This is a genomic window from Pseudomonas sp. KU26590, assembly GCF_026153515.1.
Lineage (GTDB): Bacteria > Pseudomonadota > Gammaproteobacteria > Pseudomonadales > Pseudomonadaceae > Aquipseudomonas.
Genome location: NZ_CP110644.1, coordinates 2589029 through 2646699, shown reverse-complemented (window position 1 = coordinate 2646699; position 57671 = coordinate 2589029). Strand labels below are relative to the sequence as shown.

Sequence of the window (57671 nt, the reverse complement as noted above, 5' to 3'; positions counted from 1 at the left end):
AGCAAGGCCGCCGTGATCGGCATCACCCGGTCGGTCGCTGCCGATTTCGTCGGGCAGAACATCCGCTGCAACTGCATTTGCCCCGGTACCGTGGAATCCCCTTCCCTGCGTCAGCGCGTGGCCGATCAAGCGGCGCGCGAGGGCCGTGAGGAGGCCGAGGTGTACGCGGCGTTCGAAGCGCGCCAGCCCATGGGACGCCTGGGCACGCCCGAGGAAATCGCCCAACTGGCGCTGTACCTCGGCTCGTCGGCCAGCGGCTTTACCACGGGCACCGCGCAAATCATCGACGGCGGCTGGAGTAACTGAGCCTGGCTGCTGATCACACTTAACGGCAGGAGTGAGCTGGGTCCGTTTTGCATCCGGACGATAACGAGGTGTCAGTCGACCGATGAGCACCCGTACCATCGGATCGCGAGCAAGCTCACTCCTACAGCATCAACGAATCTGATCACTCACGTTTAGAGGACACCCCATGAAATTGCTGCGTTACGGCGAACCCGGTCAAGAACGCCCTGGCCTGCTGGACAGCGACGGCCGCATTCGCGATCTGACCGATCTCATCGGTGACCTGTCGGGCACCGCGCTGAGCCCGGAAAGCATCGCGCACTTGCAGTCCCAGGACATCAACAGCCTGCCGCTGGTTGAGGGCAATCCGCGCCTCGGCCCGTGCGTGGGCAAGATCGGCAAGTTCATCTGCATCGGCCTGAACTACGCCGACCACGCCGCTGAAACCGGCGCCGACATTCCGAAAGAGCCGATTATTTTCAACAAGTGGACCAGCGCCATCGTCGGCCCCAACGACAACGTGGAGATCCCGCGCAACTCGAAGAAGACCGACTGGGAAGTCGAGCTGGGCGTGGTGATCGGCAAGGGCGGTCGTTACATCGACGAGGCCGATGCGCTGGAACACGTGGCGGGTTATTGCGTGATCAACGACGTGTCCGAGCGTGAATTCCAGATCGAGCGCGGCGGCACCTGGGACAAGGGCAAGGGCTGCGACACCTTCGGCCCGATCGGTCCGTGGCTGGTGACCCGCGATGAAATCGCCGACCCGCACCAGCTCAACCTGTGGCTGGAAGTCGACGGCAAGCGCTACCAGAACGGCAACACCCGCACGATGATTTTCCAGATCCCCAAGCTGGTGAGCTACCTGAGCCAGTTCATGAGCCTGCAGCCGGGCGACGTGATTTCCACCGGCACACCGCCGGGCGTGGGCCTGGGCATCAAGCCGGAACCGGTGTTCCTGCGCGCCGGCCAGACCATGCGTCTGGGCATTGAAGGGTTGGGTGAACAGCAGCAGCTGACTGTCGACGCATGACGCGCTGACCGATTGAAAGGCCCGTAACGCTCGTTGCGGGCCCTGGCTTACGCCCATAAAAATGCCAAAGGGACCCGCCATGACCACCATCACCGCCTTGCGCGTTGAAGACATTCGTTTCCCCACCTCGCAATTCCTCGACGGCTCCGACGCGATGAACCCGGACCCCGATTACTCGGCGGCCTACGTCATTCTCGAAACCGATCACCCCACCCTGCAAGGCCACGGCCTGACGTTCACCATCGGGCGCGGCAACGAGATCTGTTGTGCCGCGATCAAGGCGCTGGCGGGCGTGATGGTCGGCTTGAAGCTGGAGTGGATCGCCGAAGACATGGGCCGCTTCTGGCGCCACGTCACCAGCGACAGCCAGTTGCGCTGGATCGGCCCGGACAAGGGCGCCATTCATCTGGCGACCGGCGCCGTGGTCAATGCCACGTGGGACCTGTGGGCCAAGTCCGAAGGCAAGCCAGTGTGGCAACTGGTGGCGGAAATGACCCCGGAGCAGCTGGTGCGCTGCATCGATTTTCGCTACATCACCGACTGCCTCACCCCGGACGAAGCCCTGACGCTGTTGACCGAGCGCGCCGAGGGCAAGGCGCAACGGCTGCAAACGCTGCTGGCCGACGGTTACCCCTGCTACACCACCTCGGCGGGCTGGCTGGGATACCCGGACGACAAGCTGCGCCGGCTGTGTCAGGAGGCGGTCGACGGCGGCTTTTCCCACATCAAACTGAAAGTCGGCCGCGACCTGCGGGACGACATCCGCCGGGTGCGCATCGCCCGGGAAGTGCTGGGTCCGGATCGCCATCTGATGATCGACGCCAATCAGGTCTGGGAGGTCAAAGAGGCCATCGACTGGGTCCGCGAGCTGGCCTTCGCCAAACCCTGGTTCATCGAAGAACCGACCAGCCCCGACGACGTCGAGGGCCATCGCACGATTCGTCTCGGCGTCCACCCGGTGAAGGTGGCGACCGGCGAAATGTGCCAGAACCGCATCGTCTTCAAGCAACTGATCATGCGCGGGGCCATCGACGTGGTGCAGATCGACGCCTGCCGCCTTGGCGGGGTCAACGAGGTGCTGGCGGTGATGCTGATGGCCGCCAAATATCACCTGCCGGTCTGCCCCCATGCCGGCGGCGTAGGGCTGTGCGAGTACGTGCAGCACCTGTCGATGATCGACTATCTGTGCATCGCCGGCACCCATGAAGGTCGGGTGGTGGAGTATGTCGATCACCTGCATGAGCACTTCGAGGACCCTTGTGTGATTCGCGATGCGGCGTATTTGCCGCCGGCCGCGCCGGGGTTCTCGATTCAGATGAAAGCCGCTTCGCGGGCGCGGTACGCATACAAGGGCTGAGCACACTGCCGGACCCTTGTAGGAGCGCGCTTGCCCGCGAATGCGTGTGTTCAGACGCTGCTGAGTCGCCTGAAACATCGGGTTCGCCAGCAAGCCGGCTCCTACAAATGCGCGCGCCGCAGAGATTGCGCGAGGCTATGAAACGGACGGAGTACAACAACAATGTCGTCCCGACACTCAAGCGTACCGGCACCGCCCTTGCGGGTGGATGCCCATCAACATTTCTGGACCTACGACGCCAGAGATTACCCCTGGATTGACCAGCGCCATGCTGCGTTGCAACGGGACTTTCTGCCGCAGGATTTGAAACCTCTGCTCGATCAGCACGGCATCGACGGCTGCATTGCGGTGCAGGCACGGCACAGTGTCGGCGAGACGGACGCACTGCTGACCCACGCCGCCAATCACCCGTGGATCTTCGGCGTGGTCGGCTGGGCGGACCTGCGCGCGGATGACCTGGACGCGCAACTCGCACGCTGGGGCGACTCTCATAAAGGCGCGCAAAAACTGGTCGGCCTCCGTCACCTGGTCCAGGACGAGCCGGCGCCGGCGCTGTTCCTTCAGGACGCCGCGTTCGCCCGTGGCCTACAGCTGTTGCAACGCAAGGGGCTGACTTACGACGTGCTGGTAAAAGACGCCGACCTGCACGCTGCCACTGACTTCTGCCAACGCCACGATCAGCATCACCTGATCCTCGATCACCTCGGCAAACCGGACCTGTCCCGGGAAGACCCCATCGCCTGGGCCGATCGGCTCGCCCCGCTGGCCGCCCTGCCCCATGTCGCCTGCAAACTCTCCGGGCTGATTACCGAAGCCGACTGGCAGCGCTGGCGACCGGTGGAACTGCTGCCGTATTTCTACCTGGCGCTGGAGTTGTTCGGTCCGCAGCGACTGATGTTCGGTTCCGACTGGCCAGTCTGTCAGCTCGCCGGCCGTTACAGCGACGTCCACCAGTTATTCGAAACCGCCATCAGCACCCTCTCCGTCGATGAGCAAAACGCGCTGCGCGGCGGCACCGCCATTCGCCTTTATGGCCTGCAAGGAAACTGCCCATGAACCTGCACCTGCAAGACAAAGTGATCATCGTCACCGGCGGCGGCTCGGGGATTGGCGCGGCCATCTCGCTGGGGCTGGCCGAAGAAGGCGCGATCCCGGTGATCTTCGCCAACCAGCCGCTGCCACCCGAATTGGCCGCCGAGCTGGACAGACGCCAGCCACAGACCCTGTTCGTGCAGGTCGAGCTGCGTGACGAGGCGGCTTGCGCGGCGGCGGTGAGCCAGGTGCTGGAGCGTTTCGGGCGCCTCGACGGACTGGTCAACAACGCCGGGGTCAATGACAACGTCGGGCTGGAGGCGGGTCGCAGCGCGTTCATCGAGTCGCTGGAGAAGAACCTCATTCACTACTACGTCATGGCGCATTTGTGCGTCGATGCGCTAAAGGCCAGCAAGGGCGCCATCGTCAACATCGGCTCGAAGACCGCCCTCACCGGCCAGGGCGGCACCAGCGGTTACACCGCGTCGAAAGGCGCGCAACTGTCGCTGACCCGGGAATGGGCCGCGTCGTTGCTGAGCGATGGCGTGAGGGTGAACGCGGTGATCCCGGCCGAGGTCATGACGCCGCTGTACGAGCGCTGGATTTCCAGCTTCGACGACCCTGAGGCGAAGCTGGCGAAGATCGTCGAAAAAATCCCCCTCGGCCAGCGCATGACCACGCCGACCGAGATCGCCGACAGCGTGCTGTTTCTGCTGTCCCCGCGAGCGTCCCACACCACCGGACAGTGGCTGGTGGTGGACGGCGGCTATACGCATCTCGACCGGGCACTGACGTGAGCGCGCTGACATGAATACGGGGACGGTTGCGCAGCGGTTTTGTCTGGCCCTGGACTTGGCCGATGACGAGGCGTTGATTGCCGAGTATGAGCAACTGCATCGGCGCATATGGCCGGAAATCGCTGAGCACTTGCGCGGTCAGGGCGTGCTGGATATGCAGATCTGGCGACTGGGCACGCGACTGTTCATGGTCATGGACACGGCGCCGGGTTTCAGCGCCGACGCGATGGATAAGGCGTCGGCGGCCCATCCCAAGGTGCAGGAATGGGAGGCGTTGATGTGGCGGTTTCAGAAGCCGACGCCGTGGACCGAGCCGGGGAATAAATGGCAGCCGATGGCGCAGATTTTCAGCCTGTCGGATCAGCCGCCTTAAGCACTTCAATGGTAGGAGCGCGCTTGCCCGCGATTATGCCGGCACATTCAACATCACTGCCGGCTGACATACCGCAATCGCGGGCAAGCGCGCTCCTACAGGTCCGTGAAGTGATGCGATTCCGGCGTTAACCGAACATCCGTTTCATCACGCTGCACGCTTGAACAACAACAAAAAGGAGAGCGTTATGTTGACCAAACACAGCAAAGTCCAGGCACCGGTGTACCGGCACGCTGCGCCGTCGGTGCGGGTGGCGTTGATGCTGGTGACCAGCCTGTTTTTCCTCTGGGGGCTGTCGTACGGGCTGCTCGATGTGCTGAACAAGCACTTTCAGGAAACGCTGCACGTCAGCAAGGCCCAGTCCGGGCTGCTGCAGGCCGCCTACTTCGGCGCTTATTTCATCATCGCCCTGCCCGCCGGCTTGTTGATGGACCGCTTCGGCTACAAGGCCGGGATCCTGCTGGGGCTGTGCCTGTATGCCGCCGGCGCGTTGCTGTTCATGCCGGCAGCCAATGCGGCGAGCTTCCCGTTCTTCCTGTTTGCGCTGTTCGTCATCGCGCTGGGGCTGGGTTGTCTGGAGACGGCGGCCAATCCCTACGCCACCGTGCTGGGCGACCCGAAAGGCGCGGAGCGTCGGCTCAATCTGGCGCAGTCGTTCAATGGCCTCGGCCAATTCGTCGGGCCGCTGCTGGGGGGCGCGTTGTTCTTCGGCGGCAGCAACGCCGGCAGTGACAACAGCTCGCTGCAAACCACCTACGTGGTCATCGCGGTGATCGTTTTGCTGGTGGCGGCGCTGTTCGCCCGCACGCCGATGCCCGATCTGCGCGAGCAGGAATCGAGCATTCAACGCCAGGACAGCAAGACCCTCTGGCAGCACCGAGAATTTGTCGGCGGCGTGGTCACGCAGTTCTTCTACGTCGCGGCGCAGGTGGGCGTGGGCGCGTTCTTCATCAATTACGTCACCGAGCACTGGGCGAGCATGACCAGCCAGAGTGCCGCGTACCTGCTGTCGGTGGCGATGATCTGCTTCATGTGCGGGCGCTTCTTCAGCACCTGGCTGATGGGGCGTATTTCGGCGCAGCGGCTGTTGATGGTCTACGCGTGGATCAACGTTGCGTTGTGCGCGGTGGTGGTCAGCGGCGTGGAAAGCGTGTCCGTGGTGGCGCTGGTCGCGGTGTTCTTCTTCATGTCGATCATGTTCCCGACCATCTTCGCCATGGGCGTGAAAAACCTCGGCCCGCACACCAAACGCGGCAGCTCGTTCCTGATCATGGCCATCGTCGGCGGCGCGCTGATGCCGTATTTCATGGGGCTGGTGGCGGATCACTTCTCCACCGCGCTGGCGTACCTGCTGCCCCTGGGGTGTTTTGTGGTGGTGGCGTTTTATGGGCGCGACGGGTTGCGTGGGCGGGAGGCGTAATCTTGCTTTTGAGGTGTGACGACTGGCGCCTTCCCGGCTAAAGCCGGTCCTACTATCAGGTTTCAGCCAGTCCCAATCGGTATGCGCGATGCCTTTGTGGGACCGGCCTCAGCCGGGTTTTTCCATAAGCGCATCAGGTTCAGTACAAAGCTGTAACACCGGTGTTGCGAAGAGCGTTGGTCCCTAGTCATCGACGATCTCGCGCCGCATCAAATCCTGGCAAAGGTATCCCAGAGAGTTTGCCGGATAGCATCAAGTCGCGCGTTAGCCGCGATCCGCTGCTCGACGGTGTCGCGGTCTATGTAGATGTCTGAAAATCCAGATTTGGAACCGGCCATAGTTCTGTAAATAGAACCAGCCTCATCCCATGCAGGCGTTCCTGGCAGAGCGCTCTCCGACAATATGCTGACAATCGCGTCAATACCTCTGTCAAAATCCCTGCACCCCTCCCCGTGGTATATATGCTTAAGTTCTAAAAGCATGCTCACAAGCATTGAGTTAGTCATAGCTGCACCTTATTTGATAGGAGTTGGATTGCCAATTACTTCTACACCAGGCAATTTCCAAGGTTCATGCACAAAGATTTGCTTTATATCACCACCCCCGACAAATATGTCCCCTTGGTAACCTACCGGTCCCTCGTAAACTATAGTTCCGGCGGGGATTTTGATGGCGTATACAGCGTCTACGGGAGAACTGCCAGTCAACTCTCCCGTCACCGGATCAATCCATTGCGGCTTGACGGCGGTGTCGATCCTAACTTGAGCCACTGAGGTGGGGGGCTCCTCCGTAAACCACTGACCCAAAGCTTTCCCATTGGAATCTCCCCCTCGATGGAGTATCACATCCTCTGAAAGTTCTACCGCATTATATCGGCCTCCGCCAAAGTTCCCCGCTGGGCTACCTCTTAATTCTGCCAATGGCCCCGGGTTATTAATCATATCGAACACGCCGACGACCTTCCCTGGCAGGTTCGTACTGACATCTGGATACTTATCGAATTTCGATTCAATCGTTTTTTCTTGTAGTTGTGACCTATCAATTTTCGGTGCTGGATCCTCAGCAGATTTTGCGATATTGGGTATTGCTTCACCCTCACCTTTTGGGATATTGGGTGTAGCATCACCGGCTAGTTTTGCGGTGCTTGGTGTTGCATCATCGACAAATTTTTCGATAGTGGGTGTTGCATCACCGGCAGGCTTTTTTAGCGGAGTTATGTCGTTAATCTGCAAATCCGGATGGGCCAGGATCTTCTGCTCGTTTATCGCGAACCAGTTCGCAAATTCCTTGTTCGACATCTCCGATTGAAGCCTTGCACTGCGCGTGGAAATGCTTTCCAAACTGCTAGTAATGCCTCCCTTAATCTGTCCACGGGTCAAGAAGGTGACTAACGCAACTAATAGCAGTAACACTAGCTGCTCTTGCCCGCTTGCAAGCTGCCGAGCCGCGCGCTCGTTCCTTTCGTTGATAGTTGCCGCCGACGCACCGCTAGGGTCCAGTCCTTCGGGTATCAATCCGTCCTCTGCCTGCCACGCTGTGCTCAATCCTTCCCACAAAGTGGATAGACAGGGCTGAATGCCAGCTGAGAAATATTCGGTAATTGCCCAGAGGCCCAGTGCACCGAGGATTAAATTGCCAATCTGCAAGCCGATGCTGCTTCCAATCACAACGCCCGGCGCCGCACCAATACCGAATGCCAGAGAACCGGCTGCACCTCCGAGAGCACCACCTATAGCAACGCTACCACCGAGGATCATGACGACTTCCTGCACCAGCTGGAGCAGTACCGGCAAAATCTGCGAGATGTTGATCGAAGCCCACTTACGGGACAACTCCAGTTGCAGGATCGGGTACGACAGCGCCATAGCGTGCCGGACGTTGTCAATTCGACGTCCGCCCGCGTAGCCATAGGCTTGGCTAGCGCCGTTACTGATTCTCCGAGTGAAACCGTCCCAGGCGTCGTTGGCGCTCTGCAAACCATTGCTGACGCTTTGATTGAGCTCGCTGTATTTCTGGTCCAGGTTTCGCTCGATGTCGCCCCAACTGGGCACAAGGGCCAAGAGGTCCGCTTTCATTTCACAATCCTTGGAAAGAGTCTGTCCATGTGTCCGCGTGAACGATTTTGATGCTCGATGTTGATGGCTAACGCCCTGAACATCGGGCGGCAATCCTGCCTTATTTGTTGGCCTCAGTCTAGAAACCGTCACGCGCAGCATTGCGTAGCGTTTCACAAAAACTGGAATGTGTAGGCTCCGCACAGATTCGTACGCGCGTAATTACGGCATACGGCTTCTGCCTTGGGCAAGTGATGCATAAACGGCGCAGGGCGTGGAACGTAACGCGCGCCGCTTTCACGGCCAATATCGGTCAGACGCAGGGGTTTCATGTAGCCCCATGGCTGCACGCAATGGTTTAGCAGGACCGGTTTCATCCGGGAAGAGGCCAGTGGCAGCAGCCTCACATTTGCGGTGTGACGACTGGCGCTTTCCCGGCTAAAGCCGGTCCTACTATCAGGTTTCAGCCAGTCCCAATCGGTGTGCGCGATGCCGTTGTGGGACCGGCTTTAGCCGGGAAGAGGCCAGTGGCAGCACCCTCACTTTTGCGGCGTGACGACTGGCGCTTTTCCGGCTAAAGCCGGTCCAACAATGTGTACGCGGTCAGTCAGGAGAGCGGGCAGTTGGCGCAGTATTCGAGGCCGTTGACACGGTAACGGATGCAGCACACGCGGCGTTGGCGCTTCAGTGATTCTTGCCCTTTGAGCCTTAGGTAACGCACCGGCTGGTAGAGCGGATTGCGGCGTCCGTCTGGCAGGTATTGCGCGTTGAGCAACTGGTGGCCGTGACTCACATCGGCGTGGGGCATCGCTTTTTCGAGCACACCCAACAGCCACTCGAAATAGTTGCCGGCGTTGCTCCACAGCACCTTGGGCGATAGACGAACATGCCCGGCGAAGGTGTCGATGAAGGGCCTGAGGAGCTGCTCAAGCAACTCGTCGAAACGCTCGAAGGCATCGGCCGGGGTGGGCGTCCAGCGCTGTCCGGCGTCCCGCAGCTTGAAGGCCGCAGGCAGGCCGTCGTCGTTGAGGATCAGTTCTAGATCACCGAGGCGCAGCGGCAGGCGCTGGTCGAGGATCAGCGAGGCCGCTACCACCGGCGGAATCAGTTTGATGAAGTAGTACTTGCTCCAGATCGACGCCAGTCCGCGAGGGTCGCTGTCGGGGTAGGCGCTGCCGAATCGCGTCAGAACATCGTTCAGGTAGTCGCCGGTGAGAAAGGTGCGCAGGGGCACGCCAACGCGGGGGTCGTCGGGCAGTACGAGCGCGTCGCGGTAATGCTCGAAATCGGCAATGAACAACGGCGCCAGCGCAGGAATCATGGTCTGATTGCCTGCGCCGACGGGCTGTTCAATTGAGCGCGATCAATGGGACGGCTGCCGCGCCAGTACCCACAACCCCTGCTCCAGCGCGGGGAACAGGCTGTTGTTGAAGTTGTTCCAGCGCAGTTCGAGGATGGTGTCGTCCGGCGCGATGGGCGTGTCGAGCACGTCGAAGACCACCTCGCCGGAATCAATGCCGGTGTCGACGTAATGGAACGACGCACCGGTCATGTTCACCACCGGAATGTCGACCATCTCCCGCGTGGTCCAGTCGACCACTTTCTTGCCCCGGGCGCCGTACAGCGCGTCGAGGGTCGCATAGGCGCCGCGTCGCTCGTACGGCGATTCCAGGCGCGTGATGCCCGGGTGCACGTTGAAGATGCGCCGATGGAAATCAGCGCCCTCGCGCACCAGTTCATCGAGGATCACCAGTAGCCCGTCGAGCACCACGACATCGGCTTGCAGCGCGTGCAGCCGCTCGCCGAGGCGTCGCTCGAAATCCGACTTGGCGGCTGGCCGCGCGCTGTCGCCGAGGGGCAAGCTGCGGTAGCTCGACGGCACGTTTTCCAGCAGGTCATCGACCTTACGCCCCTGCACCGTCAGGCCCGCCGGGTAGAACCAGTGCGCGCCCTGCCCCGGCTTGAACCCATAGTCCTTGATGCTCTCGCGGTCCCGCGCGGACTCGGGATTTTCGTCGTAGATGATCGCTTCCAGGGAATAGTGATCGCCCAGCGCAGTGTCGTTGAGCGCCTTGACCAGGTACTCCAGCGGCGAGGTCATGTAGCGCTGTTCGCCGTGGTAATCGACGTATTGACCGGCCTTGTCCGCCGCTGCGTTACGCAACGACCAGACGTAAACAAGCTTGGTTTTCTGCATGAATATCGGACTCAGGAAAGGGTGTGCAGGGTGTTGCCGCTGACGCCTTCGGCCATGGCAACCACGACTTTTCGTTCGCCGCTGAACGGCTTGCGCGAGTGCGCGGTGAGCATGTTGTCGAGCATCAGCACGTCGCCGGTCTGCCACGGGAAGACCACTTCGCATTCGCTCAGCACGCCACGAATTTCCGCCAGCGCGTCGGCCTCCAGCGGGCTGCCATCGCCGTAATAGACGTTACGTGGCAGGCCTTCTTCACCGACGGTGTCGAGGAGGATTTCCTGCATTTCCTCGTCCAGGTTCGACAGGTGGAACAGGTGCGCCTGGTTGAACCACACCCAGTCCTTGGTGCGCGGATGCTGGGCCACGCCTTGCACCAGCTGTCGGGTGCGCAGGTCGCCGTCCTCGTTCCAGTCGCACTGGATGCCCCGGGTGCGGCAGTAGCCTTCGACGTCGCTGTGGCGGTCGGTGTTGAAGACCTGTTGCCAGGTCAGGTCCAGGCCGTTGCCGTAGTTGCGCACGTACATCAGGCGCTTTTCTTCAAAGCGTTTGCGCAGCGCCGGGCTGATGCGCTGGAACACCCGGCGGCTGTCGGCAATCGGTGTCTCGCCTCCGCTGACCGCGGCTTTGGCGCAATAGAAGAAGATGCGCATGGGCCATTCGGTGGTGTAGGCCTGTTCGTTGTGGAGCGGGATCGAGCGGTGGGCCGGGTATTCGGTGGAGGTGTAGACGCCTTTGCCATCGACCTGGCTGCGCGGGGTGGAGCCGAATTCGTAGTTGAGCAGCGGGTGGCCGAACGAGGCGGCAAACCGCTGGAAGCCTTCGACGCCTTCGGGGGTGAAGCCGCTGAAGAGGATGGCGCCGTCGCGTTCCAGCGAGTGGTCGACGACGCTGCGCAGGGCGTCGATTTCGGCGGCCAGGGAGACGCCGGTCTGGCCAGGCTGGACGCGCAGGGGGAAGCCGGCTTCAAGGCGCAGGCGTTCGGGGGTGAGCATGCGCATGTTCATGGGCGATACGCTCCTGAGGCTGAAGGGGGTGGGTTCAGGCCATTGCCTTGCGCAGGCTGAGGGGGCGCATGTCGGTCCAGACGGTTTCGATGTGGTTGAGGCAGGTCTGTTTGTCGCCTTCGACGCCGACGCTTTTCCAGCCGTCCGGGATGGCTTTGTAGTCGGGCCAGATGGAGTACTGTTCTTCGTGGTTGATGACGACCCGGAACTGTGTGTTTTCGCTGTCGAAGCTCATGTGTAATCCCTCGTGATGTTGGAACGGCGCAGGTAAGCGCGCCTTACCTGAAAGACGAACGAGGGGGCTGGATGGTTAGTGGTTTTTTGCGAAAAACTTTGAAAGCAGATCAAGGGCGTCGGCCTAACGGCCTCGAGTTTCGCCTTCGGCGAGTTACTTGGAAAAGCACCCCAAGTAACCAAGGGTGCTTGCTCCTGGTTGGGCCCCTCGTTCCTCGGGGTTCCTTCACTCCGGTCCCGCTCCGTGGGCCCGCCGCCATCCGCCATCCATGGCGGGGGGCGGCTCTCGCGGCATCCATGCCGCTCGGCCCACGGACCGAGACCTGCGTTCAGCCTGCACCCAAGTCGCGATTAGCGGTGACTGGCCTACTGCGTAAAAGATCAAAAGCGAAAGCAAAAGCAGATCAAGGGCTTCCCGGCTAAAGCCGGTCCTGCTGGGTGTGCGGATGTGTCAGTTGATCGTTCTCAACGGCAACGGCAACGGCAACGGCAACGGCAACGGCAAATCATCGGATTTACGCGGTCTCTGTAGGAGCCGGCTTGCTGGCGAACGCGGTGTGTCATTCGACGTCTTTGTTTCTGACCCAACGCATTCGCCAGCAAGCCGGCTCCTACAGAAAAACGCGTTCAGTCAGCCACGACGAGCGACATGTGGGAGTGAGCTTGCTCGCGAAGGGGTCGGTACATCCATGATCGTTCCCAAGCTGCGCGTGGTAACGCCGTCCAGGACGCTCCGCGTCCAGCCTTCGGTGGGGTGACGCGGAGCGTCACAGGATGCATACCCACGCGGAGCGTGGGCACGATCAATACAGGGAGGGGGTGCTATCAGCAAAATTGTTGGCGCCTGGGCTGGCATCTTCCCGGCTAAAGCCGGTCCTACAAAGGCATCGCAGGCGTCCAGCGGAATTGGCGGTGCCTCGACTGTAGGACCGGCTTTAGCCGGGAAGCCCTTGTCGTTGCCGTTGCCATTGCCGTTGCCGTTGCCGTTGCTTTTGATCTTCATACACAAACAGCCCAGACACCGCCAATCGCGACTTGGGTGCAGGCTGAACGGAGGTCTCGCGCAGTGGGCCGAGCCGCATGGATGCGGCGAGAGCGCCGTCAGGACATGGATGTCCGTTCGGCGCGGGCCCACGGAGCGGGACCGGAGTGAAGGAACCCGACGAAGTCGGGCCCAACCAGGAGCAGGCACTTTTGCTTACTTTTGGTGCTTTTCAAAAGTAAGTCGCCGAAGGCGAAACAGTCTGCCCCTAGGCAGACGCTTTTGATGTTAAAAGCGAATTACCAACGGAAAGCAACAGTCCCCAACACGGTCCGCTCTTCACCCCAATAACACCGACCCGCGTTATTGCAGCCGCTCACATACTCCTTGTCGAACAGATTCTTCGCATTCACATCCACCGACCAATGCTTATCGATGTCATACCCCACCAACGCATCCACCAGCGTCACATCACCCGTCTTCAACTTCCCGTACAGAGTCGGCGCGGTATACGCGAACGTATTATCGAAATAACGCACCCCGCCACCCACACGGAAACCGCTCATCGGGCCATCAAGGAAGCGATACGTCGCCCACGTACTCGCCTGATTACGCGGTATGCCGGTCAACTGATGATCCTCGTACAACGACCCCGGACTGTCCTTCGTCACCCGCGCATCGGTGTAGGTGTACGACGCCGTCAGGCTCAGGTTCTTGGTCACATCACTGTTGACCTCAAGCTCCACACCCTTCGACTCGCTCTTGCCGATCTGACGGCTGAACCCGTTCGAACCGGCAATCACGTCGTGGGTCTTGGTCAAGTCAAACACCGCCGCGCTGAACGTCGTGTTCCACCCAGCCGGTTCGTACTTCAGGCCCATCTCGTACTGCTCGCTGAGAATCGGGTCCAGCAACTCACCGTTCGGCTGCGACGACTGCTGCACCGGCGTGAACGCCGTCGAGTAACTCACGTACGGCGAAATACCGTTCTCGAACTGGTACATCAAACCGGTCTGCCAGCTGAAGCGATGATCCCAGCCGTCCAGGTCCGCGGCGCCGCTGGTGGTGCCGGCGCGGTTGCGGTACTGACTGTTGACGAAGTCCTGACGACCGCCCAACAGGTAAATCCAGTTGTCGTACTTGCTCTGCAGCTGGCCGTAGGCGCCGTACATCTGCTGGTCCAACTGCGAGTTCTGCACCGTCGCGATCATGCGCGGATCGCCCGACGGGAACACTGGATTGAAGGCGTTGTACGTGCCGCCGTTGCCGGCCGCCCAGTCCTGGTTGAACGAAGTGCGGTCGTAGCTCGCGCCCAGCAGCACCGTGTTTTCCAGGGCGCCGGAGGTGAAGTGGCCTTCGAACTGGTTGTCCAGCGAGTAGGTGATCGACTTGTTGTCGCGATCGTACGCGGTGCTGGTCAAGGTGCTGCCGAAGCCGGCGTTGTTCAGGTTGTTCGGCCAGGTCTCGTGACGGTCCAGACGCGATTCCATGAAGCGCGAGTTCTGGCGGAACTGCCAGGTGTCGTTGAGCTGGTGCTTGAACTCGTAGCCCAGCGTCCAGGTTTCGCGCTCGAAGTCGTCCCAGTTCGGGTTGCCGTTGAACTGGTCCTTGCCGATCTTGCCGTTGACGTTGTTCAGCAAGGTGCCCGCAGCGGGGTAGCCCAGCAGCAGCTTGGTGCGGTCGCGCTGGTAGGACGAGAGCAGGGTCAGCGCGGTGTCTTCGTCGAAGTTGAAGGTCATCGACGGCGCGATGTAAATGCGATCGTCCGGCACCGAATCCACTTGGGTGTCGGCGTTGCGACCGAGCATGACCACGCGGCCGAGGATGCGGTTGTCGTCGGTCAGCGGGCCGGACACGTCGAGGGACAGCTGCCGGCGATTGTTGCTGCCGTAGGTGAACTTGGCTTCACCCTGGGCGGTTTCGGTCGGGCGCTTGCTGACCAGGTTGACCAGCCCGCCGGGCGCGTTTTCGCCGTAAAGGATCGAGCTCGGGCCGCGGAACACTTCAGTGCGTTCCAGGCCATAGGGTTCGGTGGTGGTGTCGTAGCGGTTGCCTTGCAGACGCAGGCCGTCCTTAAGCAGGCCGTAGCCGTAATCGGTGGCGTTGTAGCCGCGAATGGAGAACAGATCGCCTGCAAGTCCGTCGCCGACGGCAAAGGGCGGGGCGAAGATGCCGGGGACGTAACCGAGGATGTCGGTCAGGGTTTGCGAGCCCTGATCCTGGATGCGCTGGCGTGTCACCACCGACACCGAGCGCGGGGTTTCCGACAGCGGTGTGCTGGTCTTGGTGCCCGCCGTGCTGTTTTTCACCTGATAGCCAACGGTTTCCTGCCCTTCGGGCGCTTCACCCGTGACCACCGAATTCTGCAGTTCGATGGTGGCGCCCTGCTCGGCCTTGACCGGGGCATCCGCCGCCCATGCCGCGCCGTGGCAGGCGACCGTTGCGATCAGCGCTGCCAAGGCATTGACCTTGAATTGACCCTTGTTATTGCTCGCCATCCGAACTCCCCCTCCCTTTGAAATCACACGGGGCAATGCCCCAAAATTGACCGCTTATGTCAAAAAAGCGTGAAAATGTAACAAAGAACGTTTCTCATTACCATTATTATTGTGAAAAAAGGGCGAAGGGCCACTGCTGGTCCTACGCCCTCTTTCAACGCTGTTACAACAAGGGTTTAACGGTGTTTGACGGCCGCTGAAACGGCAGCCGCAAAGATGTCGGCGATCTGATCGATCTGCGCGGCGGTGACGATCAGCGGCGGCAGGAAGCGGATGACCGACGAGTGCCGCCCGCCCACTTCGATGATCAGCCCGCGCTGCAAACATTCACGCTGAATGGTCGAGGCGAGCGCGCCGCTGTGGGGGAAGTGGCCGAGGGCGTCGGGGCGGCCGTCGAGATCGACCATTTCCACCCCGAGCATCAAGCCCATGCCACGCACATCGCCCATCTGCGGAAAGTCTTTCTGCAAAGAGCGCAGGTGGCCGGTCAGGCGCTCGCCCATGGCGGCGGCGTGCAGGTCCAGTTGCTGTTCGCGAACGATGCGCAGCGTGGTGGAACCGGCCACCATCGCCAGTTGGTTGCCGCGGAAGGTGCCGGCGTGGGAGCCCGGTTTCCACACGTCCAGGGACTTGTTGTAGACCACCACCGCCATCGGCTGGCTGCCGCCGATGGCTTTGGACAGCACCAGCACGTCCGGCACGATGCCCGCGTGTTCGAAGGCAAACGGCTTGCCGGTGCGGCCGACACCACACTGGATCTCGTCGAGGATCAGCGGCACGCCGGCATCGCGGGTGATGCGGCGGATTTCCCGCAGCCAGTTGGCCGAGGTCGGCACCACGCCGCCCTCCCCCTGCAGGGTTTCCAGAATCATCCCGGCGGGTGGCAACACACCGCTTTCCGGGTCGGTCAGCTGGTTCTCGATGTAGTGCAGACCGATGCGCTCGCCGGCCTCGCCACCGACGCCAAACGGGCAGCGGTAGTCGTAGGGAAACGGCAGGAACTGCGCGCCACCGGCCATGCCGTCCAGATAGGTCTTCGGCCCCAGGTTGCCCATCAGCGCCAGCGCGCCCTGGGTCATACCGTGATAGGCACCGTGGTAGGCCATCAGGTTGCTGCGCCCGGTGGCCGTGCGCACCAGTTTCAGCGCCGCTTCCACCGCATCGGTGCCGGCCGGGCCGCAGAACTGGATGCGCGCGTCCTTGGCGAATTCCTTCGGCAGCAAGGCGAAAAGCTCGTTGATGAAGTCGTCCTTGGCCTCGGTCATCAGGTCGAGGGTGTGCAGCGGACGCTGGCCGTCGAGGGTGGCGCGCATGGCCTGGATCACCTCGGGGTGGTTGTGCCCCAGCGCCAGGGTGCCGGCACCCGCCAGGCAATCGATGAACCAGCGCCCTTCGCTGTCCTGCACGTGAATGCCCTGGGCGCGCTTGAGTTCCAGGGGAATGCGCCGCGGGTAGCTGCGCGCGTTGGATTCCACGGCGGCCTGCCGCTCCAGTCGCGGGGTCGGCGCAAAGCGGTAGTCGGCGTTGGCCACGGCGGCGTCCGGGCTGCTCGACAGCGCCTCGCTGTGGCGGGCGGCAATCGGCGTCACGTTGTGTTGGCTATGCATGTTCGTGCTCCTGGAAATCGTAGGAATGAGGGCGTTCGTTGACCTGCGCGAGGGCCTCGGCAAGCTGACTGATGAACTGCTGATCACGGACGATCGAAAGGTGGTCGGCGTCGATCCAGGCCGAAACCTGCAAGCGAACACCCATGCCCTGCTCCAGAAGAGCCGGTGCGTTATCGTTATTTTCCGGCGAGCGCTCGGCCCACCAGGCGTAGACCGGCACGCTGAGGGCGTGGATCTGGCGGCATTGATTGGCCAGCTGGCGCATGTGCCGCTCGACGCCGAGCAACTGTTGCCAGTGCGCGTCGGCTTCCAGGCCTTCATCGCCGTCGCCAGCCTCCTCCAAGGGGGCTTCCGGCACGGCAGGACGCGGCTGGCCGGCGCCCGGCACGTAGCCGTCGATCAGGCCGACGAACTCGACGCGCTTGCCGAGTCGGGTCAGCAGCCGGGCCATTTCCAGCACCATGGTCCCGCCCATGGACCAGCCGATCAGCCGGTAGGGGCCGGACGGCTGCTGTTCGAGCAGCGCCTTGACGTAGTCCCGGGCCATTTGCTCGATAGAACTGTCGCGCCACTGGCCGTCCAGCACCTGGCGATTCTGAATGCCCCACACGTCCCACTGCGCCGACAACCGCCGGGCCAGCGCGTAGTAACCGACCACCGTGCCGCTGACCGGGTGCACACAGAACACCGGAGGTTTGTCGCTGGCGCCGCTGCTCAGGCGAATCAATGAATTCGGCGCGCCGTCACGGCTGGCAGGCAGGCTTTGCGGTGCAGTCGATTGCGGTGCTGCAGGTTGTGCGGCAGGCAGGCTCTCCAGCAACGCCACCAACCCGTCGCGATAGGCCGTTTGCAGGCGTTCGATGGTCTGGCGCTGATAACGCTGACCGCTGAAACGGAAGGTCAACCCCAATTGCCCGGCAAAGACCTGACCGTTGATTTCCAGCTCGCGATTAAGCGGCGTGGACGGATCCACCAGCGCGCCGGCCGACACCTTCGACGGCGTGAAGCGGCCATCGCCCAGGTCCTGATCGAATTGCCCGAGGTAGTTGAACACCACCTTGGGTTCCGGCAGCGCGGCCAGTGACTGACGCGCCGACTCGTTCCCCAGATAGCGCAGCAGTCCGAAGCCGACGCCCTTGTCCGGCAAGCCCCGCAGGCTGTCGCGCACGCTGGCGAGGGTCTGGCGGATATCGGCAGCAGCACGCACCCGCAGCGGGAACAGACTGGTGAACCAGCCCACCGTGCGACCGACCTCCAGGCCATCCGCCAGCGCCTCGCGGCCATGACCTTCCAGCGCGATGAGGGTGTCTGACTGGCCACTCCAGCCCTTCAGCGCTTCAGCGAGGACCGCCAGCAGGATTTCATCGGTGCGAGCCGCCAGTGCCGCCGGGGCTTCGCGCAACAAACGTCGAGTCAGCCCGGCGTCCAGCAGCAGCTCGCACTGTTCGAGGTCCTGTTGCGTGGCGAGGCCTTCAGGGTGGTCCACCGGCCAGAGCGGCTCGGCAGTACCGACTTGCTCCCGCCACTGCGCCACTTCGCCTTGACGCTCAGGCGCCTGCGCGGCGTCGGCCAGATGCCGCGCCCAGCGTTGGAAGCTGCTGGATTTCGGCCCGAGATCAACGGCACTGCCCGAAGCGACCTGGGCGTAGGCACGCGCCAGATCCTCCAGCAGCACCCGCCACGACACGCCATCCACCACCAGGTGATGGGCGACCAGCAACAGCTTTTGCCCTTCAGGCATCTGCGCCAGCACCATGCGCAACAGCGGACCGTCATGCAGGTCAAGGCTGCGCTGGGCCTGTTCGCACAGCGCGGTCATGGCGCGGTCGTCGGCCACGTCACGCAGCCAGAGGCTGTCGGCAGCAGGTGTCGCTCGATAGCGCTGCTGCCAGCGGCCGTCCGCGTGCTGATGGAAACTCAGGTTCAGCCCGTCGTGATGACCCAGCAGCGCGGCCAGCGCCTGGCTCAACAGCGGCGCTTCCAATGGACGCTGCACGTCCAGCAACAACGCCTGGTTGAAGTGCGCGCGGTGGGCCATCGGTTGCTCGAAGAAGTGCGCCTGAATCGGCGTCAACGGCAGCTCGCCCTTCGGCGCGTCTTCAATCAACAGCGCTGCGCTGGCTTCGATGACGGTGAGGCGCAGGGCCAGATCCTTGAGGCGCGGATGGCTGAACACGTCTTTAGGCAGCAGCTTCAGCCCGACCTGACGCAGACGGGTGATGACCGCCAGCGACTGGATCGAGTCGCCGCCCAGCTCGAAGAAGCTGTCCTGACGGCTGATGGTTTCGACGCCCAGCAACTGCTGCCAGACCCGGGCCAGCTCGACTTCGCGCTCACCTTCGGGCGCTTCGACGGCCTGACTGCCGAGTTGCGGATCAGGCAGTGCGTTGCGATCGAGCTTACCGTTAGGCAACTGCGGCAAGCGTTCCATGACCACGATGTGCGCCGGGACCATGTATTCCGGCAGGGTGTTTTTCAGCTGTTGCTTGAGGCTGTCTTCTGACAGGTCATTACCACCGACGTAGCCCAGCAACTGCTTGCCATTGCCTTTGTCGCGGACGATCACCAGCGCTTCACGCACGCCGTCGCAGGCCTTGAGTGCCGCTTCGATTTCACCGGCTTCGATGCGGAAACCGCGAATCTTGATCTGGTGGTCGATACGGCCGAGGTACTCCAGCAGCCCTTCGCTGTTCAGCCGCACGCGGTCGCCACTGCGGTAGAGGCGTTCACCGGCTCGGAACGGGTGCGGCAGGAAGCGCTCGGCGGTCGCGCCGGGACGATCCAGATAACCCCGCGCCACAGCGCCGCCCAGGTACAGCTCACCGGCTATGCCTTGGGGCAGCGGGTTCAAATCCGCGTCCATGACGTAGCCCTGACGATCCCCCACCAGATCACCAATCGGCGCATACGCCGTGGTGAAGTCAGCGGCCTCGGCGGAGGCCAGCCACAGCGTTGGCGTGACCACGGTTTCGGTCGGGCCATAGCCGTTGATGATCCACAGCGGCTGCAAATTGCGGATCACGTCGTGGAGCATCTCGCGGCTGAAGGCTTCGCCGGCGAAGCAATAGGTTTTCACCCCCGGCCCCTTGCCCTGCACGCCGGCCCAGTCGGACAGCTGACGCAGATAGCTCGGCGGGAACGAGGCCACGGTGATGCCTTCACGAATCAGCGTGTCGTAGGTCTGCTCGACGCTCCACAGTTCCTGATCGCGCAAGACCACACGGGCGCCGTAACACAGCGGCATCATCCAGCCTTCGTGGGCGCCGTCGAAGCTGATCGACAGGAAATGGAATTTGCGATCTTCCGGCGTAAAGCGGTAACGCTCGCCGATGGTCTGGATGTGCATCGAGATGTCGGCGTGGGCGATGGCCGCGCCCTTTGGCTTGCCGGTCGAACCCGAGGTGTAAATCAAATAGGCCAGTTGCTGCGGGTGAATGACCACATCCGGTGCCGTTTCAGGCTCAGACGAGCAATCAAGCTCATCAATGTTCAGCAACGGCACATCACCGACCGGCACACGATCAAGGGCCGCATCATGGCTGATCAGCAGCTTCACGCCGCCGTCTTCCAGCATGTAACGCAGGCGCTCGGTCGGGTAGTCCGGGTCCAGCGGAATGTAGGCGCCACCGGATTTCAGCACGGCATAAAACGCCAGCCACAGATCGATCCCGCGCTCCATCGCGATTGCCACCCGCACTTCAGTGCCGATGCCCCGGGCGCGCAAGGCGTGGGCGAGTTGATTGGCGCGACGGTCGAACTCGGCGAAGGTCAGGCGCTGCTCGCCATGGACCAGCGCGATGGCGTCGGGACGAATACGCGCGTGGTCGGCGATCAGCTCGTGAATCGGTCGGTCGACGTAAGGCGAGAACGGCGGCGTGTTCCATTGATCCAGCGCGGCCAGGTCGGTCTCGCCGAGTAACGGCAGATCGCCGATGGCGGCATTGGGCTGGGCGCAGATCGCCCGCAGCAGCGTGACCAGTTGCTCGAACACACGCGCCACGGTCGAGGCGTCGAACAGGTCGGTGGCGTAATCGAGGTAGCCGCTGATACTGCCGTCGCGGTGCTCGAAGGTGCCCAGCACCAGGTCGAATTGCGCGCCCTTGATGTCCCACTGGCGGGCGTCGCAGCTCAGGCCGTCGAACTGCAGCAGCGACATGTCCGGCTGCTGCTGATGGTTGTAGCTGACCTGGAACAGCGGGTTGACGCTGAGGCTGCGCGCCGGTTGCAGCGCCTCCACCAGTTGCTCGAACGGCAGGTCCTGATGGGCATGGGCGCCGAGCAGGTTGTCTTTGACCTGAGCGAGCAGCGCGGTAAACGGCTGGTCGCCGCTGACCTGGGCGCGCAGCACCAGGGTGTTGACGAAGAAGCCGATCAGGCCCTGGGTCTGCACCTCGGCGCGCCCTGCCACCGGCACGCCGATACGCAGATCGCGCTGGCCGCTGAGGCGATAGAGCAGCGTGTCGAACGAGGCCAGAAACAGCATGAACAGCGTGGCATCGTGGGCTTTCGCCGTGTGCCGCAGCGTGTCCGCCAGGTCCTGGGGCAGCACAAAAGCATGCCGCCCGCCTTTGCCGTCGCGTTCGGCCGGACGCGAACGGTCCGCCGGCAATTCCAGCACCGGCTGCTCGTCGCCCAGCGCTTCACGCCACCAGTTCAACTGACGCTCGCGCTCGGCACCGCTCAGGTGCTCGCGCTGCCAGCTGGCGTAGTCGGCGTAGTGCACGCTCAGCTCCGCAAGTTGCAGCTCCGCCCGTTGCACGTCGTTGCCCTGGGCGAACCGGCGATACAGCGCGGCGAAGTCTTCGAGCATGACTTGCACCGACCAGCCGTCGGAGATGATGTGGTGCATGCACAGCAGCAGGCGCCACTGATCGTCCGCCACCCGCGCCAAGGCCACGCGCCACGGCGCGCGCTCGGCGTCGAAGTCGAACGGCTGATTCATGAACGCCTCTGCCAGCGCGTCGAATGCGGCTTCCGCCGCAGCGTTGTCACGCAGGTCGTAACGGGCGATGTGCACGCTGCTGACTGGCAGAATCCGTTGCTGCGGCACCGCCTCCGCGTTTTGCATCGGGGATGGGCGGAAACAGGTGCGCAGGGTTTCGTGACGGGCCGCCAGGGCGTCGAAGGTCTGCTGCAGGGCGTCGAGTTTCAGCGCGCCGCTGAGGTTGAGCACACACGGCAGGTTGTACGCGACGCTCTCGGGCTCCAGTTGCGCAAGGAACCACAGGCGTTGCTGGGCGAAGGACTGCGGCGCGAACTCGCGGTCGGTGCGACGCTGCAGAGCCGGCATCGCCGTGACGAGCGCCTGGGTGTTCAGGTAGTGGGCCAGATCGGCGAGGACCGGCGACTCGAACAGCGCACGCAGGGGCAGCTCAAGTTTCAGGTCGCGGCGGATTTGCGCGACCAGTTGAATGCCCAGCAGGGAATGCCCGCCCAGGGCGAAGAAGTTGTCCTGACGGCCGATTTGCGCGACGCCGAGCAGGTCTTGCCACAGCGCGGCCAGTTGGGCTTCGACGCCGGCCAGTGGCGCTTCAAAGGTTCGCTGCTGGATGTGTGGATCAGGGAACGCCTTGCGATCGAGCTTGCCGTTGGCCGACAGCGGCAGCCTTTCCAGAGTGACGAAGTGGGCCGGGACCATGTAATCCGGCAGGCGTTGCTTGAGCTGGGTGCGCAGTTGTTCTTCGTCGAAGTCCTGCGCGACCAGATAGCCCACCAGTTGCAGGCCAGTGCTGAGTTCACGGGCGATAACCACCGCTTCGTTGACCGCCGGGTGATCCAGCAAAGCCGCTTCGATCTCGCCGATTTCGACGCGCAAGCCGCGCAGTTTGATCTGGTGATCAAGACGGCCGAGGTATTCCACCACGCCGTCAGCACGCCAGCGCGCCAGGTCGCCGGTGCGATACAGCCGCTCGCCGGTGCCGAATGGGCTCGCCACGAAACGCTCGGCAGTCAGGCCCGGACGCAAATGGTAGCCGCGAGCGAGGCCGTCGCCGCCGATGTACAGCTCACCGGGTACACCGATGGGTTGCGGGTTGAGACGGCTGTCGAGGATGTGGATTTGAAGGTTGTTTATCGGGCGACCGATGGGCACGGAAGCGCCCGGTTCGTCGCGGCAGGTCCAGTGAGTGACGTCGATGGCCGCTTCCGTTGGGCCATACAGGTTGAAAAGGCCGGCGTTCGGCAAGCGCTGGAGGGTTTCCCGTGCGAGATCAGCAGGCAAGGCTTCGCCGCTGCACACGATGCGTTTCAGGGAGGCACAGCCGGTGAGATCCTCCTGAGCCATGAAGGCGCCGAGCATCGACGGGACGAAGTGCAGCGTGGTGATCTGCTGTTGTTCGATCAGGGATTTCAACAGCAGCGGGTCACGATGATCACCCGGCTGGGCCACAACGAGACGCGCGCCGACCATTAACGGCCAGAAGAACTCCCAGACCGAGACGTCAAAACTGAAAGGTGTTTTTTGCAGCACGGCGTCAGTGGCGTTGAGGGAATAGGCTTCCTGCATCCAGGCCAACCGATTGAACAGCGCGGCGTGGGTATTGCCCGCGCCCTTGGGCTTACCGGTGGAGCCCGAGGTGTAAATCATGTAAGCCAGTTGCTCGGGGTGCAGCTCTACCATCGGCGCCGTGACGGGATAATCCGACACTGAAAGCTGATCCAGATTGAGCACCCGCAAGCCTTCCACCACCGGCAAATCATTGATCACCGCATGGTGACTGAGCAGCAAGCCAATCCCCGCGTCTTCCAGCATGTAGCGCAGGCGATCCGCCGGGTACTCCGGATCAAGCGGCACATACGCCCCGCCCGCCTTCAGCACTGCATACAGCGCGACCACCATCTCTACCGAGCGCAACGCCGCCACGCCGACCAACGATTCGCGGCCGACGCCCTGCACTCGCAGGTAATGGGCCAGCTGGTTCGCACGCTGATCCAGCTCGCGATAACTCAACACATCCTCGCCAAAGCGCAGAGCCTCGCGCTCGGGATGCAACTGCGCCAGCCGCTCGAAATGACGATGCACCAACGGTTCGGCTTTAGCCCAATCCCGCGCCGTGTCGTTGACCGAAGCCAGTTGCGCGCGGTCTTCAACGTCCAGCAATTCAAAGTCGCCAATCGCCGCGTCCGGCTGCTCGATCAACTCGGCGAACAGCTGCTCAAAACGCCCATGCAGCCGCTCGATGCTGCCGTGATCAAACAGATCCGTGGCGTAATTCCACGAACCACCCAGACCGCCCTCGGCGTCTTCGTGGGTGTTCAGCGCCAGGTCGAACTGGCTGCTGCCATCGTCCAGCGGCAGCACGTCGGCGCGCAGGCCGGGCAGCCCGGCGAGGGATGCAAAGTCTTGCTGCTGGTGGTCGTAGGCCACCTGGAACAACGGGTTGTGGCTCAGGCTCCGCGCGGGTTGCATCGCTTCGACCAGTTGCTCGAACGGCAAGTCCTGATGGGCCTGGGCGCCGAGGGTCCGCGTCTTGGCCTGTTCCAGCACCTCGCGATAGCTCAGTTCGGCAGACACCTCGGCGCGCAGCACCTGGGTGCTGACGAAGAAGCCGATCAGCCCTTCGACTTCCAGCCGCGAACGGCCGGCAATCGGCACGCCGATGCGCAGGTCGTTCTGCCCGCTCAGGCGGTGCAGCAACACCTGATACGCCGACAGAATCGCCATGAACGGCGTGACGCCCTGCTGTTTCGCGAACCCGCGCACACGCTGGCTGAACGCGGCATCGAAGGCGAACAGCACGCGATCGCCGCGGTAGCTTTGCTGGGGCGGACGCGGCCGGTCGGTGGGCAGTTCCAGCACCGGGTGCTCGTCACCCAGCTGCTCGCGCCAGTAGTTCAACTGCCGCTCGCCCTCGCCCGCCGCCAGCCATTCTCGCTGCCAGGCGGCAAAGTCGGCGTACTGCACCGGCAATGAAGCGAGTTGCGGTGCGCGGTTTTCCAACGCCGCGCGGTACAGCTCGCAGAATTCCTGCAGCAGCACGCGCACCGACCAACCGTCCGAGATCATGTGGTGCAGGCACATCAGCAAACGCTGTTCATCAGGCGCGACACGCACCAGCGCCAGCCTCCAGACGGGGCTGCGCGACAGGTCGAACGGGCGCTTGACGAAGTCCTGGGCCAAGGCGTTGAAGGCGGTGTCGATATCCCCTTCATGGCGGATATCCATCCGCTCGATCTGCACCCCTTGAGCCGGCTCGATCTGTTGCATCGGCACGCCATCGACCGCCAGGAACCGCGTGCGCAGCACTTCATGGCGCGCGGTCAGGCCGTCGAATGCCGCCTGCAATGCAACCTCGTTCAGCGCGCCGCGCAAGCGCACGGCGCCCGGCAGGTTGTAGGCATGGCCGCCGGGTTGCAGCTGGTCGAGGAACCACAGGCGCTGCTGGGAGAACGACTGCACGGCAAGGGCCTGCCGACGTGGGGTCAGCTCAAGCTGAGTGGCTTCGGAGCCTGTCAGCCCGGTGATGCGCTGGGCGAAATCGCTGAGGCGCGGTGCGTCGAACAGGGCACGCAACGGCACGCTCAGTTGATGCTCATGGCGCAGCCGGGAAATCAGCTGCATCGCCAGCAGGGAGTGGCCGCCCAGTTCGAAAAAGTGATCGTTGCGGCCGACGGCGTCGATGCCCAGCAGTGGCTGCCACAGCGCCGCCAATTGCTGTTCCAGGAGCGTTTGCGGCGCCTGATAATCGCTGGAGATCACCTGCGGGTCAGGGAGCGCGTTGCGGTCGAGCTTGCCGTTGGGCAACTGCGGCAAACGCTCCATGACCACGATGTGCGCGGGGACCATGTATTCCGGCAGGGTGTTTTTCAGCTGTTGCTTGAGACTGTCTTCAGACAGACCATTGCCGCCGACATAACCCAGCAAGACCTTGCCGTTTGTGCTGTCGCGAACGACGACCAGCGCCTCACGCACGCCGTCGCAGGTCTTCAGTGCCGCTTCGATTTCACCGGCCTCGATGCGGAATCCGCGGATCTTGATCTGGTGGTCGATGCGGCCTAAATATTCCAGCAACCCTTCGCTGTTCAAGCGCACACGGTCGCCGCTGCGATAAATGCGTTCACCGGCGCGGAATGGATGCGGCAGGAAACGCTCAGCGGTTGCGCCGGGACGGTCCAGATAACCCCGCGCCACGGCGCCGCCCAGGTACAACTCGCCCGCAATGCCCTGGGGCAACGGGTTCAAATCCGCGTCCATCACGTAGCCCTGACGATCGCCGACCAGATCACCGATCGGCGCGTAGGCGGTGGTGAAGTCGGCAGTGTCTGCGGAGGCCAGCCACAGGGTCGGCGTGACCACGGTTTCCGTCGGTCCGTAGCCATTGATGATCCACAGCGGCTGCAGATTACGAATCACGTCGTGGAGCATTTCGCGGCTGAAGGCTTCACCGGCGAAACAGTAGGTTTTCACCCCCGGGCCCTTGCCCTGAACACCCGCCCAGTCGGACAACTGACGCAGGTAGCTCGGCGGGAACGAGGCCACGGTGATGCCTTCGCGGATCAGCGTGTCGTAAGTCTGCTCGACGCTCCACAGCTCCTGATCGCGCAGCACCACGCGGGCGCCGTAACACAGCGGCATCATCCAGCCTTCGTGGGCGCCGTCGAAACTGATCGAGAGGAAGTGGAATTTGCGATCTTCCGGGGTAAAGCGGTAGCGCTCGCCGATGGTCTGGATGTGCATCGAAATGTCGGCGTGGGCGATGGCCGCGCCCTTTGGCTTGCCGGTCGAGCCCGAGGTGTAGATCAGGTAGGCCAGTTGCTGCGGATGGATCGTGACGTCCGGGGCCGTGGATGGCTCAGACGAGCAGTCCAGTTCGTCCAGATTGAGCAACGGCACATCACCGACCGGCACGCGATTCAGCGCTGCATCGTGGCTGATCAGCAGCTTCACGCCGCCGTCTTCGAGCATGTAACGCAGGCGCTCGGTCGGGTAGTCCGGGTCGAGCGGAATGTAGGCGCCTCCGGATTTCAACACGGCATAAAACGCCAGCCACAAATCAATCCCGCGCTCCATGGCAATCGCCACGCGCACTTCGGTGCCAATGCCCCGGGCGCGCAAGGCGTGGGCCAGCTGATTGGCGCGACGGTCGAACTCGGCGAAGGTCAGGCGCTGCTCGCCGTGGACCAGCGCAATGGCGTCAGGCCGAATGCGCGCGTGGTCGGCGATCAGCTCGTGAATCGGCCGATCCACATACGGCAAAAACGGCGGTGTGTTCCACGCGTGCATCTGTTGGATGTCGCCTTCGGTGAGCATCGACAGCTCGCCGATGCGCGCCTCGGGGAAGCGGCAGAGGCCGTCCAATAGTGACTGGAAGTGCCCGCACAAACGCGAGATCTGCGCGGCGCTGAACACGTTGCTGTGGTAGTTGACGTGAACATGGGCGTTCTCGCCCGCCACCACCGCCAGGCTCAGCGGGTAGTGGGTCTTGTCGCTGAGTTCGACCGAACCCAGGTTAACGCCGTTGGCCTGCTTGTCCCGCAGCACCGCGTCCACCGGGTAGTTTTCGAACACCAGCAGGCTGTCGAACAGGTCACGGCCGGCGTGGCCCGCGTAGCGCTGGGCCTCGAACAGCGGCGTGTGTTCGTGCTCGCGCAGCTCAAGATTGTGCGCTTGCAGGTCGTTCAGCCAGTCACCGACCTTCTGCTGCGCCTCGGGCGCCTGCACCAGCGGCAGGGTATTGATGAACAGGCCGAGCATGCGCTCGATGCCCGGCACCTGAGCGGAACGACCGGACACCGTGGCGCCGAACGCCACCCGCTGCTGCCCGGTGTAGCGCTGCAACAGCAGCACCCACACCGCCTGAATCAGCGTATTGACGGTCACGCGCTGACGGCGGGCGGCGCTGTTGAGCAGTTCGCTATTGAGGTCCATGGAGGTGACCCGCACCTGATTCGGCAACGGCTCGCCGGTGCTGGAGGTCGGCGCAGTCAGCGCCGCCGCCATCATCGTTGGCTGGTCGAAACCGGCCAGGTGGGTCTGCCAGAAGGTCTTGCTGCGCTCGGCGTCGCGGCTCAGCAGCCATTCGACGTAATCGCCGTAATGCCCGGCGGGCTGCGGCGTGGCGTCGGACATCGCCGCCTGAATCACTTCGCCCAGCACCGCCGCGCTGCTCCAGCCGTCCAGCAGAATATGGTGGAAGGTCCAGACCAGTTTCCACAGCGTCTCACTCTGGCGAATCAGCAATACGCGCATCAGCGGCGCGGCGTGCAGGTCGAACGGGGTTTCCCGCTCGGCCGCCAGGACGTCGGCCAATGCTTGATCACTGCTGCGCAGGTCCAGTTCACGTACTACCAGAGCGGCATCGCGACGAATCAGTTGCACCGGCTGTTCGCTGCCGGGGACACGCAGGAACGCCGCGCGCAGGATCGGATGACGCTGAACCGCCGCCGCCCATGCCGATTTGAAGCGGGTCACCGGCAGGTGTTCGATGTCCAGCGCCACCTGGTTGATGTACAGATCCCGGGCGCTGCCCTGATCGACGATCTCACCGCTGCTCAGTTCGGTATGGAACAACAGGCCCTGCTGCATCGGCGTCAGCGGGTACAGCTGCTCGATGTCCCAGGCAGCAACCGGCAGTGCGTCGAGTTGTGCCTGACTCAGCGCCAGTGCCGGGAAATCCGACGGCGTCACGGCTGAATGGCGGCGGCAGTGTTCGATCACCTCGTCCAGCGCTTCGCTGTAGGCGTCGAGCAGACGTTGAATTGAAGCAGACTCATGGCGTTCGCCACTGAAGCTGCAGGTCAGCCTGAACTGGCCGTCACGGATTTGCGCATCGATGGACAGCTCGCCATTCAGCGGTGCATCGGCGGCGCGCTGGGCACCGCTGCCCTCCTCGGCCAGGCTGAAAAGCCCGCTGCTGTTTTGCAGCCGGCCCATGTAATTGAACAGCACGCAGCCGTCCAGCGCCGGCAAGGCTTCGCCGCGCAGATGACGCAACAGGCCGTAACCCAGGCCGCCGTGGGGCACGGCGCGCAGGGTTTCCTTGGTGTGTTTGAGTGCGGCGTCGAGGTCGTCGTGGGCGTGCAGGCTGACCGGATACAGGCTGGTGAACCAGCCGACGGTGCGCGCCGGGTCAACGCCGTCGAACAGGTCCTCACGGCCGTGGCCTTCCAGCGCGATCATCGCCTGGGACTCGCCGCTCCAGCGCTTCATCGCGCGGACCAGTGCGGTCAGCAGCAGGTCGTTGATCTGCGTGCGGTACGCCGCCGGCGCCTCGCTGATCAGTTTTTCGGTGCGCGTGGCGTCCAGTTGCAAATGCAGCTGGCGCACGTTGTTTTGGCGCGAATCGCATTGGGGATTGGCGCAGGGCAACGCGGGTGCTGACGGCAGGTTGCGCCAGTATTCGGCTTCGGCCAGCACGGCGTCGCTGTAAGCGAAATCGAGCAGGCGGTTGGCCCAGCGCTGGAACGACGCAGTCTTGTCACCGAGGTCGATAGCGAGGCCCGCTTGCGCCTGGGTGTAGGCGTTTTGCAGGTCCTCCAGCAGGATGCGCCACGACACGCCGTCGACGACCAGGTGATGAACCACCAGCAACAGACGTTCGCCGCCTTCGGCCAAATTGAAATGAACGGCGCGCAACAGCGGGCCGTCTCGCAGATCGAGGCTTGCCTGGGCTTCGTCGCAGGCTGTGGTCAGCTCATTCAGGCTGGTGGTGCGCTGCCAGATCAGGCCGTTTTGGGCCTGTTCTTCGGATGAAAAATCTTCAGCAGAAAGGCCGGCGCGATAGCGTTGCTGCCACTGGCCGTTGTCTTGCTGCACAAAGCGCATCCGCAGGGCGTCGTGATGGTTGAGCACGGCGGCCAGGGCCTTGGTCAGCGCCGGGAGGTCCAGCGCTTCACTCGGACTCAGCAGCAGCGACTGGTTCCAGTGGCTGCGGTTGCGCATCGGCTGCTGGAAAAACCAGTGCTGGATCGGCGTCAGCGGGATGTCGCGGTTAAGCTCGATGGGCTCGACCACGGGCGCAGCCTGACTGACCACCTGAGCGACCTGGGCCAGCTCGGCGATGGTCTGGCGTTCGAACATCTGCCGGGGCGACAGCACGATGCCGACCTTGCGGGCGCGGGAGATAATTTGCAGGCTGAGGATCGAGTCGCCGCCGAGGGCAAAGAAGTTGTCCTGGCGACCGACCTGGGCGACGCCGAGCAGGTCTTGCCACAACGCCGCCAGCTGGGTTTCGACCCCGGCCAGCGGTGCTTCGAAAGCCCGTTGCTGGATCTGTGGATCGGGCAGCGCTTTGCGGTCGAGTTTGCCGTTGGCCGACAGCGGCAGGCTGTCCAGCGTGACGAAGTGGGCCGGGACCATGTAATCCGGCAGGCGCTGTTTCAGCTGGGTGCGCAGGTGTTCTTCGTCAAACTCATCGGCGACCAGATAACCGACCAGCTGCATGCCAGTGCTGAGTTCACGGGCGATGACCACCGCTTCTTTGACCGCCGGGTGATCGAGCAGCGCCGCTTCGATCTCGCCGATTTCGACGCGGAGACCGCGCAGTTTGATCTGGTGATCGAGACGGCCGAGGTATTCCACCACGCCGTCGGTACGCCAGCGCGCCAAGTCACCGGTGCGATAGAGCCGCTCGCCGCTGCCGAACGGGCTGGCAACGAAGCGCTCGGCGGTCAGGCCGGGACGCAAGTGGTAGCCACGAGCGAGGCCGTCGCCGCCGATATACAGCTCGCCCGGTACGCCGATGGGTTGCGGGTTGAGGCGGCTGTCGAGGATGTGGATGTGCAGATTGGCGATGGGGGCGCCGATGGGTACGGAAACGCCGGGCTCGTCGCGGCAGGTCCAGTGGGTCACGTCGATGGCGGCTTCGGTCGGGCCATACAGGTTGAAAAGGCCCGCGTTCGGCAGGCGCTGAAGGGTGTCCCGCGCCAGGTCGGCAGGCAAGGCTTCGCCGCTGCACACGATGCGTTTCAGGGACGCGCAGCCGCTCAGATCGTCCTGGGCCATGAAGGCGCCGAGCATCGACGGGACAAAGTGCAGCGTGGTGATGTGCTGTTGTTCGATCAGCGTCTTCAATACCAGCGGATCGCGGTGATCCCCCGGTTGAGCAACGACCAGACGCGCCCCCACCATCAACGGCCAGAAGAATTCCCAGACCGAAACGTCAAAACTGAAAGGCGTTTTTTGCAATACGGCGTCCGATGCGCTGAGCCTGTAAGCGTCCTGCATCCAGGCCAGACGGTTAAACAGTGCTGCATGGGTATTGCCGGCGCCCTTCGGTTTCCCTGTCGAGCCCGAGGTGTAAATCATGTAGGCCAGTTGTTCGGGGTGCAGCGCTACAACCGGCGCCGTGACGGATTGGCTTGAGAGATCAATCTGATCCAGATTCAGCACCCGTAGGCCTTCAACAGCCGGCAAATCCTCAATCACCCCATCGTGGCTCAGCAGTAAACCAATACCCGCGTCTTCCAGCATGTAACGCAGACGATCAGCGGGATACTCGGGGTCCAGCGGTACGTAAGCAGCGCCGGCTTTAAGCACGCCGTAGAGCGCAACGACCATTTCCAGCGAGCGCAACGCCGCGACGCCCACCAGCGATTCGCGCCCGACGCCCTGCTTTTGCAGGTAATGGGCCAACTGATTCGCACGCTGATCCAGCTCGCGATAACTCAACACCGCATCGCCAAAGCGCACAGCCTCCCGCTCGGGATGTGCCTGCGCCAGCCGCTCAAAATGCCGATGCACAAACGGCTCCGAGTCCCAGTCCCGCGCGGTGTCGTTGACCAACGCCAGTTGCGCGCGATCCTCAACATCCAGCAACTCGAAGTCGCCAATCCCCGCATCCGGCCGCTCCAGCAACTCGGCAAACAACTGCTCAAAACGCCCATGCAAGCGCTCGATGCTGCCGTGATCAAACAGATCCGTGGCGTAGTTCCAGTTACCCGCCAGTTCACCCGCCGCGTTTTCCCAGGTGTGCAGCGCCAGGTCGAACTGCGCGCTGCCGTTGTCCAGGGGCATCAGCGTGGCGTTGAGGCCGGGCATCAGTTGCAGCGCTTCGTCCTGGCGTTGCTGATGGTTGTAGAGCACTTGAAACAGCGGGTTATGACTGAGGCTGCGCTCGGGCGCCAGTGCGTCCACCAGTTGTTCGAACGGCAGGTCCTGATGGGCTTGTGCGCCTTGGGACGCCAGGCGAACGCTGTCGATGATCTGGTTGAAACTGGCGTCGGCCTGGACATCGCCGCGCAGAATCTGGGTGTTGACGAAGAAGCCGATCAGGCCCTCGGTCTCGGCGCGTTGACGGCCGGCAATGGGCACGCCAATGCGCAAATCGGTCTGCCCGCTCATCCGCTGCAACAGCACTTGATAGGCCGCGAGCAGGACGGTGAACAGCGTCACGCCGCGCTGCCGAGCCAGTTCGCGCATGCGCCCGGACAGCGCGGCGTCGAAGCTGAACGGCAGGCGCGCGCCACGGAAACTCTGGCGCGCCGGGCGTGGACGGTCCGCCGGCAGTTCCAGCACCGGCGGCTCATCGCCCAGTTGTTGCTGCCAGTAGGCCAGTTGCCGATCACCCTCGCCCGCGTCCAGGCAGGCGCGCTGCCACAGGGCGACGTCGGCATAAGTCAGGGGCAGCGGCGCCAGGCTGTCGTCGCCACCTGAAAGCGCGGCGCGATAGGCCTCGACGAAATCCAGCAGCAGCACTTGAATCGACCAACCGTCGGCAATGATGTGGTGCAGGCACACCAGCAACACGTGATCGTCTGCCGCGCGTTCGATCAACGCCACACGCCACAGCGGACCCTGGGCCAGGTCGAACGGGCGTCGGGCGAAGGCATCGGCCAGTGCCTGGACTTCGGCTTCGTCAGCCGCGCGCAAACGCTCGAATGGCAACCCTTGAGTACCGCAAATCACTTGCTCCGGCGTGCCATCTTCAGCGGTGGCGAACACCGTGCGCAGGCTGGCATGACGCTCGGCCACGCGCTCGAAGGCCGACTGCACCGCGGCGCTGTCCAGCTCGCCTTTCAGGCGCAACGCTCCCGGCAGGTGATACGTGCTGTTGCCCGGTTCCAGCTGTTCGAGAAACCACAGACGCTGCTGGGAAAACGACGCCGGGCTGTGCTCGCCCGCCACACCCGGCGGCACCGGCAGCGACGACGCATCGAGGCCCTGCTCGCGCAGCTTGTTCAAAAACACCCGACGCTGAGCGCTGCCAAGGCTGAGGAAACGCGTGGCCAGGGCCAGCAGCTTGCTCTGTGAAGTCATGCTCGGTTGCGACATCAGTTGCTTTCCTCCAGCTCATTCATTAACTCGTCCAGGGCATCGAGCCGGTCGAGTGTCAGGGTCTGCCCCTGCAAGGTGTCGATCAGCGCCGCCTGGGCGGCGACGGTGGTGGCTTCGAAGGCCTGGGCCAGCGGGATGCTCACCCCGAGGCGCTCGCGAATGCGCGACAGCAGCCGCGTGGCCAGCAACGAATGGCCACCCAGTTCAAAGAAGTTGTCGTGACGACCGACCTGCTCAACCTTGAGCAGGCTCTGCCAGAGTTCGGCGAGGACTTCCTCACGCTCGCCCTGGGGCGCTTCGAACACGCGTTCTTCCAGGCTCGGCGCCGGCAGGGCCTTGCGGTCGAGCTTGCCGTTGGCGTTGCGCGGCATCTGGGCCAGCACGACGACGTGCGCCGGCACCATAAACGCCGGCAGGGTTTGCGCCAGCGCGCTTTTCAGCACGTCGCTGGACAGCGCCTGCCGGGCGTCGGCAACCACATAGGCCACCAGTTGCGGGCCGTGGGGCGTCGGTTGCGCGCTGACCACGGCGTCGTGCACCGAGGGTTGCGCCAACAGCAGGTTTTCGATTTCGCCCAGCTCGATGCGCTGGCCGCGAATCTTCACCTGGAAGTCCGCGCGGCCGACGTATTCCAGCGCGCCGTCTGCGTTCCAGCGGGCCAGGTCGCCGCTGCGATACAGCCGCGCACCGGCGTCGCCGAACGGATCAGGCAAGAAGCGCTCGGCGGTCAGCCCTGGCTTCGCGGCGTAGCCACGGCCCACACCGACGCCGCCGATGTACAGCTCGCCCACCACACCGGGCGCGGCCAGTTGCAGGTTGGAATCCAGCACGTACAGGCAGTTGTTGTCGGTGGGCCGGCCGATCGGCATGTTGGCGTTGAGTGCGGGCGCCGCGGTCAGGGTGTGCAACGCGACGTCGTCGGCGCACTCAGCCGGACCGTAGGCGTTGACCAGCGGCACCTCGGGGTAGCGCGCAAACCAGCGCGCGGCGAGGTCCGTGGTCAGCGCTTCGCCGGTCGGCAGCAGCCAGCGCAAGGCGTCGAGCCGCTGGGGCGCGACCGCGAGCATGGCGTCGATCACCGCCGGCACGCACTCCAGCACGCTGACCTGATTGGCCGCCACTTCTTCCAGCAGCCGTTGCGGGTCCTGCACCACGGCATCCGGCAGAATCTCCACGCGCCCGCCGAACAGCGGCGCGGTGAGGAATTGCCACACGGAAATGTCGAACCCGGTGGCGGCGGTCTGGGCAATGACATCGCCCTCGCTTAGACGCAGGTACGGCAGCTTGGACATCTGGTTGTTGAGCATACCGCGCTGGTTGACCATCACCCCTTTCGGCTCGCCGGTGGAACCGGAGGTGTAGATGACGTAGGCCAGTTGCTCGGCTGTCGCGTAGCGGCCCGGATTTTCGTCAGCGAGCAGATCGGCGCCAGTCAGCAACTCTTCAAGCACCAGCACACGGGGCTTGGGTTCGGCCAGGGCAACAATCGCCTCGACCTGGGGCAGACACTCCCGCGGCGTCAGCAACAACGGCGCGGCGCTGCTGCCCAGCATGCGCGCGCTGCGCCCGGCCGGGTGACGATCATCCAGCGCCAGATAGGCCGCACCGGCCTTAAACGCACCGACGATCATGCTCAACAACGGCAGGCCGCGGGGTGCGAACAGCGCCACCACGTCGTCGCCCTGCACGTCCGCTGCAATCAGACCATGACCGATGCGGTTGGCCTGACGATTGAGTTCGCGGTAGCTCAGGCTCTGACCCTGACAGCGCGCCACTTCCTGGGCCGGATGGGCCAGCACCCGCGCCTCGAAACGCTCCAGGTAGCTGATGTCGTACCAATGCTGTTGCACAGGTCCGAGCCCCAAGCTCAGCAACTGCTCGCGCTCCGTTTGCTCAAGGATCTGCAACTGGCTCAGCGCCTGCTGCGGGTTGTCGATCAACTGCGTGAGCAGGCGGCGGAAATGGCTGACCAGCGCACCCATGTCGGCGTCGTTGAAGTGCCGGGTGTCGTAGGTCAGCTGCAATTGCAGGGATTCACCCGGCAGCAGCACCACGGTCAACGGGTAGTTGGTGTGGGTGCGGTTGGCCAGCGGGTTGATGCGGTATTCGTTCACGGCCTGCTGCACCTCGGCGCCCAACGGAACGTTTTCAAAGACAAACAGGCTGTCGAACAGCGGCTGACCGCGCGGGGTGTCGGCGAGCAGCTGAATGTCGGCCAGGGACAGGTGTTCGTGCTGACGCATGTCGGCGTTCTGCCCCTGCAACGCGTTGAGCAGGTCCAGCGCCGAGGCGCCGATGCCCGGCCGGCGGATGCGCAGCGGCAAGGTGTTGATGAACAGCCCCAGCGCGCCTTCGATGCCTTCCAGCTCGGTCGGACGACCGGCCACGGTGACGCCGAACAGCACTTCGTCGCGGTCGGCATGGCGCATCAGCAACAAGGCCCATGCGGCCTGAACGAAGGTGTTGGCGGTCAGGCGATGCTGACGGGCTTGTTCGGCGAGTTTTGCGGTCTGCTCGGTGCCCAGCGCCAGGGTGACGTCGCGCATCTGCGTTTCGCCCTGCTGGTTGCGCTGCAGACTGTGGCGGTACGGCAGCGGCGTGACGTCGGTGAAGCCCGCCAATGCGTTGCGCCAGTAATCGCGGCTGACCGCTTCGTCCTGCTCGGCCAGCCAGGCGAGGAAGTCGCGGTACGGCCGCGCCGGCGGCAAGCTGACCTGACGCCCCTCCAGGAACGCGCGGTAATGGGCAAAGAATTCGGTGAGCATCAGGCCCCGGCACCAGGCGTCGATCAGCGCGTGGTGGTGGCTCTGGACGATGCGGAAATCCGCTTCGCCGAACTTGATCAGGCGCAGGCGCAGCAGGGGCGCGCGGGCGAAATCGAAGCCCTGCTCGCGCTCGCTTTTCAGCAGGTCTTCAAGCTCGGCCTCGGCGGCGTCGCGGGACAGATGGCTGAGGTCGATCAGTTGCACCGGCGACGGCACGCGACGCATCACAATCTGACGCTGCACGCCGCTTTCCAGGCCATGAAACGCCGTGCGCAACGCCGGGTGACGCTGCACCACTTGCTGCCAGGCGAACTTGAACGCGTCGAAATCCACGTGGCTGCCGACGTCGTACTGGTCCTGCATCAGGTAAATGCCGTTGCCCTGGTCCAGCAGGCTGTGCAGCAAAATGCCCTGCTGCATCGGCGCCAGGGGCAGGATGTCTTCGATGTCACGCGCAGGGATACCGAGGGCGTCGAGCTGGGCCTGACTCAGGCCGGCCAGAGGGAAGTCCGACGGCGTCAGGCCGGCGTTGGTTTCGTCGCCGCAATGGGCGATCAGCTGCAGCAACTGCGCTTCGTACAGTGCGACCAGTTGCTCGATGCTGTCACGGCTGAAGCGTTCGCGGCTGAAGGTCCAGTCCAGCTGCAACTGGCCGTCGCGCACCTGACCGTCGACCGCCAGGGCATTGGCCAGCGGTCCTTGGGGGTCGCGCAGATTGTCCGGTGTGCGGTTCGACAGCGAGAACAGCGCGCCCTCGTTGTCGTCGAAACGGCCGAGGTAGTTGAAGGTCACGCCCTGGCCGATCAGCTCCGGCAAATTCGCGCCAGCCAAGTGCTTCAGTAGTCCGTAGCCGAGGCCTTTCTCCGGCACGCCGCGCAGGCTTTCTTTAACAGCCTTGAGGGTAGCGACCGCGTCATCCGCTGCGTCCAGCGCCAGCGGGTACAGGCTGGTGAACCAGCCGACGCTACGGCTCAGGTCCAAGGCGCCAGTGGCGTCCTCGCGGCCATGGCCTTCGAGGCTGATGACATGGCGACGACGGCCGCTCCACTGCCACAGCGCCTGGGACAGCGCCGCCAGCAGCAGATCGTCGATGCGCGTGCGATACGCCGCCGGGGCTTCGCTGAGCAGGCGACGGGTGTTGAGCGCGTCGAGGCTCAGGTGCAGGGTTTCGCTGTCGCCGACCCGGCTTTCCACCGAAGTATCGCCAGGCAGGATGGCATCGGCGGCGTTCAGTGCTTGCCAGTACGGCAGTTGTTGCTGCAGCTCAGGGCTGCGCGCCAGGGTGCTCAACGACTGCGACCAAGCCTGGAAGCTGGCGGTTTTGTCGGCCAGGGCCACGTTGTTACCGGCCGCCAGTTGGCGGTAGGCCAGTTGCAGGTCTTCGAGCAATACCCGCCACGAGACGCCGTCTACGGCCAGGTGATGGATCGCCAACAGCAACCGCGCTTCGCCCGATGGCAAGCGCGCATGAACCACCCGCAGCAGCGGACCGGTGTCGATGTTCAGGCTGCGCTGGGCTTCATCGTTGAGCGAATCGAAGTCGTCTTCGCGGCTCAGTTCGCAGGTCCACAGCACGCGCTCGGCACTTTCGCTGTCGCGGTAACGCTGCTGCCATTGGCCTGCATCGTTCTGGTGGAAGCTCAGGCGCAGGCTGTCGTGGTGGGCCAGCACCGCCCCGAGGGCCTGTTGCAGCAGCGCGGTGTCCAGCGCCTGGGGCACGTCGAGCAGCAGCGACTGGTTCCAGTGCTGACGCTGTGCGATCGGCAGGCTGAAGAGGCGCGCCTGAATCGGCGTCAGGGCAAACTCGCGGGGCGCAATGGCTGCAGTGACGGGCGCGGCAGCAGGCTTGGCCTCGGCCACCGTGGCGACCTGGGCGAGTTCGGCGATGGTCTGTTTTTCGAACAGCTGCTTGGGCGTCAGACGAATGCCCTGACGGCGAGCCCGGGCGATGATCTGCAGGCTGAGAATCGAGTCGCCGCCGAGGGTAAAGAAGTTGTCGTGACGGCCCAACGCCTCGACGTTCAGCGCCGCTTGCCACAGTGCAGCGAGTGCGGCTTCGACCCCTTCGTGGGGCGCTTCGAAATCTTCCGACGTTGTGGTCGGCGACGGCAGCGCGCCGGCGTCGAGCTTGCCGTTGGCGGTCAGCGGGAAGGCATCGAGGATCAGGATGTGGCTCGGCACCATGTAGTCCGGCAGGCTCCGGGCCAGTTGCGTGCGCAGCGCTTCGCCGTCCATCTTCGCGCCGCTGTCGACGTTAGCGTCGAGCAGCGCATAAGCGATCAATTGGCCGCGATCATCGACGCGGACATGGGCGTCACGCAGTCCGTCCAGTTGGCGCAGCCGCTGGGCGATTTCACCCAGGGCCACGCGGTAGCCGCGCACCTTGACCTGATCGTCGACACGGCCGAGGAACTGAATCTGCCCGTTGGCCAGCAACCGCGCGCGGTCGCCAGTGCGGTAGAGACGCGCGCCGCTTCCGCTCGGGTCAGGAATGAAGGCCGCGGCGGTCATTGCAGGACGCTGATGATACCCGCGCGCCAGCCCCGGCCCGCCGATATACAGCTCACCGACGTCGCCCTGCACCACCGGTTGCAGATGGTCGTTGAGAATCAGCGCGATGGCATTCGGCAGCGGACGGCCGACGGGCACGCTGTCGCCCATCGACTCTTCAAACGCCTCATTGCTCAGCACGCCGACGGTGGTTTCGGTAGGGCCGTAGTGGTTGATCACCCGGCAGCCGGGCTTCAAGCGCTTGACCTGCGCCACCAGCGCCCACGGCAGCGTATCGCCGCCGAGGATCAGTGCGTGTTCGGGCAGCACATCGGCGGCATGGGTCGCCTGCAACAGGCCGTTCAAATGGGTCGGCACGATCTTCAGCACGCCCACTTTGTGCTCGGCCATGTACGCAGCGAAACGGTCGGCATCGTTGGTGCGGTCGGGGCTGATCAGGTGCAGCGAACGCGCCGAGCACAGCGCGCCGAACAGCACGGTGTGGCCCAGATCGGCACCGACGGTGGAGACCATGGCCATGCTCGTCTCGGGCGCCAGATCAAGCCGTGCGAGCAAGCCCTGGACGTAATCGGCCAGGGCGCCGTGGCTGATGACCACCCCTTTCGGCGTGCCGCTGGTGCCGGAGGTGTAGATCAGGTACGCGGCCTGATCGGCGTGGGGTTGCAGGTTCAGAGCTTGAGCAGGCTGCGCGCGCCACGCAGCGTCGGCAGCCATGCAGATAAGGTCACCATGGAAGTCACCCGGCGCCGCCACATCGGTGATCAACAAGCGCGCGCCACTGTCGGCCAGCACAAATGCCTGACGCTCGGCCGGCCATTTCGGGTCCATTGGCACAAACGCGGCGCCACTCTTGAGCACCGCCAGCAGGCCGACGACGAACTCCAGCGAGCGCTCCAGGAGAATACCGACGCGGCTTTCCACGCCGACACCGGCCTGACGCAGGTGCTGCGCCAGTTGATTGGCCTGGGCATCGACCTCGGCAAAGCGGGCGCTGCGCTGTTCGTCTTGCAGGGCCAGACGATTCGGTTGTGCGCTGACACTGGCATTCCACAGGCTCAGTACATCCGAGGCCGGGAACGTCACGGTTTCGGCAGCGATGGAGGAAGGTTCGGCGCCGATTTGCAGATCCGCCAGACGCACCTGAGGTTGCGCCACCACTTGCGCGCAGATTCGAAGTAAATCACCCGCGAAACCAGCGATGCGCGCCTCGTCGAACAGGTCGCAGGCATAGGTGAACACCGCCTGAATGCCGTCGGCGTCGTCGGTGATGTCCAGGCCTAAATCGAAGTGCGCGGAGTAGTCGTCGAGCTGGTTGACGTCCATGCGCACGCCGGCCATTTCAACGTTGTGCGGCAGCGGAAATTGCTGGGTGAATTTCACCTGGCACAGCGGGTTGTGGCTGAGGTTGCGCGACACGCCGAGGGCTTCGACCAGTTGCTCGAACGGCAGGTCCTGATGGTGTTGCGCACCCAGCGCGGTGTGACGAACCGCCTCGATCAGCGTGCTGAACGACTGCTGCGGCGACACCTCGCTGCGCAGCACCAGGGTGTTGACGAACAGCCCGATCAGCCCTTCGGATTCGGTGCAGGTCCGCCCCGCCACCGGCACGCCGACGCGCAAATCGGTCTGGCTGCTGTAACGCTGCAGCAGGGTTTTGTAGGCGGCGAGCATGACCATGAACAGGGTCGCGCCATGACGGCTGGCGAGGTCACGCAGGCTCTGGCTCAAGTCGCGGTCAAGGGCGATGGCGTAACGGGCGCCGCGATGGCTTTGTTGCGCTGGACGCGGGCGATCGGCCGGCAGATTCAAGACGGTCTGGGCGTCACCCAGGTGCTCACGCCAGTAGGCCAGTTGGCGCTGGCCTTCCCCACCGGCCAGACGCGCGCGCTGCCAGGCGGCGAAGTCGGCGTACTGAATCGGCAGCGGCGGCAACGCCGGTTGTGCCCCCCTTGCATGGGCGCTGTACAGCGCAGCGAATTCCTTGAGCATGACCTGCACCGACCAGCCATCGGCAATGATGTGGTGCAACACCAGCACCAGTTGCTGCCGGTCCGGCGCCAACCGCACATTGAGCACGCGCCACAACGGGCCATCCTGCAAATCCATTGGCTGCTCGACTGCCGCTCTGGCCAGCTCGCTCAACGCTCCCTGCGGGTCGGTGTCCTCGCTCAGGTAATGGCGTTCGATCAGCACGGGGCCCGGTGCATGAATGCGCTGCACCAGCTTTTCGTTGGCATCGATGGAAAAGGTGGTGCGCAGGCTTTCGTGCCGGGCGGCTAGGTCGTCGAGACTGCGTTGCAGCGCGGCGTCATCCAGCGGGCCGGTGAGGCTCAACTGGCCGCACAGGTGATAGGCGCTGCTGTCCGGTTCCAGTTGCGCGAGGAACCACAAGCGTTGCTGGGCAAAAGACTGCTCGGGATCGCTGTCGCGGGAAATACGCTGCACGCCCGCAGAGGCTTCGGCACTGCGGCCGTGGGTGGAGACGTGCTCGGCGACGTGAGCGTTGAAGGCTCCGAGGGTCGGGTGTTCGAACAGGTGCGCGGGCTCAAGTTTCAGGCCCAGTTCGCCATTCAGGCGCGACAGCACTTGCACCACGCCGACCGAATCACCGCCACGGGCGAAGAAGTGGTCGGCAGGATTCAGGTCGCTTTTGCCGAGGACTTCCTGCCACGCCGCCAGAACTTCCGGCAGCAAAGGCGAAGCCTCAACCGAGACGTCCGCGCTGTCAGCATTGAGCAAACGCCCGTCCTGCCAGACCGCGAAGCTGTCGAGGCTGCCGTTCTGCCAGCCACTGCGGCAGGCGGAACGCTGCAATTTGCCGCTGGTGGTGCGCGGCAATGCGCCCGGCTCTAAAAGCACGATGACTTTCGGCGCCACCAGAAACAGTTCGGACACCGCATCACGCACCGCTTCGCAAATCATCGGCGGCTTCATCAGGCGGCGCACGTTGCGGCTGATTTCCAGCGCCAGGCCGACGCCTTCGACGCCCTGCCCGTCCGTCACCGGGAACGCCGCGATGCGCCCGCGACGCAGTAGCTCGACGCTTTTCTCCAGCGCCTGTTCGATGTCCTGGGGGTACAGGTTCTGGCCGTTGAGGATGATCAAATCCTTCAAGCGACCGGTGATGAACAGCTCGTTGTCGCGGGCAATGCCCAGGTCGCCGCTGCGCAACCAGCGCTGGCCGTCTTCCTCGACGAAGGTCTGCGCAGTGGCCTCGGCGTTCTGCCAATAGCCCTGGGCGACGCTTGGCCCGGCAATCCAGATTTCGCCGACGTGGCCGGACGCGAGTGGCTGCAGCGTGGCCGGATCGACAATCCGCAGGTCGTGATCGGGCCGGCACCAGCCGCACCCCGGCAGACGACTTTTGGCGTTCTGATTGGCGAAAACGGCCTCAGTGGCGTCCCCGGCGGCCAGCTGGCTGCCGTCGAAATGCTTGATCCCGAACGGCCTGTCGCGCTCGGCGGCGCTCACATACAGGGTCGCTTCGGCCAAACCGTAGCTCGGCGTCAGGGCGCGGCGGTTGAAACCGGCCGGCTCAAAGTGTTCGCTGAAGGCATCCAGGGTGGCGATGCGGATCGGCTCGGAGCCGGAAAACGCCAGGCTCCAGCGATCCAGCACGAGGCCCTTGACGGCGCCAGGTTTGATCCGCTCGACGCACAGGCGATAGGCGAAATCCGGACCGCCGGAGAAGGTCCCGCCGTACTGACTCATCGCTTCCAGCCAGCGCGCCGGCCGGCCAAGGAAATAGTTCGGCGACATCAGCGTCAGGGTGCCGCCGTAGTACAGCGGCAACAGCAGGCCGCACATCAGGCCCATGTCGTGGTACAGCGGCAGCCAGCTGACCCAGCTTTCCGACGCGGGGTCCGAGATGAAGTGCCGGGCCATGGCGATTTCGTTGGCCATGAGATTGTCGTGGGAGACCATCACGCCTTTCGGTGCGCTGGTGGAGCCCGAGGTGTATTGCAGGAAGGCAAGCGAGGCAGTGTCGATCAGCGGCGCCTGAAACCCTGCGTGGCCGTCGGTGATCTCCTCGACTGCCGCGAAACGTCCGCCAGCGGGCATGAACGGCTGCAACAGGTGCTGGAATTTATCCAGATCTTCACGCCGCCCGAGGACCATCTGCGGCGCGGCGTCGTGGAGGATGCCGGTCAGCCGGTCAAGGTGGGTCTGGCGGTTGTACTCGGGGGCGAAGGCCGGCACCGCGATGACCCGGGCGTACAAACAGCCGAGGAACGCCGCCGCGTAATCGGCGCCGGTCGGCAGAATCAGCACGCACCGCTCGCCGCCCTGCACGCCGAGGTGCTGCTGCAGGCAGGCTGCAATCGATCGGGCCTTGGCATCCAGCTCGGCGTAGGTGGTCAGCAGCGGCGGCTGGTCTTCGTGGACGATGTGTCGAAGGGCAATCCGGTCCGGCTGGGTCTGCGCATAAAAGCCTACCAGTTCGGGAAAATGCGCGGCCTGATCTCGTATGGATTTCATTCTTTCACCTGTTTGTATCGACAAGGCTCAACCCGCAGGCAGCGCAAAGGCGGCCCACAACGTTGTGAGAAAAGAGTGGGTGGCCGCTGACGACCACCGTTGTAACGGATGCGACTTAACGCACGGGCTTAGCGCGCCAGCTTGAGTGCCACGCGCGGCTCGGCCTGCACCTGCAACGCCCCATGGGCAGCGCGCGCCGAACACGGCTGCGCCTGGTCGCCGAAGATCGATTCGACGACTTCCTGGGAGCGGATCGCCAGCACCGACAACAGGGTGTCGCTCAAGCCGTGGCTGTCTTCGCAGCAGCCCTGCAGAAAGACGCCTGCTTCGCTGCCGGGGGTCAGGGGCAAACGATAGTGACGGTCGACGTTGGCGCCCTCAATGTATTGCTGAATGCCCGAGAGCAGCTCCAGGTGGTAGTCGCGGCGGTAACCGGTGGCGAGCACGACAACGTCAAAGGTCTCGCTGCTCATCTGGTCATGGGGCGCATCGCGCAGGAACAGCTCGATGCCGTCGGCGGCCACTTCGGCGTGGACCACTTCACGGTTGGTGAGCATGCGGTGACGCTCTTCGCCGCGCACCTTCTGCTGGTACATGCGCTGGAAAATCGTTTCAATCAGGTCGGTGTCGACCACCGAATAGTTGGTGTTGCGGAACTCGTCGAACAGCGCGACGCGGCGCTCCTGGCTGTGGTTGAAGATGGTGTCGGTGAACGACGGATTGAAGATCTGATTGACGAAGGGGCTGTCATCGGAGGGCTTCAGCGCGCTGCCACGAATCACCAGCGTGGCCTCGACGTTGTCGAAACGCGACGCAAGGTCTTCGAAGATCTCCGCCGCGCTCTGGCCACCGCCGACCACCGCCACGCGCACCGGGCCGGGACGGTTGGCGAGGAGTTTTTCGATGCCGCCGCGATAGCCGGCAGAGTGCAGCACGCGCGCGTCTTCAAGACCGTCGAAGGCCGCCGGCGACTGGGGAATGCCGCCGATGCCGAACACCAGATTGCGCGCGCGACGCCGGGAAATTTCACCCTTCGCATCACGGGACAACACGTCCATGGCGACAAAGCGGCCGTCTTCAAAATGCGGCTCGACCGACATCACTTCGGCGCCGTAATGGGCTTGCTCGTTGAAGTGCGACGCGGCCCAGGTCAGGTAGTCGGTGTACTCCTCGCGGGTCGGGAAGAAGGTCTTCAAATTGATGAAGTCCTGCAGGCGACCGCGCTCGTTGAGGTAGTTGACGAAGGTGAAACGGCTGGCCGGGTTGCGCAGGGTCACCAGGTCCTTGAGGAAGGATATCTGCATGGTGGAACCGTCGATCAGCATGCCTTCGTGCCAGTTGAACGCCGGCTTTTTCTCGAGGAAACACACGTGGGGCGCCAGACCGCTGCGCTGGGCATGCTCCTGGGTGGCAATGGCCAAAGCCAGGTTCGACGGGCCGAAACCGATGCCGATGAAGTCGTAGACGAGTTCCATGCTTCCCTCTCGTAAGGCGCGATGCGCGATCGACTCCGGCAAGCCGTACGACAAGGTCGCTGGCGCCGGATGGCAGTTCACGCGCATCAAAAATGTTTAAGACTGATTCTCATTAACATGACGACTGAGGCTGACAGCTGTTTAGTCCCGGTCGCGGAAAATTCTTACAACGCCTTTGCTGTTTTCATTTGGTAGGCGGCGCCGATCTCTTCCACAGCGTCGCGGCTGGCGTTTTCGCGGCGATCACCCTGCAGCTCGCTGAGCTGCCCGGACTCCATCTTCACCAGACGGTCGGCAAGGTCGAAGTACTGGTCGTCGTGGCTGATGGCGAACACCGTGACGCCGGCCTTTTTGAACATCGGCAGCAGCTCGCGGTAGAAGAAGCGGCGGAACAACGGGTCCTGGTCGGCGGCCCACTCGTCCAGCAGCAGAATGTCGCGCTTCTCCAGCAGCGCCAGCATCAGCGCCAGGCGCTTGCGCTGCCCCTGGGAGAAGCGCGTGTCGAGCAAGTGCCCGTCGGCGAGCTGCACCTTGTGCTTCATGTGCAGTTTTTCCAGCCAGTGGTCGACATCAGCGACATCGGCGTTCTGCCCATCGGCACCGAGCAATTGAGCAAACAGGTGGAAGTCGGTGAACACGCTGGCGAACAGCTGACGGTAGGCCAGCCAGTCGTCCGAACCGATGACCTGGCCGTCGATCAGGATCGCCCCCGCCGACGGTCGATACAGGCCGCTGAGCAAGCGCGCCAGGCTGGATTTGCCGCTGCCGTTGCCGCCCATGAGGAACACGGTTTCGCCACGGCGCAGGGTGAGGCTCACCGGGCCGACATCAAAACCGGGCTCGTCGCCCTGGGGCGCATAGTGGTATTCGACGTCGCGCAGTTCGAGGGTCTGCCAGTGGCCGGCGATGTGGCTCGGGGCGACGTCGAAGCTTTCGTGGTGCTCGGCCAGGGCCAGCGACTCGACTTTATCCAGCGCCACGCGCCCGGAGATCTGCGCCGGAATCGCTGCCACCGCCAGCACCAGCGGCGTGCGCATGAACAGCACGGTCAGCGCATAGGTCGCCGCCACTTCCGTCGGCGCCCAGCCCAGCCCGTTGGCCAGGTAGAACGCCAGGCCGATGGTGCCGAGGACCATGATGTTGGCCCAGTTGCTGGCCAGGCCGTGATACCGGTCAGCCAGGGTAAAATGCTCGCGGTAGCGCTGGGCGGCGACGTCGAAGGTTTCTTCATACAGACGGCGCGCGCGGTCGCGGTTGAGGGTCAGCTCCTTACGTCCGTCGATCACCCCTTGGTAGCTCTGATAGAGCTTGTCTTCGGACTCACGCAATGCCCGAATGTGCGCGTTAAGTTTGCCCACCAGCAGCCAGCCCACCCCCAACGTGAACGCCATCCAGCACAGCGTGGTGATGAACAGCGACGGCGACAGCCAGGCCAGGTAACTGAACGACGCGACGCTGAGCACCGAGCCGTAGATCAGGTCCGGCAGTTGCACGAAGGCCATGGTCACGGCGCGAATGTCGCTGGACAGGCTGGCGAAGATTTTCGCACCGCCGATGGATTCGATGCGCTCGATGTTGGTGTCGAGCAGGCGCTTGACCATGACCCGGCGCAGGCCATAAACGAACCGGTGACCCAGCGCGGTCAGCGACAACGACGCCCCGGACGCCAGCGCCAGCAGCACGGCGAGCATCAGGCCGAACTGCCACAGCGCGGTGCCGAGGCCTTCGTGACTGCTGATCATGCGTTGGTTGACGAAGGCAATCACGCCGACGCTCAACAGCCCGCTGCTGACGCTCAGCAGCAGCACCAATGCAAGCGGCCAGCGGTATTGCTGGAAGACCAGACGAATTAATTTCATGGATGACTCCGGGCAGTGAAAACGGGGGACATGACGCGGCGGTGCCTAGAGCTCGCCGAGCCGCGCGCGGCAGTGAGACAGGGTGTCGCGCAGGAGAAAGTTGACCATCGTCGGCGAGGTGCCGATGACCTTGGCCACGTCACGCTGGGTGTAGCCCTGGATCTGGCTGAGGTCGAAGACGATGCGCATGCGCTTGGGCAATTCGTTGAGCGCGCCGACCAGTTGACCGAGGGACTCGCGACCGGCCAGCACACGTTCTGGGGACACCTCGAAACGTATCTGCTCTTCATGCTCGGCTTCGACGCCGTGGCTGCGTTCGAGACGCTGGCGGCGCAGTCGATCGATCGACAGATTGCGCACGACGCGAAACATGTAGCGCGCCGGTTCCGTGGAGGCGAGACCGCTTTCGAGCATCTTCACGAACGCGTCCTGGACCACATCCTCAGCGCGGGCGCGGCAGCCGAGGAATTTTGCCGCCAGGCGCAGCAGCGCCTCGCGGTGGGTGTTGTAGGTGCCCATCAGCGCCTCAAGGCGCGGGTCTCTCGCGCCACGGGTGGCGCCAACACACGGTGAGCCGAGCCGTGCGGGCTGGCTCATTGCAGGGCGAAAATCCATCTTGTTCGACATCCCTGGTTACAAAGGAACGCGAAGGATAACGCAAACGATTCTCATTGCAACGTAAGAAAGTTTACCGATTGGTGAAACTTTCTCGTCGTATCCTGAGTCGTTTTGTCCCTGCCGTTCTCATTTCATCAGGCGAAGCTCCAAGTATTGCAGGAGCATGATGGTCTTGCCGTCATTGATTTCGCCGCTTTCCACCATGGCGATGGCCTGCTCGAAATCCAGCTCCAGCACCTCGATGTCTTCGCCCTCCTCTTCCAGCCCGCCGCCGTCGCTGACCCGATCGCCGGGCTGGTATTCGCCGATGAAAAAGTGAATCCGCTCGGTGACAGAACCGGGACTCATGAAGGCGTCAAAGATCTTCTTCACCGAGCGCACGACGTAGCCGGTTTCTTCCTCGGCTTCCAGGCGAATGCGCTCTTCGGGGCTGGCGTTGTCCAGCAACCCGGCTGCGGCCTCGATCAGGTAGCCATCGTGACCGTTTACGAAGGCAGGCATGCGGAACTGCCGGGTCAGCACCACGGTGCGGCGTTCGAGGTTGTACAACAGAATCGTCGCGCCATTGCCCCGGTCGTACACCTCGCGGGTCTGCGACTGCCAACTGCCGTCACGGCGTTGCAGCTCGAAGCTGTATTTCTTGAGCACGTACCAGTTGTCTGAGAGGAGTTGTTCGTCAGTGATGCGGATGGGGGTGGGGGTGGATGGCATATAGCGGTCCTTGATAAATGCGTTTTTTGATATCGATTGCCAACGGTGGTCCGGTGGTGAACGGCTAACCGCGTTCGTCAGCAAGCCGGCTCCTACAGATTTGTGCTCGGCGGAGCTCTATCGTCCGCCGTGAAAACGGCGATCAAACTGGCCGTTTCCCGAGGGTAAGCCTGCGATCAGTAGTCGCGCCGCATCGCTTTTTGTGGGACCGGCTTTAGCCGGGAAGAGGCCAGTGTGAGTACCCTCATATTGGCGGTGTCACTCCCGACGCCTTCCCGGCTAAAGCCGGTCCCACTAATAGGCGTTGCATACCCTGCAGGAGCCCGCTTGCCCGCGAAGGCGTCGGATCAGGCAACGCCGTGTTAAAGGGTCAAACATGCTCGCGCCACACAAAAACCCCGAACTATTGTTTCTATCGATTGCCAACATAGGCACGAACGCCGTTCAGTTTGCCCGTGCAAATCAGGATGATGGCGCCACTGATTAACCAGACAAGGATTTGCCCGCAATGTCCATCAACATGACCATTCTGTTGACCCTGATCGTTTCGTTCTCAATCGCCCTGGCCGGGGTCGTGCACATCTGACGCTGTTCGCAGGCGTGAAATGCGCATCGACGCCCGTTCCGGCACGCCGGGCCGGGCCGGGCCGGGCCGGGCCGGGCCGGGCGTCGATCATCACGCGTCACTCGATAAAAGCCGCCACCGTCTCCTTGCTGCCGACAAAAAAGCTGTCGGCGACGATGCGCAACGGCTGCAGGTCCAGATCGCTCTTACCCGCGTCGATCAGTCGTGCGAAGTGCCCATACATGGCCGGGTATTCGCCCTCTTCCGACACGGTCTGCGCCACGCCGTCGATGCTGACCTGCGCGCCGCCCGCGTCAAGACGCATAACGCCTTCTTCGCAATGCAGCTCGATGCTCCACTGCTCGTTGACGCTGTGATCGAAATCCAGTTCGGCGATCACCTGCACGTCCTCACCGCAACGCATCTGCAACGACGCCGCAATCGGCGACTGGCAGTTGCTCGGCACGCTCAGGTGGGCAGACTCGACGAACAGCGCGCTGGGCAGCAGTTCGGTGACAATCGACAACGCATTGATCCCCGGATCGAACACGCCCAGCCCGCCGGCCTGCCAGATCCACGCCTGCCCCGGATGCCACTTGCGCACCTGCTCTTTCCAGTCAATCCGCACCTGCTTGAGCGTCTTGCCTTCGAGCCATTGCGCAGCATTACTCACGCCCGGGGCGAAGCGTGAATGCCAGGCGAACAGACCGCTGACGCCCGCTGCATTGACTTCATCAATCAGAGAGAGCGCTTCGCCCAGGGTCGAGCACGGCGGTTTTTCCACCAGCACGTGTTTGCCGCCTTTCAGCGCCTCTTCAACCAGCGCAAAACGCCCCTGGGGCGGTGTGCAGAACGCAATGGCGTCCACCGCCGGTCCTTGCGCCAGCAGCTCTGCCAGCGAATTGAAGTTAGGCACGCCCGGACAGTGCTGACCCAGCGTCGCCACGGCCACCAGCTCAAAGCGGTCACTGGCGTGGATCGCCGGCACGTGCTGGTCCTGGGCGATCTTGCCGTAACCCACCAGCCCTAAACGAATCGGATGCATCGATGACTCCTGTGATGTTGTCGTTGTTATGACAGACGCGCCCACAACGGGGCGCCCTAAAGCAAATCAATGAATCGGTGCCGCATCCCCTTGCTGATATTCGCGGGGGGTGCAGCCGAACTCCCGGCGGAACACCGTGTGCAGGTATTGCGCGGACTTGAAACCGCAGTTTTGCGCGATGTCGGCGATGGCCGAGTCACCGTGCTTCAGGCCCGACGCCGCGGCGGTCAGTTTGAAGCTCAGAATCTCGTCATGCACGCTGCAACCGCGCGCCCTGCGAAAGTGCGATTCCAGCGAAGAACGGGAAATGCCGACGTAGCCCGCGACCTGGGCGGTTTTAATGCCCTGGCACGCGTACTGGCGAATGAAGTGCAGCGCCTGCATGACGTAAGGATTGCCCAGCGGCTGATGCAGGCTGGAGGCCTGAACGTTGATGGCCTCGGGAGGTACCAGAATCTGGCTGGCAGTGGACGGCATGCCGTGGAGCATCTGGTGGAGCAAACGCGCCGCCGTGCGCCCCATGCTTTGCGTACCCTGGGTCACCGAACTGAGCGGCACCCGCGTCAGGGTGCGGGTCAGCGGGTCGTTGTCGATGCCAATCAACGCCACTTGCTCGGGCACCGCGATGCCCGCCGTCAGGCACGCCTGCAGCAACTGCCGCGCGCGGGCATCGCTGACAGCGATGATACCGATGGGTTTAGGCAGGCTTTGCAGCCAGGTGATCTGCTGTTCGACGGCGCTGTCCCACATCGGCGCGCTGGTGCTCAGACCGCGATAGACCTCGCCGTGCAAACCGTCGCGCTGCAACAGCCGGTGGAAGGCTTTCTCGCGCTCCTGGGCCCAGCGATTGCTCTGGGCTTCCGGCAGGCTGAAACAGGCAAAACGCGTCAGCCCGGCCTCGATCAGGTGCTCATAGGCCAGCTTGATAAGCGCAAAATTGTCGGTGGCGACGTAGGGAATGTGCTTCGGGTAGGCCCGCTCGTCCTCGTAGGAACCGCCCACGGCCACCACCGGCAAGGTGCTGCCGGCCAGCGCCTCGCCGATCAGCGGATCGTCGAAGTCCGCAATGATGCCGTCGCCCTGCCAGCGCTCAATGCCTTTCAGGCGGCAGAGAAAGTCCTCTTCCAGAAACAGGTCCCAGGAGGCACGGGTGCTGCTCAGGTAATTGCCGATGCCGGTGATGATGCCGCGGTCATAGATCTTGCCGCCGTTGAACAACAGCGCGATGCGGTGAGCGGGCGGGACGGTTTTCATTATTGTTCCCCGGGCCTGTGAAGCGAGTCGGCACAGACTAGGCCTGCGCCGGGGGAATCTCAATACTCAAAATCGAACACCGGGTTGGTGATTTTCGCAATCGGCGCGCACGAGGCCGTTGCTAGTATCGGTGACAGCCAAGAACAAAAAACGTGAAGAACGCCGCCGCCAAAACAATAAGGAAACCGCGATGCCCTGCTTCCCCGATATCGACACCATTCGCTACGAAGGCCCCGGCAGCGAGTCGCCCCTCGCCTTCCGCCATTACGACGCCAACAAGATCATCCTCGGCAAACCCATGCGCGAACACCTGCGCATGGCCGCCTGCTACTGGCACACATTCGTCTGGCCGGGCGCCGACATGTTCGGCGTCGGCACCTTCAAGCGGCCATGGGTCAAACCGGGGGACGCCATGGAGCTGGCGCGTTTGAAAGCCGACGCGGCGTTCGAATTCTTCTCAAAACTGGGCATCGACTACTACAGCTTCCACGACACCGACGTCGCCCCCGAAGGCGCGAGCCTCAAGGAGTACAGCCACAACTTCGCGCAGATGGTCGACGAACTCGAACGCCATCAGGAACAGAGCGGCATTCAGCTGCTGTGGGGCACTGCCAACTGCTTTAGCAACCCGCGCTTCGCGGCCGGCGCTGCAAGTAACCCCGACCCGGAAGTGTTCGCTTATGCCGCCGCCCAGGTGTTCAGCGCGATGAACGCGACCCATCGGCTCAAGGGCTCGAACTACGTGCTGTGGGGCGGTCGCGAGGGTTACGAAACGCTGCTCAACACCGACCTTGCGCGCGAGCGCGAGCAACTGGGGCGCTTCATGGGCATGGTGGTCGAGCACAAGCACAAGATCGGTTTTACCGGCGACCTCTTGATCGAGCCCAAACCCCAGGAGCCGACCAAGCACCAATACGATTACGACACCGCCACGGTGTTCGGCTTTCTGCAGCAGTTCGGTCTGGAGAAAGAGATCAAGGTCAATATCGAGGCCAACCACGCCACCCTCGCCGGCCACAGTTTTCACCATGAAATCGCCACGGCGGCGTCCCTCGGCATCTTCGGCAGCATCGACGCCAACCGCGGCGATCCGCAGAACGGTTGGGACACCGACCAGTTCCCCAACAGCGTCGAAGAGCTGACCCTGGCCACTTACGAGATTCTCAAGGCCGGCGGTTTCAAGAACGGCGGCTATAACTTCGATTCAAAAGTACGCCGGCAAAGCCTGGACGAAATCGACCTGTTCTACGGCCACGTTGCGGCCATGGACGTGCTGGCGCTGTCGCTGGAACGGGCTGCTGCGATGATTCAGGACGACAAGCTGCAGGCGTTCAAGGACCAGCGCTATGCCGGCTGGGACCAACCGTTCGGGCGCGCCGTGCTGTCGGGGGAATTCAGCCTGGATTCTCTGGCGCAGCACGCGCTGGACAACGAACTCAACCCCCAAGCCGTGAGCGGCCGCCAGGAAATGCTCGAAGGCGTGGTCAACCGGTTTATCTATCCCTGACAGCAGGCGCCCGCGATCCCTGCTGGATGGATGCTATGTCTTTCGTAGGACCGGCTTCAGCCGGGAAGAGGCCAGTGGTAGCACCCTCACATTTGCAGTGTGACGACTGACGCATTCCCGGCTAAAGCCGGTCCTACCAGTCGAGGTCATCGCCAAATCCGCTGGATGGACGCGATGGGTGAGCAGGACCGGCTTCAGCCGGGAATTGCGTTGGTTACATTCTCACGACAAATCCCTGCTCGCCGCGCGCGGCCAGTCTCTACAGTTCCACCGGTACATGCTCGAAAAGTGTCTCTAAACAAAAATAACAGGACGCAACCCCATGAACAGCTTCAAGACCACCCTGCTCGCCACTGCCCTGGCCCTGCTCAGCCTGCCCGTCATGGCCGATTCGGCCCATCCGAAAATCGGCTTTTCCATCGATGACCTGCGCCTCGAACGCTGGGCCCGGGACCGCGATTACTTCGTCGCAGCCGCAGAGAAAATGGAGGCCAAGGTGTACGTCCAGTCCGCTGATGCCAACGAAGGCAAACAGATCTCCCAGATCGAAAACCTGATCTCCCGCGGCGTCGACGTCATCGTCATCGTGCCGTTCAACGCCACCGTGCTGACCAACGCGGTTGCCGAAGCCAAGAAGGCCGGCATCAAAGTGGTGTCTTACGACCGGCTGATCCTCAATGCCGACATCGACGCCTATATTTCCTTCGATAACGAAAAAGTCGGCGAAATGCAGGCGGCCGGTGTGCTCAAAGCTGCGCCCAAAGGCAATTACTTCCTGCTCGGCGGCGCGCCCACCGACAACAACGCCAAGGTCCTGCGCGAAGGCCAGATGAAAGTACTGCAGCCGGCCATCGACAAGGGCGACATCAAGATTGTCGGCCAGCAATGGGTCAAGGAGTGGAACCCGACCGAAGCCCTGAGCATCGTCGAAAACGCCCTGACCAAAAACAACAACAAGATCGACGGCATCGTCGCCTCCAACGACGCCACCGCCGGCGGCGCGATTCAGGCCCTCGCCGCGCAGAGACTGGCCGGCAAAGTGCCCATCTCCGGGCAGGACGCCGACCTGGCCGCGGTCAAGCGCGTGATCGACGGCACCCAGACCATGACCGTGTACAAACCGCTGAAACTGATCGCCTCGGAAGCCGCGAAACTGTCGGTGCAACTGGCGCGTAACGAAAAACCTACCTTCAGCTCGCAGTACGACAACGGCGCGAAAAAGGTCGACACCATCCTCCTGACCCCGACGCCGCTGACCAAGGACAACATCGATCTGCTGGAAAAGGACGGGTTCTATACCAAGGACCAGATCGCCGGGAAGTGATCACCCTTGGCAGGCTGCCCTAGCTGCAGTGTGAGCCTGCACCGACACCTGTAGGAGCGTGGCTTGTCCCGCGAGCGGCGGGAACCCGTCGTAAAACCTGACACTGTGGTTTGTCTGACACAACGCGTCTGCTGAATTTACGACGGCTACACAGCCGGTCGCGGGACAAGCCTCGCTCCTGCACGAGAACTCCGGCCTGTCCTGGGAATAGCGCGCAATGTCCGATTACCTGCTGCAAATGAACGGCATCGTCAAATCCTTCGGCGGTGTCAAGGCACTCAACGGCATCGACATCAAGGTGCGCGCCGGCGAATGCGTCGGCCTGTGCGGCGAGAACGGCGCCGGCAAATCAACGCTGATGAAAGTCCTCTCGGCGGTCTATCCCCACGGCACCTGGGAGGGTGAAATCCTCTGGGACGGCCAGCCGCTGAGGGCGCAATCCATCAGCGAAACCGAGGCCGCCGGGATCGTCATCATTCACCAGGAACTCACCCTCGTCCCCGACCTGTCGGTGGCGGAAAACATCTTCATGGGCCACGAACTGACCCTGCCGGGCGGGCGCATGAATTACCCGGCGATGATCCACCGCGCCGAAGCCCTGATGCGCGAACTGAAAGTGCCGGACATGAACGTCGCCCTGCCGGTCTCGCAATACGGCGGCGGTTATCAGCAACTGGTGGAAATCGCCAAGGCGTTGAACAAACAGACGCGACTGCTGATCCTCGACGAGCCCTCTTCTGCCCTGACCCGCTCGGAAATCGAGGTCCTGCTCGACATCATTCGCGAGCTCAAAGCCAAAGGCGTCGCCTGTGTCTACATTTCCCACAAGCTCGATGAAGTCGCCGCCGTTTGCGACACCATCGCGGTGATCCGCGACGGCAAGCACATCGCGACCACGGCCATGGCCGACATGGACATTCCGAAGATCATCACGCAGATGGTCGGCCGCGAGATGAGCAACCTCTACCCCACCGAGCCCCACACCGTTGGCGAGGTGATTTTCGAGGCGCGCCACGTCACCTGCTACGACGTCGACAACCCGAAACGCAAGCGCGTGGATGACATCTCGTTCGTGCTCAGGCGCGGGGAAATCCTCGGCATCGCCGGGCTGGTCGGGGCCGGCCGCACCGAACTGGTCTCGGCGCTGTTCGGCGCCTACCCGGGCCGGTACACCGGCGAAGTGTGGCTGGACGGCAAACCCATCGACACGCGCACGCCACTCAAATCGATCCGGGCGGGGCTGTGCATGGTCCCCGAGGACCGCAAGCGTCAGGGCATCATTCCGGACCTGGGCGTGGGCCAGAACATCACCCTCGCCGTGCTCGACCGCTTCGCCCACTTGACGCGCATCGACGCCGAAGCCGAGCTGGGCAGCATCGACAAGGAAATCGCGCGCATGCACCTGAAGACCGCGAGCCCGTTCCTGCCAATCACCAGCCTCTCCGGCGGCAATCAGCAAAAAGCCGTGCTGGCGAAAATGCTGCTGACCCAGCCGCGAGTTTTGATTCTCGACGAGCCTACTCGCGGCGTGGACGTCGGCGCCAAGTACGAGATCTACAAACTGATGGGCGCGCTGGCGGCCAGCGGCGTGTCGATCATCATGGTGTCGTCGGAGCTGGCCGAAGTGCTCGGCGTCTCCGACCGCGTGCTGGTGATCGGCGAAGGCCAACTGCGCGGGGACTTCATCAATCAGGGCCTGACCCAGGAACAGGTGCTGGCTGCCGCACTCAGCCAGTCCGGGGACGCCCTTGCTGCGCACAACAAAAACAATAACGACCGGCCAGGTGCTGTGGGAGACGCGCGTCAATGAATCAGCTCAAGCAACTGTTTACTCGCTACAAAATGCTCGCCCTGGTGATCGCCATCGCGGTCATCTGGCTGTTCTTCAGTTGGCAAACCGATGGGGGTTTCCTGACGCCGCGCAACCTGTCCAACCTGCTGCGGCAGATGTCGATTACCGGGATTCTGGCCTGCGGCATGGTGCTGGTGATCATCAGCGGCGAGATCGATCTGTCGGTGGGTTCGCTGCTCGGTTTGCTCGGCGGCGTGGCGGCGATTCTCGACGTGGTCTATCACCTGCCGCTGCCACTGAACCTGTGCATCGTCGCCGGCTGCGGGCTGTTGATCGGCCTCGCCAACGGCTGCATGACCGCGTACCTGCGCATTCCCTCGTTCATCGTCGGCCTGGGCGGCATGCTGGCGTTTCGCGGGATTCTTCTGGGGATCACCGGCGGCACCACCATCGCGCCGGTGTCGCCGGAACTGGTCTACATCGGCCAGGGTTATCTGCCGCCGCTGGTGGGGATCGTGCTCGGCGTGCTGTTGTTTGCGCTGACGCTGTTGCTGACCTGGCGCCAGCGCAGCAACCGCGCGCTGCACGGGCTGGCCGCGCATTCGCTGGTTCGGGATGTCGTGCGCGTGGCGGCGATAGGGGCTGTGCTTGCGGGCTTCGTCTACACGCTGAACAGCTACGACGGGATACCGGTGCCTGTCCTGCTGCTGTTGGTCCTGCTTGGCGTCTTCAGCTACATCACCAGCCAGACCGTGTTCGGCCGCCGCATCTACTCGGTGGGCAGCAACATGGAAGCCACGCGCCTGTCCGGCATTAACGTGCAGGCGGTGAAATTGTGGATCTTCGGCATCATGGGCGTGATGTGCGCCCTCGCCGGCCTGGTCAACACCGCCCGCCTGGCCGCCGGTTCACCGTCGGCGGGCAACATGGGCGAACTCGACGCCATCGCCGCCTGCTTCATCGGCGGCACCTCCATGCGCGGCGGCTCGGGCACCGTGTACGGCGCACTGCTCGGCGCCCTGGTCATCACCAGCCTCGACAACGGCATGTCCATGCTCGACGTCGACAGCTACTGGCAGATGATCGTCAAGGGCAGCATTCTGGTGCTGGCGGTGTGGGTGGATGTGAGTACGCGGGCCGGGCGGCGGTGAGTGCTTAACCACACCGACTTTCACCACACGAGCCCGTAGGAGCCGGCTTGCTGGCGAACCTGTTGTGTAAGCTCACACGCTCATGTCTGGACGAGTGCCTTCGCCAGCAAGTTGGAGCGCCGGACCGGTCAATCCTGGATCTGTCGTACACGACTCGCGACAACCTGCCGGTTCTCGATTCAGGACGACGGTGTAACATACGGCCCACCACTCAATGTCGAGGTTGCCATGACCGGACTATCGCTGAACCTCCCGGAAGACCTATCCAACTCCCTCGCCGATCTCGCCAAGGCACATGGCCAGAGCGCAAGCTATCTGGCCATGGATGTCCTTCGTGACTACATCGAACACGAAAAGACTCTCACCGCCCAGATCGAGCAAGCGGTGATTGAGGCGGACGAAGGAAAATTCGCAAGCGACCAGCAAGTCGCGGCGATGCGCGCCCGGCGTTGGGGTCGGGATGCGAGTTGAGTGGCTGGAACAAGCCCTCAAGAACCTCAAAGATGAAGCCGATTATATTGCGCTGGAGAATCCAGAGGCCGCTGACGATTTCGCCGATGCCATTTTCGCGAGCGTTGATAACCTGGTTTTGTTTCCCGGTATGGGACGTGAGGGTCGGGTCAAAAACACGCGGGAATGGGCGGTACCGAACTGGTCCTATTTGATACCGTATCGAGTTGTCGGCGACCGGCTGCAAATTCTGAGGATTTTCCATACGAAACAGCGGCCGCGCGCGAAGTGGTGACCGTCAATAATCCGAAATCCGGGAGCCTATAGGCTCCCCCAACCTCACCGCCCCTCCAGCAACGCCCCCGCCCGATCCAGCAGCGCAAGCGGATCGTCCGTCTTGTGAATGTCCACCGAGAGCATCTGCCGAAACTTGCGCGCACCGGGGAAGCCGGTGCCCAGACCCAGCACGTGGCGGGTGATGTGGTGCATCGAGCCGCCGTCGCGTATGTGCGCTTGCACATACTGGCGCAGCAGCGCCAAGGCTTCGGCGCGGGTGATCTGCGGGGCGTCGCTGCCGAACAGTTCGCGGTCCACGCCTGCCAGCAGGTACGGGTTGTGGTACGCCTCGCGACCGAGCATCACACCGTCGAAGGTGTTCAGGTGCTCCTGGCACTGCTCCAGGGTCTTGATACCGCCGTTGAGGATGATCTCCAGTTCCGGGAAGTCCTGCTTGAGTTGCGCGGCGAGGTCATAACGCAGCGGCGGGATGTCACGGTTTTCCTTGGGCGACAGGCCTTCAAGAATGGCAATCCGGGCATGCACAGTGAAGCTGTTGCAGCCGGCGTCGCGCACGGTGCCGACGAACTCGCACAGCTGCTCGTAACTGTCGCGGCCGTTGATGCCGATGCGGTGCTTGACCGTCACCGGAATGGTCACCGCGTCGCGCATGGCTTTGACGCAATCGGCCACCAGCTGCGGATGCCCCATCAACACCGCGCCGATCATGTTGTTCTGCACGCGATCGCTCGGGCAACCGACGTTGAGATTGACTTCATCGTAACCCGCTGCCTGAGCGAGAC

Annotated in this window: 30 protein-coding genes (2 of these 30 running past the window's edge); 13 read left to right on the top strand and 17 right to left on the bottom strand. The window is 63.2% G+C overall.

Annotated features, from left to right (window positions below):
- The 7 genes from OKW98_RS11655 to OKW98_RS11625 form a co-directional block, all read left to right on the top strand.
- Nucleotides 1–306, top strand: the end of a protein-coding gene (locus OKW98_RS11655; RefSeq protein ID WP_265389293.1) for an SDR family oxidoreductase. 435 nt of this gene lie to the left of the window's left edge; 306 of the gene's 741 nt are visible here — the last part of the coding sequence; the start codon falls outside the window, past its left edge; it ends in the stop codon at nucleotides 304–306.
- A gap of 166 nt (nucleotides 307–472) precedes the next feature.
- Nucleotides 473–1318, top strand: a complete 846-nt coding sequence (locus tag OKW98_RS11650; protein WP_265389292.1) for a fumarylacetoacetate hydrolase family protein — start codon at nucleotides 473–475, stop codon at nucleotides 1316–1318.
- A 79-nt stretch (nucleotides 1319–1397) separates the two neighbouring features.
- Complete coding sequence (locus OKW98_RS11645) at nucleotides 1398–2675, top strand: L-fuconate dehydratase (RefSeq protein WP_265389291.1); 1278 nt, start codon at nucleotides 1398–1400, stop codon at nucleotides 2673–2675.
- A gap of 162 nt (nucleotides 2676–2837) precedes the next feature.
- Nucleotides 2838–3731, top strand: a complete 894-nt coding sequence (locus tag OKW98_RS11640; RefSeq protein WP_265389290.1) for an amidohydrolase family protein — start codon at nucleotides 2838–2840, stop codon at nucleotides 3729–3731.
- Nucleotides 3728–4504 carry an SDR family oxidoreductase gene (locus tag OKW98_RS11635; protein WP_265389289.1) on the top strand — a complete coding sequence of 259 codons (777 nt, stop codon included), beginning with the start codon at nucleotides 3728–3730 and terminating at the stop codon, nucleotides 4502–4504. The genes OKW98_RS11640 and OKW98_RS11635 overlap by 4 nt, the downstream gene beginning before the upstream one ends.
- A 10-nt stretch (nucleotides 4505–4514) precedes the next feature.
- Nucleotides 4515–4877, top strand: coding sequence for an L-rhamnose mutarotase (locus OKW98_RS11630; RefSeq protein WP_265389288.1), 363 nt, complete (start codon nucleotides 4515–4517; stop codon nucleotides 4875–4877).
- A 187-nt stretch (nucleotides 4878–5064) separates the two neighbouring features.
- Nucleotides 5065–6297 (top strand): sugar MFS transporter, encoded by a 1233-nt coding sequence (locus OKW98_RS11625; protein WP_265389287.1) that lies wholly within the window; start codon nucleotides 5065–5067, stop codon nucleotides 6295–6297.
- Between the two features lie 209 nt (nucleotides 6298–6506).
- On the opposite strand, the gene OKW98_RS11620 is transcribed toward OKW98_RS11625, so the two are convergent.
- The 16 genes from OKW98_RS11620 to OKW98_RS11545 form a co-directional block, all read right to left on the bottom strand.
- Nucleotides 6507–6803: a hypothetical protein gene (locus OKW98_RS11620; protein ID WP_265389286.1), complete on the bottom strand. Its 297-nt coding sequence runs from the start codon at nucleotides 6801–6803 to the stop codon at nucleotides 6507–6509.
- Between the two features lie 9 nt (nucleotides 6804–6812).
- Nucleotides 6813–8372 carry a DUF6861 domain-containing protein gene (locus tag OKW98_RS11615; protein WP_265389285.1) on the bottom strand — a complete coding sequence of 520 codons (1560 nt, stop codon included), beginning with the start codon at nucleotides 8370–8372 and terminating at the stop codon, nucleotides 6813–6815.
- A 586-nt stretch (nucleotides 8373–8958) separates the two neighbouring features.
- Complete coding sequence (fhuF, locus tag OKW98_RS11610) at nucleotides 8959–9672, bottom strand: siderophore-iron reductase FhuF (protein WP_265389284.1); 714 nt, start codon at nucleotides 9670–9672, stop codon at nucleotides 8959–8961.
- A gap of 42 nt (nucleotides 9673–9714) precedes the next feature.
- Entirely contained in the window at nucleotides 9715–10548 is an 834-nt protein-coding gene (locus OKW98_RS11605; protein WP_265389283.1) for a formyltransferase family protein, read from the bottom strand.
- 11 nt (nucleotides 10549–10559) lie between these two features.
- A complete protein-coding gene (locus OKW98_RS11600; RefSeq protein ID WP_265389282.1) occupies nucleotides 10560–11552 on the bottom strand; it encodes a TauD/TfdA family dioxygenase in 993 nt (330 codons plus the stop codon).
- A gap of 34 nt (nucleotides 11553–11586) precedes the next feature.
- Nucleotides 11587–11787, bottom strand: coding sequence for an MbtH family protein (locus OKW98_RS11595; protein ID WP_074885105.1), 201 nt, complete (start codon nucleotides 11785–11787; stop codon nucleotides 11587–11589).
- Nucleotides 11788–13067: 1280 nt separating this feature from the next.
- Nucleotides 13068–15266, bottom strand: a complete 2199-nt coding sequence (locus OKW98_RS11590; RefSeq protein ID WP_265389281.1) for a TonB-dependent siderophore receptor — start codon at nucleotides 15264–15266, stop codon at nucleotides 13068–13070.
- 176 nt (nucleotides 15267–15442) lie between these two features.
- Nucleotides 15443–16873 carry an aspartate aminotransferase family protein gene (locus OKW98_RS11585; protein ID WP_265389280.1) on the bottom strand — a complete coding sequence of 477 codons (1431 nt, stop codon included), beginning with the start codon at nucleotides 16871–16873 and terminating at the stop codon, nucleotides 15443–15445.
- Nucleotides 16866–33083: a non-ribosomal peptide synthase/polyketide synthase gene (locus OKW98_RS11580; protein ID WP_265389279.1), complete on the bottom strand. Its 16218-nt coding sequence runs from the start codon at nucleotides 33081–33083 to the stop codon at nucleotides 16866–16868. Before OKW98_RS11580 ends, OKW98_RS11585 begins: the two co-directional genes overlap by 8 nt.
- Nucleotides 33083–42841 carry a non-ribosomal peptide synthetase gene (locus OKW98_RS11575; RefSeq protein ID WP_265389278.1) on the bottom strand — a complete coding sequence of 3253 codons (9759 nt, stop codon included), beginning with the start codon at nucleotides 42839–42841 and terminating at the stop codon, nucleotides 33083–33085. Before OKW98_RS11575 ends, OKW98_RS11580 begins: the two co-directional genes overlap by 1 nt.
- Before the next feature lie 128 nt (nucleotides 42842–42969).
- Nucleotides 42970–44316, bottom strand: a complete 1347-nt coding sequence (locus OKW98_RS11570) for a lysine N(6)-hydroxylase/L-ornithine N(5)-oxygenase family protein (RefSeq protein ID WP_265389277.1) — start codon at nucleotides 44314–44316, stop codon at nucleotides 42970–42972.
- Nucleotides 44317–44480: 164 nt separating this feature from the next.
- A complete protein-coding gene (locus OKW98_RS11565) occupies nucleotides 44481–46175 on the bottom strand; it encodes a multidrug ABC transporter permease/ATP-binding protein (protein WP_265389276.1) in 1695 nt (564 codons plus the stop codon).
- A 45-nt stretch (nucleotides 46176–46220) separates the two neighbouring features.
- Nucleotides 46221–46772, bottom strand: coding sequence for a sigma-70 family RNA polymerase sigma factor (locus OKW98_RS11560; protein ID WP_265389275.1), 552 nt, complete (start codon nucleotides 46770–46772; stop codon nucleotides 46221–46223).
- 147 nt (nucleotides 46773–46919) lie between these two features.
- Nucleotides 46920–47504: a GDP-mannose pyrophosphatase NudK gene (nudK, locus tag OKW98_RS11555; RefSeq protein WP_265389274.1), complete on the bottom strand. Its 585-nt coding sequence runs from the start codon at nucleotides 47502–47504 to the stop codon at nucleotides 46920–46922.
- Nucleotides 47505–48187: 683 nt separating this feature from the next.
- Nucleotides 48188–49114, bottom strand: coding sequence for a Gfo/Idh/MocA family protein (locus OKW98_RS11550; RefSeq protein ID WP_265389273.1), 927 nt, complete (start codon nucleotides 49112–49114; stop codon nucleotides 48188–48190).
- Nucleotides 49115–49180: 66 nt separating this feature from the next.
- Nucleotides 49181–50368: a XylR family transcriptional regulator gene (locus tag OKW98_RS11545; RefSeq protein WP_265389272.1), complete on the bottom strand. Its 1188-nt coding sequence runs from the start codon at nucleotides 50366–50368 to the stop codon at nucleotides 49181–49183.
- A 190-nt stretch (nucleotides 50369–50558) separates the two neighbouring features.
- Between OKW98_RS11545 and xylA the strand changes: the two genes are divergently transcribed.
- The 6 genes from xylA (at nucleotide 50559) to OKW98_RS11515 (ending at nucleotide 56887) form a co-directional block, all read left to right on the top strand.
- Nucleotides 50559–51875: a xylose isomerase gene (gene xylA / locus OKW98_RS11540; RefSeq protein WP_265389271.1), complete on the top strand. Its 1317-nt coding sequence runs from the start codon at nucleotides 50559–50561 to the stop codon at nucleotides 51873–51875.
- Between the two features lie 322 nt (nucleotides 51876–52197).
- Entirely contained in the window at nucleotides 52198–53199 is a 1002-nt protein-coding gene (gene xylF / locus OKW98_RS11535; RefSeq protein WP_265389270.1) for a D-xylose ABC transporter substrate-binding protein, read from the top strand.
- A gap of 217 nt (nucleotides 53200–53416) precedes the next feature.
- Complete coding sequence (xylG, locus tag OKW98_RS11530) at nucleotides 53417–55009, top strand: D-xylose ABC transporter ATP-binding protein (RefSeq protein ID WP_265389269.1); 1593 nt, start codon at nucleotides 53417–53419, stop codon at nucleotides 55007–55009.
- Complete coding sequence (locus tag OKW98_RS11525) at nucleotides 55006–56142, top strand: sugar ABC transporter permease (protein WP_265389268.1); 1137 nt, start codon at nucleotides 55006–55008, stop codon at nucleotides 56140–56142. Before xylG ends, OKW98_RS11525 begins: the two co-directional genes overlap by 4 nt.
- 228 nt (nucleotides 56143–56370) lie before the next feature.
- Nucleotides 56371–56613, top strand: a complete 243-nt coding sequence (locus tag OKW98_RS11520) for a CopG family ribbon-helix-helix protein (protein ID WP_265389267.1) — start codon at nucleotides 56371–56373, stop codon at nucleotides 56611–56613.
- Entirely contained in the window at nucleotides 56603–56887 is a 285-nt protein-coding gene (locus OKW98_RS11515) for a type II toxin-antitoxin system RelE/ParE family toxin (protein ID WP_265389266.1), read from the top strand. The genes OKW98_RS11520 and OKW98_RS11515 overlap by 11 nt, the downstream gene beginning before the upstream one ends.
- A 44-nt stretch (nucleotides 56888–56931) precedes the next feature.
- Here OKW98_RS11515 and dusA read toward each other — a convergent pair whose 3' ends face one another.
- On the bottom strand, nucleotides 56932–57671 hold the 3' portion of the coding sequence (gene dusA / locus OKW98_RS11510) for a tRNA dihydrouridine(20/20a) synthase DusA (RefSeq protein WP_265389265.1). 271 nt of this gene lie beyond the right edge of the window; 740 of the gene's 1011 nt are visible here — the last part of the coding sequence; its start codon lies beyond the right edge, outside the window; the stop codon is at nucleotides 56932–56934.

What these genes read in the sequence shown, in the direction of transcription:
- OKW98_RS11650 (WP_265389292.1), top strand. Translation starts at nt 473, where the DNA reads ATGAAATTGCTGCGTTACGGCGAACCCGGTCAAGAACGCCCTGGCCTG.
- OKW98_RS11645 (WP_265389291.1), top strand. Translation starts at nt 1,398, where the DNA reads ATGACCACCATCACCGCCTTGCGCGTTGAAGACATTCGTTTCCCCACC.
- OKW98_RS11640 (WP_265389290.1), top strand. Translation starts at nt 2,838, where the DNA reads ATGTCGTCCCGACACTCAAGCGTACCGGCACCGCCCTTGCGGGTGGAT.
- OKW98_RS11635 (WP_265389289.1), top strand. Translation starts at nt 3,728, where the DNA reads ATGAACCTGCACCTGCAAGACAAAGTGATCATCGTCACCGGCGGCGGC.
- OKW98_RS11630 (WP_265389288.1), top strand. Translation starts at nt 4,515, where the DNA reads ATGAATACGGGGACGGTTGCGCAGCGGTTTTGTCTGGCCCTGGACTTG.
- OKW98_RS11625 (WP_265389287.1), top strand. Translation starts at nt 5,065, where the DNA reads ATGTTGACCAAACACAGCAAAGTCCAGGCACCGGTGTACCGGCACGCT.
- OKW98_RS11620 (WP_265389286.1), bottom strand. Translation starts at nt 6,803, where the DNA reads ATGACTAACTCAATGCTTGTGAGCATGCTTTTAGAACTTAAGCATATA.
- OKW98_RS11615 (WP_265389285.1), bottom strand. Translation starts at nt 8,372, where the DNA reads ATGAAAGCGGACCTCTTGGCCCTTGTGCCCAGTTGGGGCGACATCGAG.
- fhuF (WP_265389284.1), bottom strand. Translation starts at nt 9,672, where the DNA reads ATGATTCCTGCGCTGGCGCCGTTGTTCATTGCCGATTTCGAGCATTAC.
- OKW98_RS11605 (WP_265389283.1), bottom strand. Translation starts at nt 10,548, where the DNA reads ATGCAGAAAACCAAGCTTGTTTACGTCTGGTCGTTGCGTAACGCAGCG.
- OKW98_RS11600 (WP_265389282.1), bottom strand. Translation starts at nt 11,552, where the DNA reads ATGAACATGCGCATGCTCACCCCCGAACGCCTGCGCCTTGAAGCCGGC.
- OKW98_RS11595 (WP_074885105.1), bottom strand. Translation starts at nt 11,787, where the DNA reads ATGAGCTTCGACAGCGAAAACACACAGTTCCGGGTCGTCATCAACCAC.
- OKW98_RS11590 (WP_265389281.1), bottom strand. Translation starts at nt 15,266, where the DNA reads ATGGCGAGCAATAACAAGGGTCAATTCAAGGTCAATGCCTTGGCAGCG.
- OKW98_RS11585 (WP_265389280.1), bottom strand. Translation starts at nt 16,873, where the DNA reads ATGCATAGCCAACACAACGTGACGCCGATTGCCGCCCGCCACAGCGAG.
- OKW98_RS11580 (WP_265389279.1), bottom strand. Translation starts at nt 33,083, where the DNA reads ATGTCGCAACCGAGCATGACTTCACAGAGCAAGCTGCTGGCCCTGGCC.
- OKW98_RS11575 (WP_265389278.1), bottom strand. Translation starts at nt 42,841, where the DNA reads ATGAAATCCATACGAGATCAGGCCGCGCATTTTCCCGAACTGGTAGGC.
- OKW98_RS11570 (WP_265389277.1), bottom strand. Translation starts at nt 44,316, where the DNA reads ATGGAACTCGTCTACGACTTCATCGGCATCGGTTTCGGCCCGTCGAAC.
- OKW98_RS11565 (WP_265389276.1), bottom strand. Translation starts at nt 46,175, where the DNA reads ATGAAATTAATTCGTCTGGTCTTCCAGCAATACCGCTGGCCGCTTGCA.
- OKW98_RS11560 (WP_265389275.1), bottom strand. Translation starts at nt 46,772, where the DNA reads ATGAGCCAGCCCGCACGGCTCGGCTCACCGTGTGTTGGCGCCACCCGT.
- nudK (WP_265389274.1), bottom strand. Translation starts at nt 47,504, where the DNA reads ATGCCATCCACCCCCACCCCCATCCGCATCACTGACGAACAACTCCTC.
- OKW98_RS11550 (WP_265389273.1), bottom strand. Translation starts at nt 49,114, where the DNA reads ATGCATCCGATTCGTTTAGGGCTGGTGGGTTACGGCAAGATCGCCCAG.
- OKW98_RS11545 (WP_265389272.1), bottom strand. Translation starts at nt 50,368, where the DNA reads ATGAAAACCGTCCCGCCCGCTCACCGCATCGCGCTGTTGTTCAACGGC.
- xylA (WP_265389271.1), top strand. Translation starts at nt 50,559, where the DNA reads ATGCCCTGCTTCCCCGATATCGACACCATTCGCTACGAAGGCCCCGGC.
- xylF (WP_265389270.1), top strand. Translation starts at nt 52,198, where the DNA reads ATGAACAGCTTCAAGACCACCCTGCTCGCCACTGCCCTGGCCCTGCTC.
- xylG (WP_265389269.1), top strand. Translation starts at nt 53,417, where the DNA reads ATGTCCGATTACCTGCTGCAAATGAACGGCATCGTCAAATCCTTCGGC.
- OKW98_RS11525 (WP_265389268.1), top strand. Translation starts at nt 55,006, where the DNA reads ATGAATCAGCTCAAGCAACTGTTTACTCGCTACAAAATGCTCGCCCTG.
- OKW98_RS11520 (WP_265389267.1), top strand. Translation starts at nt 56,371, where the DNA reads ATGACCGGACTATCGCTGAACCTCCCGGAAGACCTATCCAACTCCCTC.
- OKW98_RS11515 (WP_265389266.1), top strand. Translation starts at nt 56,603, where the DNA reads ATGCGAGTTGAGTGGCTGGAACAAGCCCTCAAGAACCTCAAAGATGAA.